Annotated in this window: 52 protein-coding genes and 1 pseudogene (2 of these 53 running past the window's edge); 16 read left to right on the forward strand and 37 right to left on the reverse strand. The window is 35.6% G+C overall.

Annotated elements, in window-relative coordinates; all coding sequences use genetic code 11:
- From sppA to ACM9HF_RS03510, 4 genes are all read left to right on the forward strand, one after another.
- A protein-coding gene (gene sppA, locus ACM9HF_RS03495) for a signal peptide peptidase SppA (RefSeq protein WP_473614320.1) crosses the window boundary here: on the forward strand, positions 1–221 show its end. 1639 nt of this gene lie to the left of the window's left edge; 221 of the gene's 1860 nt are visible here — the last part of the coding sequence; its start codon lies beyond the left edge, outside the window; it ends in the stop codon at positions 219–221.
- 91 nt (positions 222–312) lie between these two features.
- Complete coding sequence (ansA, locus tag ACM9HF_RS03500) at positions 313–1347, forward strand: asparaginase (RefSeq protein WP_473614321.1); 1035 nt, start codon at positions 313–315, stop codon at positions 1345–1347.
- A gap of 110 nt (positions 1348–1457) precedes the next feature.
- Positions 1458–1724, forward strand: a complete 267-nt coding sequence (locus ACM9HF_RS03505) for a hypothetical protein (protein WP_473614322.1) — start codon at positions 1458–1460, stop codon at positions 1722–1724.
- A gap of 52 nt (positions 1725–1776) precedes the next feature.
- Positions 1777–2079 (forward strand): putative signal transducing protein, encoded by a 303-nt coding sequence (locus ACM9HF_RS03510; protein ID WP_473614323.1) that lies wholly within the window; start codon positions 1777–1779, stop codon positions 2077–2079.
- A 109-nt stretch (positions 2080–2188) separates the two neighbouring features.
- On the opposite strand, the gene ACM9HF_RS03515 is transcribed toward ACM9HF_RS03510, so the two are convergent.
- The 6 genes from ACM9HF_RS03515 to ACM9HF_RS03540 all read right to left on the reverse strand — a co-directional run bounded on the left by ACM9HF_RS03515 (position 2189) and on the right by ACM9HF_RS03540 (position 5410).
- The gene (locus tag ACM9HF_RS03515) at positions 2189–2971 is read right to left on the reverse strand and encodes a DUF7477 domain-containing protein (protein WP_473614324.1); all 783 of its coding nucleotides are present in this window, start codon (positions 2969–2971) and stop codon (positions 2189–2191) included.
- A gap of 25 nt (positions 2972–2996) precedes the next feature.
- Positions 2997–3422, reverse strand: coding sequence for a hypothetical protein (locus ACM9HF_RS03520; RefSeq protein ID WP_473614325.1), 426 nt, complete (start codon positions 3420–3422; stop codon positions 2997–2999).
- A gap of 91 nt (positions 3423–3513) precedes the next feature.
- Positions 3514–3789, reverse strand: a complete 276-nt coding sequence (locus tag ACM9HF_RS03525) for a hypothetical protein (protein ID WP_473614326.1) — start codon at positions 3787–3789, stop codon at positions 3514–3516.
- An 89-nt stretch (positions 3790–3878) separates the two neighbouring features.
- On the reverse strand, positions 3879–4292 hold the full coding sequence (locus tag ACM9HF_RS03530; protein WP_473614327.1) for a group II truncated hemoglobin: 414 nt from the start codon (positions 4290–4292) through the stop codon (positions 3879–3881).
- 43 nt (positions 4293–4335) lie between these two features.
- Complete coding sequence (locus ACM9HF_RS03535; RefSeq protein ID WP_473614328.1) at positions 4336–4617, reverse strand: hypothetical protein; 282 nt, start codon at positions 4615–4617, stop codon at positions 4336–4338.
- A 109-nt stretch (positions 4618–4726) separates the two neighbouring features.
- Positions 4727–5410, reverse strand: coding sequence for a glutathione S-transferase (locus ACM9HF_RS03540; protein ID WP_473614329.1), 684 nt, complete (start codon positions 5408–5410; stop codon positions 4727–4729).
- A gap of 133 nt (positions 5411–5543) precedes the next feature.
- Here ACM9HF_RS03540 and ACM9HF_RS03545 point away from each other — a divergent pair, with 133 nt between their 5' ends.
- A complete protein-coding gene (locus ACM9HF_RS03545; protein ID WP_473614330.1) occupies positions 5544–7856 on the forward strand; it encodes a peptidase U32 family protein in 2313 nt (770 codons plus the stop codon).
- 65 nt (positions 7857–7921) lie between these two features.
- Here the strand turns inward: ACM9HF_RS03545 and ACM9HF_RS03550 are convergent, their stop codons facing one another.
- From ACM9HF_RS03550 to ACM9HF_RS03565, 4 genes and pseudogenes are all read right to left on the reverse strand, one after another.
- Positions 7922–10660 (reverse strand): VPS10 domain-containing protein, encoded by a 2739-nt coding sequence (locus ACM9HF_RS03550; protein WP_473614331.1) that lies wholly within the window; start codon positions 10658–10660, stop codon positions 7922–7924.
- A 116-nt stretch (positions 10661–10776) separates the two neighbouring features.
- Entirely contained in the window at positions 10777–11433 is a 657-nt protein-coding gene (locus ACM9HF_RS03555; RefSeq protein WP_473614332.1) for a glycine-rich domain-containing protein, read from the reverse strand.
- A gap of 285 nt (positions 11434–11718) precedes the next feature.
- A pseudogene (locus ACM9HF_RS03560) lies at positions 11719–11868 on the reverse strand (VOC family protein); the annotation flags it as partial.
- A gap of 44 nt (positions 11869–11912) precedes the next feature.
- Positions 11913–13733: a sulfatase-like hydrolase/transferase gene (locus tag ACM9HF_RS03565; protein ID WP_473614333.1), complete on the reverse strand. Its 1821-nt coding sequence runs from the start codon at positions 13731–13733 to the stop codon at positions 11913–11915.
- A 137-nt stretch (positions 13734–13870) separates the two neighbouring features.
- Between ACM9HF_RS03565 and ACM9HF_RS03570 the strand changes: the two genes are divergently transcribed.
- Positions 13871–15604, forward strand: coding sequence for a sulfatase-like hydrolase/transferase (locus tag ACM9HF_RS03570; RefSeq protein WP_473614334.1), 1734 nt, complete (start codon positions 13871–13873; stop codon positions 15602–15604).
- A gap of 243 nt (positions 15605–15847) precedes the next feature.
- Here the strand turns inward: ACM9HF_RS03570 and ACM9HF_RS03575 are convergent, their stop codons facing one another.
- Entirely contained in the window at positions 15848–16441 is a 594-nt protein-coding gene (locus ACM9HF_RS03575) for a TetR/AcrR family transcriptional regulator (RefSeq protein WP_473614335.1), read from the reverse strand.
- Positions 16442–16657: 216 nt separating this feature from the next.
- On the opposite strand from ACM9HF_RS03575, the gene ACM9HF_RS03580 reads away from it, so the two are divergent.
- From ACM9HF_RS03580 to ACM9HF_RS03590, 3 genes are all read left to right on the forward strand, one after another.
- On the forward strand, positions 16658–17074 hold the full coding sequence (locus tag ACM9HF_RS03580) for a 4-oxalocrotonate tautomerase (protein WP_473614336.1): 417 nt from the start codon (positions 16658–16660) through the stop codon (positions 17072–17074).
- A gap of 160 nt (positions 17075–17234) precedes the next feature.
- On the forward strand, positions 17235–17696 hold the full coding sequence (locus ACM9HF_RS03585) for a hypothetical protein (protein ID WP_473614337.1): 462 nt from the start codon (positions 17235–17237) through the stop codon (positions 17694–17696).
- A gap of 99 nt (positions 17697–17795) precedes the next feature.
- Complete coding sequence (locus tag ACM9HF_RS03590; RefSeq protein WP_473614338.1) at positions 17796–18233, forward strand: GFA family protein; 438 nt, start codon at positions 17796–17798, stop codon at positions 18231–18233.
- A 95-nt stretch (positions 18234–18328) separates the two neighbouring features.
- Here ACM9HF_RS03590 and ACM9HF_RS03595 read toward each other — a convergent pair whose 3' ends face one another.
- The gene (locus ACM9HF_RS03595; protein ID WP_473614339.1) at positions 18329–19336 is read right to left on the reverse strand and encodes a family 16 glycosylhydrolase; all 1008 of its coding nucleotides are present in this window, start codon (positions 19334–19336) and stop codon (positions 18329–18331) included.
- 96 nt (positions 19337–19432) lie between these two features.
- Entirely contained in the window at positions 19433–19804 is a 372-nt protein-coding gene (locus ACM9HF_RS03600) for an L-rhamnose mutarotase (protein ID WP_473614340.1), read from the reverse strand.
- A 157-nt stretch (positions 19805–19961) separates the two neighbouring features.
- Here ACM9HF_RS03600 and ACM9HF_RS03605 point away from each other — a divergent pair, with 157 nt between their 5' ends.
- Together ACM9HF_RS03605 and ACM9HF_RS03610 are read left to right on the forward strand one after the other, a co-directional pair.
- The gene (locus tag ACM9HF_RS03605; protein ID WP_473614341.1) at positions 19962–23249 is read left to right on the forward strand and encodes a glycoside hydrolase family 2 TIM barrel-domain containing protein; all 3288 of its coding nucleotides are present in this window, start codon (positions 19962–19964) and stop codon (positions 23247–23249) included.
- Positions 23250–23360: 111 nt separating this feature from the next.
- Positions 23361–25265: an arylsulfatase gene (locus ACM9HF_RS03610; protein WP_473614342.1), complete on the forward strand. Its 1905-nt coding sequence runs from the start codon at positions 23361–23363 to the stop codon at positions 25263–25265.
- Between the two features lie 93 nt (positions 25266–25358).
- Here the strand turns inward: ACM9HF_RS03610 and ACM9HF_RS03615 are convergent, their stop codons facing one another.
- The 4 genes from ACM9HF_RS03615 to ACM9HF_RS03630 form a co-directional block, all read right to left on the reverse strand.
- The gene (locus ACM9HF_RS03615) at positions 25359–25622 is read right to left on the reverse strand and encodes a glycoside hydrolase family protein (protein ID WP_473614343.1); all 264 of its coding nucleotides are present in this window, start codon (positions 25620–25622) and stop codon (positions 25359–25361) included.
- Between the two features lie 134 nt (positions 25623–25756).
- Positions 25757–25963 (reverse strand): hypothetical protein, encoded by a 207-nt coding sequence (locus ACM9HF_RS03620; protein WP_473614344.1) that lies wholly within the window; start codon positions 25961–25963, stop codon positions 25757–25759.
- A gap of 24 nt (positions 25964–25987) precedes the next feature.
- Positions 25988–26707, reverse strand: coding sequence for a glycoside hydrolase family protein (locus ACM9HF_RS03625; protein WP_473614345.1), 720 nt, complete (start codon positions 26705–26707; stop codon positions 25988–25990).
- A 4-nt stretch (positions 26708–26711) separates the two neighbouring features.
- Positions 26712–28208 (reverse strand): sulfatase family protein, encoded by a 1497-nt coding sequence (locus ACM9HF_RS03630; protein WP_473614346.1) that lies wholly within the window; start codon positions 28206–28208, stop codon positions 26712–26714.
- Positions 28209–28841: 633 nt separating this feature from the next.
- Between ACM9HF_RS03630 and ACM9HF_RS03635 the strand changes: the two genes are divergently transcribed.
- The 3 genes from ACM9HF_RS03635 (at position 28842) to ACM9HF_RS03645 (ending at position 36688) form a co-directional block, all read left to right on the forward strand.
- A complete protein-coding gene (locus ACM9HF_RS03635; protein ID WP_473614347.1) occupies positions 28842–30434 on the forward strand; it encodes a sulfatase family protein in 1593 nt (530 codons plus the stop codon).
- A gap of 121 nt (positions 30435–30555) precedes the next feature.
- Positions 30556–32736 (forward strand): multiheme c-type cytochrome, encoded by a 2181-nt coding sequence (locus ACM9HF_RS03640; protein ID WP_473614348.1) that lies wholly within the window; start codon positions 30556–30558, stop codon positions 32734–32736.
- A 589-nt stretch (positions 32737–33325) separates the two neighbouring features.
- Positions 33326–36688, forward strand: a complete 3363-nt coding sequence (locus tag ACM9HF_RS03645; RefSeq protein WP_473614349.1) for a TonB-dependent receptor — start codon at positions 33326–33328, stop codon at positions 36686–36688.
- 433 nt (positions 36689–37121) lie between these two features.
- Here the strand turns inward: ACM9HF_RS03645 and ACM9HF_RS03650 are convergent, their stop codons facing one another.
- The 16 genes from ACM9HF_RS03650 to ACM9HF_RS03725 form a co-directional block, all read right to left on the reverse strand.
- Entirely contained in the window at positions 37122–37322 is a 201-nt protein-coding gene (locus ACM9HF_RS03650; protein ID WP_473614350.1) for a hypothetical protein, read from the reverse strand.
- A gap of 71 nt (positions 37323–37393) precedes the next feature.
- Positions 37394–38008 (reverse strand): urease accessory protein UreG, encoded by a 615-nt coding sequence (gene ureG / locus ACM9HF_RS03655; RefSeq protein WP_077342228.1) that lies wholly within the window; start codon positions 38006–38008, stop codon positions 37394–37396.
- A 65-nt stretch (positions 38009–38073) separates the two neighbouring features.
- Positions 38074–38787: an urease accessory protein UreF gene (locus ACM9HF_RS03660; protein WP_473614351.1), complete on the reverse strand. Its 714-nt coding sequence runs from the start codon at positions 38785–38787 to the stop codon at positions 38074–38076.
- A 78-nt stretch (positions 38788–38865) separates the two neighbouring features.
- Positions 38866–39363, reverse strand: a complete 498-nt coding sequence (locus tag ACM9HF_RS03665) for an urease accessory protein UreE (RefSeq protein ID WP_473614352.1) — start codon at positions 39361–39363, stop codon at positions 38866–38868.
- 363 nt (positions 39364–39726) lie between these two features.
- Positions 39727–41430, reverse strand: a complete 1704-nt coding sequence (gene ureC, locus ACM9HF_RS03670; RefSeq protein WP_473614353.1) for an urease subunit alpha — start codon at positions 41428–41430, stop codon at positions 39727–39729.
- A 1-nt stretch (position 41431) separates the two neighbouring features.
- A complete protein-coding gene (locus tag ACM9HF_RS03675) occupies positions 41432–41773 on the reverse strand; it encodes an urease subunit beta (protein WP_473614354.1) in 342 nt (113 codons plus the stop codon).
- Positions 41774–41783: 10 nt separating this feature from the next.
- Positions 41784–42086 (reverse strand): urease subunit gamma, encoded by a 303-nt coding sequence (gene ureA / locus ACM9HF_RS03680; RefSeq protein WP_076420090.1) that lies wholly within the window; start codon positions 42084–42086, stop codon positions 41784–41786.
- Between the two features lie 45 nt (positions 42087–42131).
- The gene (locus ACM9HF_RS03685; RefSeq protein WP_473614355.1) at positions 42132–43025 is read right to left on the reverse strand and encodes an urease accessory protein UreD; all 894 of its coding nucleotides are present in this window, start codon (positions 43023–43025) and stop codon (positions 42132–42134) included.
- A gap of 35 nt (positions 43026–43060) precedes the next feature.
- Entirely contained in the window at positions 43061–43756 is a 696-nt protein-coding gene (gene urtE, locus ACM9HF_RS03690; protein ID WP_473614356.1) for an urea ABC transporter ATP-binding subunit UrtE, read from the reverse strand.
- Entirely contained in the window at positions 43753–44631 is an 879-nt protein-coding gene (gene urtD, locus ACM9HF_RS03695) for an urea ABC transporter ATP-binding protein UrtD (protein WP_473614357.1), read from the reverse strand. Before urtD ends, urtE begins: the two co-directional genes overlap by 4 nt.
- Positions 44628–45881, reverse strand: a complete 1254-nt coding sequence (gene urtC, locus ACM9HF_RS03700) for an urea ABC transporter permease subunit UrtC (RefSeq protein WP_473614358.1) — start codon at positions 45879–45881, stop codon at positions 44628–44630. Before urtC ends, urtD begins: the two co-directional genes overlap by 4 nt.
- Positions 45881–47548 carry an urea ABC transporter permease subunit UrtB gene (gene urtB, locus ACM9HF_RS03705; RefSeq protein WP_473614359.1) on the reverse strand — a complete coding sequence of 556 codons (1668 nt, stop codon included), beginning with the start codon at positions 47546–47548 and terminating at the stop codon, positions 45881–45883. The genes urtC and urtB overlap by 1 nt, the downstream gene beginning before the upstream one ends.
- A gap of 159 nt (positions 47549–47707) precedes the next feature.
- Positions 47708–48991, reverse strand: coding sequence for an urea ABC transporter substrate-binding protein (gene urtA, locus ACM9HF_RS03710; protein ID WP_473614360.1), 1284 nt, complete (start codon positions 48989–48991; stop codon positions 47708–47710).
- 36 nt (positions 48992–49027) lie between these two features.
- Entirely contained in the window at positions 49028–49972 is a 945-nt protein-coding gene (locus ACM9HF_RS03715; protein WP_473614361.1) for an outer membrane beta-barrel protein, read from the reverse strand.
- Between the two features lie 529 nt (positions 49973–50501).
- On the reverse strand, positions 50502–52196 hold the full coding sequence (locus tag ACM9HF_RS03720; RefSeq protein WP_473614362.1) for a hypothetical protein: 1695 nt from the start codon (positions 52194–52196) through the stop codon (positions 50502–50504).
- Complete coding sequence (locus ACM9HF_RS03725) at positions 52180–53919, reverse strand: hypothetical protein (RefSeq protein ID WP_473614363.1); 1740 nt, start codon at positions 53917–53919, stop codon at positions 52180–52182. The genes ACM9HF_RS03720 and ACM9HF_RS03725 overlap by 17 nt, the downstream gene beginning before the upstream one ends.
- A 180-nt stretch (positions 53920–54099) precedes the next feature.
- Here ACM9HF_RS03725 and ACM9HF_RS03730 point away from each other — a divergent pair, with 180 nt between their 5' ends.
- Together ACM9HF_RS03730 and ACM9HF_RS03735 are read left to right on the forward strand one after the other, a co-directional pair.
- Positions 54100–54939 (forward strand): hypothetical protein, encoded by an 840-nt coding sequence (locus ACM9HF_RS03730; protein WP_473614364.1) that lies wholly within the window; start codon positions 54100–54102, stop codon positions 54937–54939.
- Positions 54940–55110: 171 nt separating this feature from the next.
- Complete coding sequence (locus ACM9HF_RS03735) at positions 55111–55272, forward strand: prevent-host-death protein (RefSeq protein WP_473614365.1); 162 nt, start codon at positions 55111–55113, stop codon at positions 55270–55272.
- Between the two features lie 53 nt (positions 55273–55325).
- Here ACM9HF_RS03735 and ACM9HF_RS03740 read toward each other — a convergent pair whose 3' ends face one another.
- The 4 genes from ACM9HF_RS03740 to ACM9HF_RS03755 form a co-directional block, all read right to left on the reverse strand.
- Complete coding sequence (locus ACM9HF_RS03740; protein ID WP_473614366.1) at positions 55326–55742, reverse strand: lysozyme inhibitor LprI family protein; 417 nt, start codon at positions 55740–55742, stop codon at positions 55326–55328.
- Positions 55743–55878: 136 nt separating this feature from the next.
- Positions 55879–56361 carry a hypothetical protein gene (locus ACM9HF_RS03745; RefSeq protein ID WP_473614367.1) on the reverse strand — a complete coding sequence of 161 codons (483 nt, stop codon included), beginning with the start codon at positions 56359–56361 and terminating at the stop codon, positions 55879–55881.
- Between the two features lie 11 nt (positions 56362–56372).
- A complete protein-coding gene (locus ACM9HF_RS03750; protein ID WP_473614368.1) occupies positions 56373–56543 on the reverse strand; it encodes a hypothetical protein in 171 nt (56 codons plus the stop codon).
- A 139-nt stretch (positions 56544–56682) separates the two neighbouring features.
- Positions 56683–57671, reverse strand: partial view of a beta-galactosidase gene (locus ACM9HF_RS03755; protein WP_473614369.1) — the 3' portion only. 1381 nt of this gene lie beyond the right edge of the window; 989 of the gene's 2370 nt are visible here — the last part of the coding sequence; its start codon lies beyond the right edge, outside the window — the gene reads right to left on this strand; its stop codon occupies positions 56683–56685.

The following is a 57671-nucleotide window of genomic DNA, read 5'->3' on the forward strand; positions in this document are numbered from 1 at the left end:
GTGATTTTGATACTTGGTTAGTAGAAAAAGAGCTTTCGCCAAAAGACTTATTTATGAAAAATGTTTTTGGCCAAGCAACAGCCCTTTTACCTACATCAATTGTTACCTTAAGCCCGCTTGAAAAATCAATGGCTAAGCTTAAAAGCGAACTTGAACACTTAAGCTACTTAAATGATCCAAAAAGTACTTATACTTTATGCATGAGTTGTGAAATAGATTAGCGTCAATAATTCATAACACTTAACAGTAAAAAGTATTATCATAGCCTCGATTTTATCGGGGCTTTTTATTGCCTATTTATTGGAAGTACACATGATGAAAAAACGCATTTATATCGCCTACACCGGCGGTACGATAGGAATGAAAGCAAGCGAAAATGGTTATATACCTGAAAAAGGTCATTTAACTGAATCAATTCTAGCCAATGTAGATTTTCATCGTGAAGAAATGCCTGAATTTACCATTCATGAATATGCGCCATTAATCGACTCTTCTAATATGTCGCCCAGTGATTGGCAGTATATTGCTGACGATATAAAATCTCATTATAACGATTACGACGGCTTTGTTGTGCTGCATGGCACCGACACTATGGCATATACAAGCTCAGCACTGTCTTTTATGTTTGAGAATTTATCAAAACCGGTAATCGTTACTGGATCGCAAATACCGTTAAGTCAATTACGTTCAGACGGACAAGTTAACTTATTAAACTCGTTATACATTGCCGCTAACTACCCGATTGCAGAAGTAGGCTTATACTTTAACAACAAGCTTTATCGTGGTAATCGCAGTATTAAGGCCTTTGCTGACGGCTTTAATGCTTTCGACTCACCTAATTTACCTCCGTTATTAGAAGCCGGTATAAACATTACCCTTATTGAAGGAAAATTAGCTGAAGGGAAATTAGCGCAAATAGATAATGCTGATATTACCCCATTACAATTAAGCAATATTACGCCACAACCTATTGGTGTAGTACATTTATACCCAGGCATAAGCACCGACGTACTTAAAAATATTATTCAACAACCTGTTAAAGCACTTATTATAAGAAGTTACGGCGTAGGTAATGCTCCACAAGATAAAGACCTGCTTGATTGTATAAAAAAAGCCAGCGACAACGGTATTATTATTGTAAATTGTAGCCAGTGTATAAAAGGCACAGTGAATATGGATGGATACGCAACAGGTAATGCCTTAAGCAAGTGTGGCGTAGTAGGCGGTGTCGATATGACCCTTGAAGCCACCTTAACTAAGTTACATTATCTATTAAGTAAAAACTTAGCACCAGCCGAAATCCGTAAGCTTATGCAAAGTAACTTGCGTGGTGAGCTAACGAAGTAATTAGCACCAAATAAAAAGCATCATTAGCAATGCGTTACGCTGATAAGGTATCGCATATACCGCTTCTATTAAATTTATATTAAGTAACTAAAAATTGAGTAATTAAAAATATGGCGAATTTTCTTGTAATTATTACCTTATTAACAGGATCTATTGGGTTGATGTTATTTGTGATCGGCTCAGTTTTCACCTTAATTGTCGCTTTTGGCAATCAGCAAAAACTTTACGGCTTTTCCATTCTATTGTTTTTGCCTATTTCATTAATATATTGTGCTAAACACTGGGATATAGCTGCTTATTCAGGACGAATGGTTTTTTCTGGTGCTGCCCTGTTAACCATAACGGCAATTATTTTAAAACTTGCAGGGCTATACTGATAGGTAACAAATACTTAATACCAGTTCCTTTAAACTCAGATGGGGATCAATAATGAAAATGATTTATACAAACGAAAATAACTTTCTTGTAAACAATGTAAAAAATCTTATTGAAGCTCAAAACATAAAAACCTTCATCAAGAATGAATTTGCGCAAGGTGCTGTAGGTGAAGTTTCAGCTTTCGATTCTTGGCCTGAAGTTTGGGTTTATGACGACGCTGACTTTGACCGTGCTGATGAAATAGCTAAAGCGTCACAAAAAACGATTAAAGCTGATGATTGGATTTGCAAACATTGCTCTGAAGAAAATGCTCCTTCATTTGAAGTTTGTTGGAGTTGTCAGGAAGCAATTTAATAATAACATTCACAAAAAATATCTGATAAAAGTATTTATTAAAAATGTAGGATCATCAATAAACTTCATTGATAGTGTTCACGTACACTTAAAAAATAAATGAACAACTTTATAACACTCGGGCAATGCTATACCCTTTATGTTTTATTAAGTCGTTAATTTTATCTTTGTTTTTATCAAAGCTGTAATACTTCCAAGGTAAGTAATTTTTATATTTTGACATCAGTACAAACCACTTATTTTCATCATAACAATACGTCAACGATTGTAATTCGTATAATTCACTTCTTTTATTATTTATATAATCATTTGGAAATTCTTTTCTATAAGCGTAACTTTGCGTCATAATATTAGGTACATTTCCAGCGGTAATATGATGTCTTCTAAATTTTTTATCTTTTAGTTCTTTTACTGACAGAATATTTAAATCCTTCTTCCAAACGTTATTAACTATATTAGATAGTTTTTTACCTGTCCCACCTACATGCCAATAGTTATGCTCTGAACGATCAGAACTCGATACTTTATTTAGAATAAATAAATCACCATGGCGGCCATCTTCGATTCTCCAATAAGGAGTACTAGGTCCTAAATTATAACCATCTTTAACTTTATCATTTAAACTACTAGCGCTATTTCGATATACTTGTTTAACGTAAGAAGGACGCTTTGTCATTACAACAAACCACAGATGGCTTTCATTATTTACTGCTGTAATTACATACCCTTTATCCCAATGTTTTTTAATAAAATCACTTGGAAATTTTTTTTGTTGTACATAAGCTTGAGGGTAATTATTTATAGTCTTAATCAACACGAGGATGTGTTTTCCTCCAGCAGCGAAACTAAACTGACACCATCCTAAAGCAAATATTACAATTATTATTTTCATATATGCTCCAATATTATATTCACGGTTAATTAAACCAAGAGGAAATTAACCAAACAGCTCTTTGTGAGCCATAACCAAAACGCTTTAATCCCAAGTCGATTATTTCTCCAGGGTTTATAACAGTTGAACGTGTAAATATTTCACCATAACCCACACGTTGTCCATAAGTAACACCAATAGGGCTAGGAGTACTTCTACTAGCTTTTAGTTTCCATGAGGTTGACATACGCGAGCTATCCTCTATCGTATAAAGAAACAAACATCCCTGTGAGCTATTAAAATTGCAAGACGTAAACTCCTCTTCGTTCAGCTCTTCATTACAGTCAAGTTCAAAATCAGGTGTTATTTTTTCAGGAAAATTAACTTTTTCAAAGAAATAAATCACCTTGTGATCTGGTGCTTTAAATTGAGGATCAATAAATGAATTTTCTATGTTTTTATCACCACACATATTTAGAACTGCCTATCTCTGTTTTATTTTACTTATGTATACATAGTAGCTATTAATTAAATTAGTTACAAAAGTTAAAACAATCCCTAATTTATACAACAAACACAACAATAGCAGCGGTTACACCTAAAACAGTATAGTGTGGCGCTCCGTTTGGTACTTTGTCTAACAACCAATAGCAAACAAAAGCTAATGCAAATAATATCGCACTGCCAATAAATACGCCCATTGGCGGGTTACCCATTATTAAGCCGGCTATGGCTAAAGGAATACTAAAAAGTAGCGCTGAAAAGTAAGCTTCTTTTTTAACTAAATACAATTTATAAGAAAGCGCTAGCATAAGAATTTTTAAAGTAAGAAATATCATAAATTTACCGTAATTATTTAAATAAACCATTACTGATGGCTTATATTATATGAAAGATAATGTGTGTTTTATCTGTAATGATTAAAGGATTAGCTACCAGACACCATAACAATACGTTCTGCGGGTACTCGTAACTGCTGCATTAAATACACTTTAAATGGTGCTTCGTAAGCTTGTTTATCGACTGCTTTTTGCATGCACAGTAACCATGCTTTACTTTCAGCATGACCTACCGACAAATGCTTATGTGCTAGCGGAATATTAATACTGCCATAATGTTCAGCATACAATTTAGGGCCGCCAAGCCAACCTGATAAAAAATAGGTAAGTTTTTGTCGTGAGGCAGTTAAATCGGCAGGATGCATATCTCTAATTTTTTGAGATTCTTTAAAAGTAGCCATGTTCTGATAAAAGTCATCAACAAGTTGCGTTATGCCTGATAACTCCCCTGCCATTTTATAAGAATTATCGCCTACGCCGTATTCACAGCTTTTATTATTCATTATTACAACCTGTACCTAAAGCCTGTATCCAAATCGGATAACGTTATAAAGATGAAACGCCTGATACTTCAAGTACTGTTTTAGCATTAGCGCGTTCAATAATTTTAACTAAAGCCGATTGAATCACTTCGCTTTCTCGCGCATCATCTTTGCTGGTAAATTTTTCTTCTTGGGCTTTAGCACCTTCTTCAAGAGTAAATTGAACCACGACCAAAGTAGCGCAATCAGGACTTTCACCAAAATATTCTAAAGCTATTTGTGGGTAACCCTTAAAGCCTGCTTTCACTAATTTAGCAATTCGTTTTTTAGCTTTGTCTACGTGCATGTTTATTTCCTGTATTTATAAAATATCAATTTATCTGAATAGTGTTAAAGATCAAAGAAATAATAAGCATCTCTTTGAATTTATTTCTTAATTTACATTTAACGTAACCTTATGACTTCTCGCCGCCACCAAACAACACTACTTCATGGTTGTCTAACCACAGCGGATACTTTGCCATAACTTTAGTAAACATCGGGCTTTGTAAATAGCTATTCAGCCATTGTCGTACTTTAGGATAAGGTGATTGTAAGTACCATTGGCGTTCTATACGAGCAAATTGTCGAATAAAAGGCAGTAGCGCAATATCGGCTAAGCTTTCTTTTGGCCCCATTAAAAAGGCACTGTTCGTTAAGCGCTGTTCTAATGTTTGAATAAAGGTTTCACAGGCTTGTCGGCATTCTACTACGTTAGTTTCTTTATAACGTTTGGCGCATTTGTAGGCTTCTATCGCTGTTTTAAATTCATGATCAAAGGTATGAATTAATGCAAGCATTTCAGTTAATGCCGATTCACGTTCTCTTAATAATAAATTATTAGGATCTGTTTCATGCAACGCCCACAGCATTACGTCTAGGCTTTCTTCGATAACACGATTATTTTCGTTGGGTAAAACTATAACCGGCACCGTGCCTTTAGGTGATACTGCTATCATTTCTGGGGGTTTATTACTTAGCACTAAATCTCGCAACAATACTGTTTGCTTAGCTTTAAAAATGGCAATACGAGCACGCATAGCATAAGGACAATTTCTTAATGAATATAAAACAGGAAGATCGGAGTGATTATTAGCCATAGATTTTTTAATTTATACCTAGAAATAGCGATGAAATGCGTTTTAACTATTTTAACGGTATTCAACAGCTAAATATATGCGTAAAATCTCCCCTTTAAAATTTAACCGCCTTAATATTGGCTAAAGTTGAGAAATGAGTCCTAAAATAGAATTGTTAGCGCCAGGTGGCGACATAGATGCGATAAAAGCGGCAATAATTGCTGGAGCCGATGCGGTTTATTGTGGTTTAGACACCTTTAATGCACGTAACCGTGCGGCTAATATTTCTTTTGATGAGCTTGTAGGTTGTATTCGACTTGCACACCAGTACGAATGCCAAATATTTTTAACGTTAAACATTATTATATTAGAACGTGAATTTAAGTCGTTAGCCAAGTTATTAAGCAAACTGGCCAATACCACATTAGACGGTGTTATCGTTCAAGATTTAGGTTTGTTGTATATTTTAAAGAAGCATTTTCCTACGTTAGATATTCATGCTTCTACGCAATTAACAACACATAATATTGGGCAAATTCCTTTCCTTAAAAAGCTAGGCGCTTCTCGTGTTAACTTATCAAGAGAGTTAAATTTAAAAGAAATTACGGCAATTACTCAAGTGAGCCAAGATCAAGACGTGCTTACTGAAGTATTTGTACACGGCTCTTTATGTGTCGCTTTCTCTGGCTTATGTTATTCAACCTCAGCCAGTGTAGGTAATTCAGGCAACCGTGGTCGATGTAGCCAAGCGTGTCGCGAAGAATACAAACCGACTGAATCAGGTAATAAATTTCCGTTAAATATAAAAGACAATTCAGCTTTCTTCGACTTACCCGCATTAATTGATGCTGGCGTTCATTCATTTAAAGTTGAAGGTCGCATTAAAGGCGCAAGTTACGTACATACGGTAATTGATAGCTTTCGTAAGCAAATAGATGGTTTTGTAGAAACAGGTGAATTATTAGAAGACGGCGAACGCCTTTATAAAGTGTTCAACCGCGATTTTTCAAACGCCTTTTTACGTGGTGATTTAAATCAATCGATGTTTATTGAAAACCCTCGTGATAATTCTAAATACCATGCGGTAGGTAAAAGTAACGCCATTTCAGTTGTACAAATTCATGAAGTTGAAGAAAAACTCAGTGCTGAGAAAGAAGAAATTAACACTTCAGTATTTGAAAAAATTAAGCATTTGAGTATAGATAAACGCCCTTTATCTCTTATCTTTACAGGTAACGAAGGCAAGCCATTAACCCTTACGGTAAAAACAGAAGGCTATAGTGAAGGCAAAGCATTAACTGAAGAACAAACCTTTGTTTTACATTCAACTAACCTGTTAGTCGCAAGTGATAAAAACTGTATTGACAAAGCCGCTATCGAAAAACGCTTTAAAGGTTTTAACAACGCTGAATTTAACTTAATTGAATTAAATTGCGATGCGATTGAAGCGGGTTTAAATATTCCATTTAAAGATCTTACCGCGTTAAAAAATGAGTTGTCTTCGTTACTAAACGATAACTCACCTGTTCATCCTGAAGTTGTTTTACCTAAATTAGCACGCCATGCTAAAACGCCTAATGATGAGCATAAGGCTAAGTTGTCTATTTTAATTTGTGACGATACCGATTTAGATCTTGCCAACGTAACAGATGCAGACATTTACTTTAAACTGCCAGATGCTTACAAACGTGGTTGTACTAAATATGTGAGCTTTTTTAATGAAAATCCTCGCCTTATCCCCTGGTTTCCATCGGTATTAATTGGTAAAGATTACGACGTAGCATTAAATATTTTAGAGCAAGTTAAACCTAAGCTGATTGTGACCAATAACACAGGTATTGCAAACCGAGCGTCTGAGCTAGGTATTAAGTGGATAGCTGGACCTTTCTTAAATACAACTAACTCTTATGCGCTATTAGCCATGAAAGAAACATTTAATTGTGACGGCGCATTTATTTCAAACGAAATAAACTACCAACAAATGAAAACCATTGCTCGTCCTGAAAACTTTAAGTTGTTTTACAGTATTTACCACCCTATTTTGTTAATGACCAGCAGACAGTGTTTTTTCCAACAAAGTGTAGGTTGTGAAAAACCGCGTATTGATAACGGTTGTATGCTTTCTTGCGATAAATCTACCAGCATAACTAACCTTAAAGGTGTTTCGTTTGCTATTGATAAACAAAAAGCAGGCTACCCAAGCATTTATAACAATGACCAGTTTTTAAACATGGAAATTATTAATGACCTAGCAGATTTGTTCGATGGCTTTATGATTGACTTAACCAATATTGGTTCTGGCGATAAAGAAACACCAGACAAAGCGGTACTGATTGAACAGTTTGAAGCCTTACTGAAAGTAGATAAAAACGAAAGTGCTAGTGCTGACGGACAAGTACGCATTCAGCAAGCTTTAAATCAATTAGTACCTGAATCAACTAACGTGCAATACCATAACGGGCTGTAGATTTAAATAAAACAGTAAAAAGGGAGCTATATTTAGCTCCCTTTTTACATTCAATTTATAAATCGTTAATGGTATTGATACCAGCCCTTACCATCAGCGCCATTGATGTATCCAACAAACCAACCACTTCCCCAACCTGCGGCCCAAATAACATCTTTGTTATAAGGATCAGGTTTAGCATCTATTATTTTGTCGTTGTTGCTAAGATTAGCGTTTATTTTTTTCCAGTTGCTACCAGCATCTAACGATAAATAAACACCTGGATTCATAAACTGTCTATCCATACGCATTTGATTACCCACAGTTAACACTAATATATTGGCATCAACAGGAGATGACTCTACTTGCAGTACAACAGGTGCTTTAAATATTTTGTGCCATGTTTTACCTGAGTCCGTACTTTGCCAAGCGCCTCCTTCATCAAAGGTTCCTTGGTAAAAGCCACCCGCACTAATAAAGATATTATTCGTGTTTTTATCAATAAACACATTATTAACGCTTTTGATTTCTGAAGGTATGTTAACTCTTGACCAGTTTTCACCTTTATCGTTAGATTGGTATAAACCACCATTCTTATCACTGGTTGCTGCATAGATCTTATTTGAATTATTCGGATCAAGAGTAATACGTCTTAAGCTAAAACCTTCATGGAATCCTTTATTGCTAACTTTCCACGTATAACCGCCATCATCTGATTTCATAAACCCAAAGCCACCTACAGTTGGTTCACGGCGTGGTGCACGATAAATTTCAGAGAATGCATCTTTAGTTACAGCCACATACATATTATTAGGTTCAACAGGGTCAATCAGTAAAGAGTCTTGCGCTGGTAACAAACCTGCAGGTCCTTGAATAACTTTACCTATATTTTTAGATTTAACTACGTTTTGGTCTATTTTATTATCTAAAACTGTTGCGATATTTTCCCATGTTTTTCCACCGTCGATAGAACGACGTAGTTTACCGCGGTGATCTTGTCTCCATGCCAATATATAAATGATATTAGGGTTATGAGGATGTACAGCAATAGTAGAAATTGAAACCATACCATCGATATTGTTTTGACCTTCTATTTGCTTCAGCGCTACGGCTTGCTTGTTTGGCCATTCTTTTACATTAACTGTACTCCAAACACCATGTTCGCCACTTGCGAATAGTCTTCGTTCAGGTATGCCTGTTTCATGCAACATAAAGCGGCCGGGTAAATCACTATCACCACGCCCTATCCAAACCTTGCTATTAGGGGCTGTTTCCATATCATCAATTTGTTGCCAGCTTACGCCTTTGTCTGACGATTTATGTGTTTGCTGATCGATACTGATAAAAAGCTCACCTGCAGAATTAATGGTTAATAATCGATTACCCGAAGTTTCTTTATGCGCGTTTATATATTCTTGAAGATGCGCAAATTCAACATTAGCCCCTGTGTCATTATCACGAGATAGCCAATAAGCTTTGTCTTTACCACTTAACCAATATTCACCATGACGAGCAACAACCTGCCATGTTTTACCGCCGTTAAGTGAGCGCCATACTTCACCCGGACCAAAAGTGCGATCATGTTTTTTATTGTAAGTAAGGTAAATCTCATCTTTATTTAACGGATTAACCACCAAACGATTAAATACAGGTAAAATAGATGTTGGTAAATTAGGGTACTTTTTCTTAGCTTGATGTTGAGAAATACCAAACCAATTCGATAAAGTTCTATAATATCTTTGAATTTCAGCTGGGTAATGTATTTGAGTTAAATCTATAGATAAGTTACCTGTGATGTTTTCCCAACTCTCACCGTTATCAACGCTCTTATAGACTCCACCAGCTGACTTTACGGAATGTCCTACTGGTTCATAAATTGTTTGTTCAACCAAATATAGAACAAATTCACCTGTATTTTCATTGTAAAAAGAGGTTAAGTCGCGAGGTAAATTAGCAGGAAGTCCTCTCGTTTTATTTAACCATGTTAAGCCTTCATTATGACTATGCATTACCCCGTGATTTGTCGCCATAATTAAGTGCTTGGGGTTGGTTGGATTAATAATTATTTTCCCAACATCTAAATCTTGAGGTAAGCCCGTTGATATTTTTTTCCAGCTTTTACCTTTATCTGACGACTTTAAAAGATAACCATAATCAGCGTAACTTAGTTTACTACCTTGCTTGTTGGCTTTTGTACGATGATTTTCTTTAACGTTCCAAAAGTCACCAGCTCCAACATACCAAATATTATCGTTAGTGGGATCAATACTTAGCTCACTTAAGCGCATGCCTATTTGTTCGTCGTACCAACCTTTTTTAAAGGCTAATGGATCATATGGATCAACACCAAAATCTTTATAAGTAGGAGAAAGTTCTGCTAGTTTTGTCCAATGATGACCTTGATCTGTTGACTCATACACCCAGCCATTCCAATCTAATGCCACAATATAGTTTGGAGCTTGTAATGAAAAATCCATATCAACTACACGTTTCATTAGTTGACCTAACTCGTCGTGGTCTTTTATGCTTTGCCAAGACTTACCGCCGTCCCATGTGCCATAGGTTACGTGCATATCAGGTGCGATAAACATAACATTTTTATCGAAAGGATGATTCCATAGTTTTTCATTGTAGCCTGACATACCAGGACCAATATTTTGCCATTGAACAATAGGATCTGAAATCACTTTTTGTGTTCTTAATTGTTCAAAATATTCCGCATTGATTTGTGGAATAACGTCCTTGATCGTTTCGCTTTGATTGACAGTACAACCAGAAGATATCAATAAACTAGCAATAATAAGGAGAAGTTTTTTATTTTTCATATACACGATTAATTATTAATAATAATGAATATACTTTAAACCATAAGGCAGAAATAAAAAAGCAGTTTTATATATAAAACCCACCTGTATAGTATTTTTATTCATCTTCTTTAAAATTAATCACCTCCACCGCCACAACTACTGCCACAGCTGCTTCCACAACTCGTTGATGAGTCACCAGAAGAGCCACTACATCCAGAAGAACAACCTATATGAGTAGCACAATAGTCTTGTCCATAAGTTGGTGAGCTTTTATCTTTGCAGTTTTTAGAGTAGAAAAAGCCGTCTTCTATTTTTAATTTAGCGTCTATAGCAAATAACAAAGGTAAACGTGCAGGTGATGCTGGATTAATGTTTTCTAAATCACATGCTAAACGCCAAGCTCTTTTTATCCCCTCTTGTGCATTGGTTGGAGATTTCATAGCTTCGGTTGGTGTATGGTGTAAAAATCGCCCTATCCCTTTTTTACAAAAAATTTCATAGTTTTTTGTAAATAAAATAAACTCGTGCCAAGCAACATCGACCACTTGAGAAGGCATAGCTACAGGCTTTAATTTAGCTTTATAAGAAATAATAAAAAAAGATTTAAGGGCATCTAAAACGAGTTCAACCTGATCGTTAGATAAATGAGGATATTTAGCGTTAACTCTTTGTTTTATAGCGACTGGAAATTGAAAAGACGCTATAAACTCTTTTCTTTTTTTATGTTTATTATAAATAAAAAAAAACAATAAAATTAAAACAACAACTATTTGAAAAATACTAACATCCATATCGATCCCTGACTTTACATTTTAAAATTAAACTTCTGAACAATTAACCTCTATTTAAACAACTTATGAAACAGTTATCCACTATTCCATCTCACACATTGCGGGGTTTTCTCCAGATACAGCTATAAGTATTTTCACTTATATAATTTAAGGTGCATTGGCTACTGGTTAAGCAATGTGCTTCTGATAGTTTTTGGCAATCAGCTTCTTCGGCGAGAATTTGAGTAGAGCAGAATATAATAAGAGTAACGATAAAATACTGAGTAGTAGAAGAATTGAACATAATTAACATGATACTTTGTTGAGTTCCGTTACGTGCCAAAGCTCGCCTGACGGCCCCCATAAATAAATAACTTTGCCCCAAGGCTCTACTTTAATGGGTTCGTATTTAATATCAAAGCCTTTCAAGTTTGAAATAACTTGAAAGGCTTCATTAGTAGTATCACTCTATGACTGGTTTAGTAAACTTAACTAACCAATTAATTCACCTTAAATACCTTTGACGCTGAAATACCTGATTTACTATAGGGCTGATCGGTATTAGCCGCTAAAGGATCTGCATCATCCCAAGAGTAAATACTAATTTCAGCTACTCCTTTTTTATGGGCCGTTATTTCTCCAAACTTGTTAACGGATAATACTTCTGGATTGCTCGATTCCCATATCAAACCTTTACGTTTTGCTTGCTCTGGTAATACTACGCCTTGCAAGCTGAGGGTTTCATTTATATTCAATGTTGTTTTATTACTATTGATAGCTAGCGTTTTAACAGATACAAGCTTGTTTTCATCAAGCACTTTCCCTAATTCGTTATAAGCTTGTTGCTGTTCAGGCGTTAAGTTATTTAAGTTTAATCCGCTATAGCGTTTTACTTTCCATTTACGCTCTATAAAACGAGCTCCTTCACGTTCCAGTAAATCAGTTCTTAAATCAAAAAAACGTCCTTCTGGAAAATCTTTATCTGGTGCGTAACGCTTAAAATTTTTGTTAAAGGCGTAACGTAATACAACATCTTTATCTTGGTATTTACTGTTACCTATATACCAAGTGTGAATGGTTTTTCTCGGTTCACCGGCTGCTCCTTTAGCTTGTTCCCAAAAACTAATACCATCTAGCTGTTCAGGGTTAGCAATTTCGATTCCTGCAGCTTGAGCAATGGTTGGATAAATATCGGTTAAATTAACCAAGCCTTTATAACTACGGTAACTACCGTCCTTACTTGCAGGTACCACATTCGGATAATTAATCACTAACGGAACATGCAAGCCGTTATCTGCATTTCCGCCTTTGCGCCCTGGGTAAATAGAATTATCAGCCAATACGTGACCAAAAGTTTCTTTAGTACCATTGTCCCCCATTACCACAATTAAGGTGTTGTCTCTTACTCCGGCTTCGTCAAGTTTAGTAACGACTTGGCCAATCAATTTATCCATATATTCAATCATATCAGGGAAGTAGCGTCGGTCATCGCCACCTTTGTTGCGATATTCCGCTTTTTCACTAAAGTTGTCGAAAATAGCATGAGGTTGAGTGTCAGGTGTAGGTTTATGATCGTCATGCACTAACATCATCGGATAATATAAAAAGAAGGGTTTATCTTTGTTTTTATCAATAAATTTTAAAGCATCACGGTTAACAATATCAGGTCCGTACCATCTTCTACCGGTTTCAGGATCTAAGTCAGTTCTTCCTTGATAATTAGTAATCTTACCGTTAACCACAAGATTAGGATTAATAAAACGCTGACCTTCAGTGACTACATCAAACGCGGTGTAATCGTCCCAACCAAATTCAGATATATAATCTTTACCTGCAACTTGTTTATCACCACGTGTTTGTTTCCATTTACCGTAAAGCCCTGTTACGTAACCAGCCTTTTTAAAGGCATCGCCAAAAGTAATATCTGATCTATGTTGTGATTTAGGTTGAAGATAATTTCTATCGTTATTTTTACCGCTCATTAATGCGATACGCGTATTTTCACAAATAGGGTAAGCAAAGGCATGATCAACACGTAAACCCGCTTTAGCTAAGTTATCGATATTAGGCGTGCTGAATTCTTTATTTGTAAACAAACCATCATACGAATGCAAACGATTAGCGCCATACGCAGTTACCCCATAATGACTTAAATCATCAATAAGAATAAGGACTACATTGGTATATTCTGTTTTACTTGACGCTATTTTTGGCTTGGTTTTTTCTGCATTAACAAGGGATTTAGTTTGTTCACTACTATTATTTATACAGGCAGAAAGGAGAATACAAAGGGATATACCTAAGCCTAATTTAATTTTCATGTTAATTTCCGTTGTTGATATTTTGTGATCAGTTGAATACTGCGCAATTGTTTTTATATTTAATATACATAATTTATATACAACTTTATAGTTTATTTGATAAGTTAATAAAAATTTCGTAAAGGAACGTTTATAAAATGAAAAATATGTTTTCAATATTTCCTCTTAAATCATTAAGTTTATGCATTTTTGGTTTAGTCATTAGCATTACTAGCCAAGCAAGTGCTGCAAAGCATATAGATACAACAGCAAGTAAAACCCCAACTCAACCCAATATTATTTTAATTCTTACCGACGATCAGCCTTATGGCTATTTAGGCATTACTGGCAATAAAATAGTAAAAACGCCTAATATTGATGAACTTGCAAACCAAGGCGTGTTATTTACTAATGCTCATGTATCTAGTGCTATATGTACGCCAAGTCGAATATCAATTTTATTAGGTCAATATGAACGTAAACACGGTGTAAACTTTAATTCTGGTACGAGCGTATCTGAAGAAGCTTGGGAAAGTTCATACCCAATGCTGTTACGCAAAGCGGGGTACTTTACGGGTTGGGTAGGTAAAAACCATTCTCCTGTAGGTAAAGGCGGTTACAAAAGCGGCTTAATGGAAAAGAGTTTCGACTATTGGTATGCAGGCCATGGCCATCTTTCATTTTATCCAAAAGATCGACATAAAATATTTTCAGAAGCCAAAACCGACACTCAGCTCGAAGTTGTGTCAGAAGGTATAGATGACTTTTTAGATACAAATGAGTATAAATTTAAAAAAGCGATAAAATTTTTAGACAGTCGCCCTACTGATCAACCTTTTATGTTATCGGTTAACTTAAACCTACCTCATGGTTCAAGTACCAGTACGATGAAAATGAAAGAAACAGACGACGAAATATATAAAAGTTTATTTAGAGATCAAACCCTCCCTTTACCTAAAAACTATATAGCTAAAGCTGATATTAAAACGCCAAAATTACCAACAGACATACATCACGTAATAGATCGCCAAAATGGGTATAACGTTGTTGATACACCTGAAAAATTTAGAGAAGAATACACTCGACAATTACAAGCAATGACTGGAATAGATAGATTAGTCGGCAAGTTAAAACGTAAATTAAAAGATCAAAAAATTGATGATAACACCGTAATAATTTTCACTTCAGATCATGGTTTATTTATGGGTGAGCAAGGTTTAGGCGGAAAAGCATTATGTTATGAAAAAACAACGCATGTGCCTTTAATTATTTATGATCCAAGAAATAAACAAAACAATAAAACCAGTAATGCACTTGTACAGTCTATTGATATAGCACCTACATTATTGTCTTTAGCAAATGTAAAACAAGCGAGCACTTTTCAAGGCGAAAATTTGATGCCTTTATATAACGCAACTGATGTTACGGCTCAAACTAAGCGTAAATATATATTCTCAGAAAACTTATGGTCTACACATTTTGGTAATCCGCGATGTGAATCTATTCAAACAAACGAGTGGAAATACATTAGGTATTACAAAAACAACAACCTTTCAGCCACTAAAAAAATTGCGTTAGCAAAGCAACTAAAGATCCCTGTAAATAAAATGCTATACGCCTTTCATGATAACGATATTGCACAATATAGAGAGTTTATTGAAGGCCCATTACATAATGAACCAGTAGTTTACGAAGAGCTATATAACCTTAATAACGACCCTACTGAGTTAAAAAATGTTGTTACTGATAAAGAATATCAGCAGCAACTTAATACAATGAGAAAAGATTGGTATCAAACACTGTTAAGTGCTCGTGGTACCGAAGCGCCTAAGGTAGAACGTTTTACAATTGATTCTCAACAAGAACATAATACAGATATAAAACAGTATTAAGTCTTTTATTAAGGCTTAATAAACAAAAAAGCGCACAACATAGAATTTCTTTATGTTGTGCGCTTTTTATTGATTGATAACGAATAATCTAACTAACATCAGCTCAGGCTGTAAAATAGCTCATATTCGTGACACTTAATTGTATTTACTTAAGTCATTAAAAATCGGTAGCAAAACTTACTTAAAGATAGTATTCAGCTCATAAACACGGCATTATCAAACTGTATTTATAGGCTATACTCGTTACCAATGAAATTCTTTGGTTTTTCCTGCAGCGTTGATTGCTGAATTTTTGATAGACGTTGCTATTTTATCCGCAGTGTTACTAGAAGCTACAGCCCTAACCATAGTAAGACCACCAATTAAAATACCGAGTACAGTCCAAGCCTTTGATATACATTCTTCATGTGAATCACCAACAAGCCCCTGAGCCATCAGCTCAACTATCTCAAGCATTTTTTCTTCATAAATAGCATGTAATTCAGGTTTAGTACGAACAACTTCGGGAGAGAGAGTTGTCATCGCACAACCGCAAGAAAGATTATCACGATGGGCTTGACCTAGATAATAATTTGCAAAAACCTCAATCCATTGTATACCGTGCTGAAGTTGAAATTCAGGGATTGCAACAATCACCTCATCAAGACCTAGCGACAAAGCCTCTTCAAATGCACCATCTTTTGAACCTAAGTGAGCATAAAAAGCCCCTGAAGTAACTCCTGCTTCCTTAGCAATACCATCAACACCAATACCGGCGTAACCATGACTTCTAAAGCATTGACTCGCTGCGTTGATAATTCGTTTTCTTGTTTCTTGTTTTTTACTTATTTTCGTCATTTAAATATCTGCCCCCTTAATAATAGCCGCATTATAACTGTGTTTTCATTAACAATATAGAGGTCGTTATATTTTAATTGACAATATAACGATCGATATATAACATAGCGACAACTTAAATATAACGATCACTATATTTCTAGTTAAACCGAAGTTTAGTAAAAAACAACTTCTATTTACCACGAACAATTAACTTAACTATTACTGGAGAATACTATGCCACTAACACTTACTCTTACTGAAGGCGTTATCCCTGCGGGCTCTGAAAAAGAAGCCATTCAAAAAATTACTAATTCAATGCTCAAGCATCATGGCCTTTTAGGTAATAAATCAATGACACCTAATGTGACAGCACATGTATCTGTACTACCAAAAAACTCAACCTTCTCAGGTGGAGATGAATTTTCAGGCGTTTGGATGGAATGGAAAGTACCTTCTTTTGCTTTTTCTTCAAGAGAAATTCAATTGGCTCATTTTACCGAAGCAACCGAAATTATTAGAGAACTATCTGGCGGAAAACAACCAATAGAAAATATTTACTCGAATGTTATTCATACAGTAGATGGTTCATGGAATTTCAATGGTATTGCTATGACAAATGAAGAAATTGGTGCGGAAATTTCAAAAGGCTAACAAGGTTATTCACCCACTTTGGTAAGTAACATTTTTTCTCATTACTCTCTACATTGGATAGTAGGAAGAAAACATTACATAAAATCAATCGATAAGAACAGATAAATCTTTGGTGATCATGTTGTTATCCAAAACAATTTAACTAAAAAAGAGAAATCATATGTTTAAAAAAATAGCCGCCGCAAGTTTATTAGTCATAGTTTCAACTAACACCTTTGCGGTTCAAAAAGTGTGTACACCCATCGGTGGCGTAGCAATGCCGACATTCTCTCCTCAAGCTGATGGTACAGTGAGAATTACAGCCCCCTTAATTGGTAGTGCTAGTGCAGCTAGTGGCACAATTACTGCTCAACGTGAAACTAAAAGTGGTCTGCAAATGGATTTGAATCACTACTTCTTAAATAACACGGGAGGATCATTTCACACGATTGACCATGCAGAGCTAACCGCTGTGCCGGGCAAGGCTGGTAATTTTATGATCGAGATTAATTATTCAATTGAGAAAGAATCTACTACAGGTTCATTTAAAGGTTATGAGGGAAATTTTAAAAGTTACGGCTTAGTAGATTTGAATAATATGGAAGGGTTAGTACGTTATAGTGGTGAGATTTGTAAATCATAATTAGCAATCTAGATCAACAGAACCTAATCTCGGCTGTTATCTCTAAAGTAGCGGTAATGGTCGGTATTTACGTTAAGTTACTAGTAAGAGGATTAACAAATGAATATTTCAGACAATACAAGAACGCTAAATAAAGGAAGATTAAAAGGCGGTTGTTTATGCGGAGCTGTGCGCTACCAAGTACATAATAAGTTTAGCCATTTTTTCCTTTGCCATTGCAAACAATGCCAACAATTCACAGGCTCTGCCTTTGCAGCTAATATATTTACCTCACCTGATAATATTGAATGGTTGACGGGAAATGAAAAAATATCTTGTTATGAGCACCCAAATAGAGAGTTTTCTAAAGCATTTTGCTCGGCTTGTGGTTGCGCTTTACCCTTTATTAACCAAAGTGGTAAATCTTTAATTATTCCTGCTAGTTCATTATTCGATAAGGTTGAAAATATGCCTGAAGCTAATATGTTTGTTAACGAACAAGCTCATTGGTTGAATGACGGACTAGCAGAAAAAAAATTTAGTCATTTCCCAAATTAGTGACTATCTGCGTTATTTACGCTCAATAGCGAACTATTGAGCGTAAAACTTTAAATCAATTATCTATAAAGTCCGTCGCCTCAAACTGAAATTGATTAGTCAATAGCAACCAATTGATACGATCTTACATAATCGTAGAGAACGGTATTAATACTTTCGTCATCTAGCTCTTGCTCTGTAGGATATGGTTCATCGTCGCCTTCTATTTTTTTGATCAGTTTTTCTTGCCAAGTATAGGTTTCAGAAACCATTCTTAACGACATTTCACTATTAAAAGGTACAGCATCTTGAGGATTATTTAAATCAACCGTACCCGTTAACTGATTATCAAAATAAAATTTAACCTTATTCGGTGTAACCCACCATGCTGCATAGGTATGAAAATCGTCAGACAAATTAACTTTAGCGTCGTGTTTTACACCTTGTGAAATATACTTAGCGCCTTTGCATTTTCCATTAACCAGCTCTCGACCTTTATAATGGGTATTTGAATGCATTACATCGGTCCAAAACCTTTCTGGCCAGCCGCCAATAGCTTCTAAAATATCAATTTCAGTTGTGTGTGCCGTATTACAACCTGTGCCTGAATTATCGCTTTTATCTGAATGCAGCCAAAACGTTGTAGACATTTTAGTTTTAGAAGCTTTTACACGTGCTTCAAAATAACCATAAGTTGCGCTATGTTTACCTGATACCGCCGCACCGCCCATAGTATAACCATCACTATCTTCAGCATAAGTTGACGTGTTTAATGCAAGATTACCATTAACAACTTTTACGTTTTTTGGTAAAAAACGTGCCGGACGTCTTCCTTTCCACGTTGAAATAGAATCATTCCATTTGCTTGAATCTAAGCTGGTTCCATTAAATTCATCTGACATATTATCGATAAACTGCCATTTATACCCAGCCGGTGCTTCAGGTAAATGACTGATATTGTGAGCGCTTTGATTTACAGACGCTGAAGTACTTGATAAAGCCTCATCAGTACTTTGACAGCCAGACAATACTAACATTGCAGGTAAAGCGACCAAAGGTAAAAAGGGTGAAAGTAAGCTTTTATTCGATAGCCCTTTATTTGAATCTGTTTGTGAATTGTTCATTATTCGCCTTTATAGTATGTTGAAACTAAAAATAATCTAGGTAAAGATTTCACGTTCCAAACGAAATCTAGCTAAGGTATTAGATTTAAATATTTATTACTTTTTGCTAAGAGTTTTAACTTTTTTTAAATCATAAATTAAATCCATTTGTACCCACTTCTCACCTTCTTTTGCCCATTTTAATGGTTGTTGATACTTCCACATCAACTTCTCCCATTCTTCAGATTTAGTTTTACCTTCATCTGTTTTAGGTTCAGCGTTTGGATCAAAATCAGCGGTTGTTTCCATGATCATAAATAGTCGATCGCCTAGATGATATATTTCCATATCTGCAATACCCATTTCAGCCATATTTTTTGTTATTTGTGGCCAAGCATTTTCAGGTTGATGATATTCTATGTATTCTGCAATTAATTTTGGATCATCTTTTAAATCTAATGCTAAACAATAGCGTTTGTTTTTGCTCATAACTTCTCCGGTAATATTCTCTTATTTTTAAATAAGATCATTCAATTTGTATTAATCATTGTCGTTAAATATTAATTGTTATAAAGTTATCACATATAAAAATACAATTTAATATTTAAATTAACCTTATTTATAATAAATTTGAGATAACATCAAAATGAAACTAAAAACGATACTCTCCTACCAAACACTAACAAAAGGTATTGCTGGGCTATTGCTCAGTATAACCGTTTCTCCTATAGCGCTTGCTGCTAATGATTGGGAAAACCCTGAAGTTATTCATATTAACAAACTGCCTGCGCGTGCTACATCGTATTCGTTTGATACGGTTGAACAGGCACTTACCCGAGATAGAACTCAGGCAAGTATAAAAATGCTTAATGGTGATTGGAAGTTTAACTTTGTTGAAAAAGCCGAAGATCGTCCTAAAAACTTTTACAAATCAAATTTTAATAGTAAACAATGGAAGTCTATTCCGGTGCCTTCAAACTGGGAAATGGAAGGATACGGTACACCTATCTACACAAACTCACAGTATCCTATGTTTAAAAATGGTGCTACCGATGAAAACAGTATAGTGCCTCCATTTATTACTCGTGATAATCCAGTGGGGTCTTACCTTAAAGACTTTACCATTCCTAAAACATGGCAAGGCCAGCAAATACTGATCCATTTAGGTGGTGTTAGCTCTGCATATTACTTGTGGGTAAATGGTGAAAAAGTCGGTTATTCGCAAGGAAGTCGATTACCGTCTGAATTTGATATTACCGATCATATAAAATCTGGCACTAATACCGTAGCCGTTGAGGTTTATCGTTGGAGTGACGGCAGTTACTTAGAAGATCAAGATCACTGGCGTTTAAGCGGTATTCACCGTGAAGTCATGTTAATGGCACAACCTAAAATTGCGATTAACGATTTTCATGTAAAAACTAAGCTAAATGAAACTTATACCCAGGGCACATTACAAATAAGACCTGAATTGAGCTTTCCAAAACGCAAAGATGTTGATGGCTGGAACATTGAAGGCCAGCTATATAATGATTCAGGTAAAGCCGTTTTATCAACACCTATGAATGTTTCAGCTAACATAGTTTCAAGAACTATCTACCCACAGCGTGATAACTTTAAGTTTGATCTCATGAGTGCAACACTTGAAAACCCTAAATTATGGACATCTGAAACGCCTCATTTATATACCTTAGTATTATCATTAAAAAATACTCAAGGAACCGTAATAGAAACAAGAAGCACGCGAGTTGGTTTTAGAGACGTAAAAATTAACGACAAAGCAGAATTATTAATTAACGGTAAAGCCATTAAATTAATTGGTGTTAACCGTCATGATCACGATGTTAAAAAAGGCAAAGCGTTAAGCCGTGCTGATTTACTTGAAGACGTTTTATTAATGAAACGTTATAACTTTAATGCCGTAAGAACCTCTCATTACCCTAACGATCCCTATTTCTACGACTTATGTGACGAATACGGTATTTATGTAATGGATGAAGCTAACATTGAAAGCCATGGTGTTGGGGGCTTGTTAGCAAATCTTCCTGAGTGGAATAACGCCATGATGCAACGTGTTTTACGTATGGTTGAACGCGATAAAAATCATCCTTCTATTATTTCATGGTCTTTCGGTAATGAATCTGGCACAGGTCCTAACTTTGCTGCAATGTCTGGTTGGGTTAAAGACTTAGATAGTACACGCTTTATTCATTATGAAGGTTCACAAGGTGATCCTAACCACCCTGACTATATTGGTTTATCTGAACGTTATTCTACCAAAGCAGAAAAAGCTCAATTTCATACACCTTATGCTAACCCTACAGATCCGGCATTTGTTGATGTAATTAGTAGAATGTACCCGTCTTTAGAAGAACTGAAAGGCTTAGCAGACAGCCCATATGTTAAACGCCCTATTCTAATGTGTGAATATGCGCATGCGATGGGGAATTCACTGGGTAATTTAACTGAATATTGGGACATGGTACGTAGCCACGATAATATTGTAGGTGGTTTTATATGGGATTGGATAGACCAAGGTATAGAAGCTAAAAACGATAAAGGCGAAACCTACCTAGCATACGGTGGTGACTTTGGAGACAAACCTAATTCATCTAACTTCTGTTTAAATGGTGTTTTAGATTCTTACCGTAAAGCAACACCTAAACTGTGGGAAGCTAAGTATGTTTTTCAACCTGCTCAATTTGACGCTACTCATTTAGCCGAAGGAAAAATTGATGTAACTAACCGATTCTTTTTTGATAACTTAAAGCAATATTTATTAGTGTGGACTTTATCTGAAGACAACAAAGTTATTCAACAAGGTTCACTTAACGGTTTAGATATTGCGGCTCAACAAACTAAAGCGGTTTCAATTCCTTTTAACAAACCTGTATTAAAAGCGGGTGCTCGTTACTTTTTACAATTGAGTTTACGTACCATCAATAACACCAATTGGGCTGAAGCAGGACATGAATTAGCTAAACAACAATTTGAATTACCTTTTAAGAAAGAAGCTATTAAAACGGTTTCAAATAAATCGGTAAGTACTGACGACAAGCAAAATACAATAACGGTATCAAATAATGGTTTTAAAGCGGTATTTAACAAAAAGTCAGGCTATTTAACTGCTTACCAAGTAAATGGACAAACCGTGATTACTGGTGCGTTAAAACATAACTTTTGGAGACCATCTACAGATAACGATATTGGTGGATTCCAAGATTGGACATCACCTACCGACAACGTAGCTGACGATACTAAACCAGCAACAGGTCGAGCTGTTTGGCGTAAAGCAAGTGAAAACATGACACTGAGTGCTTTTGATATCGACACATCAAAAACTAGCGTTACCGTAACTACTAAACATTCTTTTAATAAACAACTTAACGTTACCACACAATATGTAGTAACAGGTGACGCAGCTATTAAAGTGAGCATGTCGTTAAATGCTGATGCAAACCTTACCAGTATTCCTCGCTTAGGTATGACAACAAACGTAAACCAGCGCTTATCAAATATGAGTGTTTACGGACGAGGCCCATACGAAAACTATATTGACCGTAACAACAGCGCTGACATTAGTATTTATTCAGGCAAGGTTGAAGACTTTATATACCACTACGCTCGCCCACAAGAAAACGGAAACCGTACCGACGTTGATTGGTTAAAACTAGCGACAGACAACGGCTTAACATTAACGATAGACGGTAAAGAAGATCTTAGTGTCTCAGTATGGCCATGGAGTGCTGAAAACTTAAATGCAGCACAACATACCTACGATTTAGTTAAACAGGGTAAATTCACCGTTAATATTGATTTAATACAATCGGGTGTGGGTGGTAATGATTCATGGAGCGCAAAAGCGGCGCCTATTAAACAGTACCAAGTACTTTCAGGAAAGTATCAATACACTTATACTATTTCAGCTAGATAACACCTTAGTTAGTTGATCACTTAGCGAAAATTAAAGCCCAAAGTTTACTTTGGGCTTTATCATTTTATTAGCAGTTATGATAAATTACATTTACACATTTGAGATATAACGATGAAAACAAATAAAATAAAACCTAAAAAAAACTTCAAACGTTCCCTATCATTTCTCGCTATTTCATCATTAATTACACTTATCGTCAGCGGGTGTAATTCATCTAACATCAATCCAAATAATCCTGAAAAACCAGTCAGTTCACAAGCTAATACAAAGCCAAACATAGTCCTTATTGTTACCGACGATCAAGGCTGGGGCGATATTGGCCTAAATAATAATCCTATTATTCAAACACCCAATATTGATGATTTTGCTAACCAAAGTGTTAGCCTAACTAATTTTCATGTAGATCCTACTTGCTCACCTACTCGCTCAGCTTTACTTACAGGCAAACATTCATTAAAAGCTGGTGTTTGGCATACCATTTTGGGTAGATACATGCTTGGGCCTGAGCATCAAACGTTAGCTGAAGTATTAAAAGACAATAACTACGACACCGGCATATTTGGCAAATGGCACTTAGGAGACAACTACCCTTACCGTCCACAAGATCAAGGTTTTAACGAAGTACTTATTCATGGCGGTGGCGGCGTAGGACAAACACCCGATTACTGGGGTAACACCCAATTTAACGACACCTATTTTAGAAATGGCGACCCAGAAAAAACAACCGGTTACGCAACAACGGTTTGGTTTGACGAAGCTAAAAAGTTTATCGACCAAAAACGCAACCAACCCTACTTTGCTTACATTCCTCTTAATGCACCTCACGGCCCTTACCGTGCACCAGAGAATTTTATACAACCTTATTTAGACAAAGGCTTAAACCGAACAATGGCAAGTTTTTATGGCATGATCACGCACATTGACGGTCAAATAGGCCTAATGCGCGAACATATAAAAGCAAGAGGCGAAACCGATAACACCATATTTATAGTCATGACAGATAATGGCAGTTCTTACCGCCCTACTAATAACAAAACTGAACTTGATGCTAAACATCAATCTATTCAACAAGCTTTTCCTGGTTGGATACCAAACGACAAAATGCGTGGCTACAAAGGTTCAGTATATGAAGGTGGCCATCGCGTACCCTTTATTATCTCATATCCAAACGGGCAACTTAAAGCAGGCAAGTACAATAACCTAACGGCACATTTCGATATTATGCCCACCATATTGTCGCTAGCAGGCATAAAAAATACCGTAAAAGGTATGGATGGAATCAACCTAGCAACACTGATTACTGAAGGTAAAGACGATTCATTAAGTGATCGCAGTGTGGTTATTACTAATCAACGTGTTTATCATCCAAGTGATAAGCGCCCTACCGCTGTAGCTTATAAAAACTGGCGCTTCATTAACGAAAACAATAAAGAAGCACTTTACGATATAACCACAGATCCATCTCAACAAGTCAATGTTGCTCAGCAACATCCAAATGTATTAGCTCAGTTAAAATTGATAAAACAAACTTGGTGGAACGAAAACGTTAAATTAGGTTTTAAAGATCGCTATATCTCTGTAGGCAATAAAGCAGAAAACCCCGTACGATTAAACGCTATGGATTGGATGGAAGTACCCGACAAGCAACCCGTACCTTGGTTTATTGGGCATCAACCTGCAGCTGAAGAATACGATTACATACACTGGTTAACAGAAGAAGATAAGTATACTTCGTTACCTTGGTATATTGATGTTGAAAAGGAAGGGAAATATCAAGTAAGCGCATATTTTCATGATATTCCAGCAGGTACACCTATTGGTAAAAAATACTGTGTTGTTCGTGTAAATGGAAAAAACACAGTTCAAACAGTATACGGCAGAGCCTCACATTGTATTGTTGATACCGAGTTAGTAACTGGCAAACAAAAAATCACCGCTTGGTTTACCGATAACAAAGAAACATTAGCGAAAGAAAAAGCGGCTTTTTATGTTTATATTAAGCATCAAGGGTTATAGATGGTAAAGTCTACAGAAGCTTAAAGTATTTTTATAAGTTACTGAAAAAAAATAGATATCAGAGTAAAAAACATCCACAATAATTGAAAGATTTTACTTTTTACTCTGATTATTATCATGTTCAGAAATTTTCAATAAAAAGCCTGTCGACGTTTTATACTTCCCTCCCATCAAGGCTAAAAATAAATAGGCGGGTTTATCGTCAATCATTAATACTTGTGGGCGTTCCATACGTTCAACTTTATCTTCATCGATGTAATGGGTATTTGTACGGTAGCCTAACTGTGGTTCAGACCAATTTAGTCCGTCTGTAGAGTTGAGCATCAACCCCACATGAGGATGTATACCCGTTACCACTCAAGATGCTATTTCAGAGCACTTGAGCGATATCAATTCAAGGCAATGCTTTGTAATAATGGTCGCTCCTTATAAAAAGCATTAACGATGAAGTGATTTTGCTCAAGCGCTTCTTCGATGGGTCTAAAAACAATTTATGCTTCGTTATTAACTTTAGTCAGGGAATAACCATGACGTAAACTTAATGCCTCGCCTAAATTGTTTTTAGTTCCCACTGAAACCTGCATCTTGAATGATAACGGGTATATAACCCCCATGTCGCGCATAATCATATGGTATTTATCTTGGTAACGATAAACATAAGCGTCTTCTACCTGTTTACCTATATTGGCAAAACTCACTAAAGGATTTTGTTCATGCTTTATCTAAGGTCCTTTAATATTTTTGGCGATAGCTACACCCATTTTACGCATGTTGTCGTTGTAACGATCCCACGCTTTATAATATAACCAATACTCACCGTTTGGATGCAATAGTAATGCTGGGTTTGTGGTTAGATAGCTATCCCACTGAGCTTTGTCTTTACTTACATCTAAAATAGGATCTTCGCTAACGCGCTTAAACGGCCCGTATAAACTATCTGATAGTGCTAAACCAATACGTTGTGTAGATGCGTGATGACCATCATATTTTTTAGCATCCGCTAAGTTATTACCAATAAAAAACAACGCATATTTATCTCCAACTTTTTGTATGGTTGGATTATGAATGGTATCGGCATCCCAATGACCTTGTCCTCTGCCACTTAACACCGTACCTAAAACGGTATACGGACCTTCAGGTTTATCAGCAACGGCATGGGCAATTTCACTATGACTAAGCCATCGACTATGTGTTCCGCGCCATCGCGAGTAAAACACATGAATTTTACCGTCGTCATCAATAATGGGTGATGTGCCCCATACATTCCAATTCTTGTGTTCTAAAATACGGCTACCTGAGCTAAGCGCTTTACTAAAAGTAGACTCTTTAATATTCTTTTCCGTAAGAATTTTTGCTAAATCATCTTGATTAATCTCTTTACAAATACTGTTAAAGCTTGCGGTTAGCATACTTATAAAAAGTATTTTTTGTATAATACTCATCCTTCTACTCCCCAAAAAACTGTTTTAATTCAGGATCTTTAGTTTCAATCATTTTACTAAAAATAATATCGTCAAATTGATTAATAATCTGCTGTAATTCAGGTTTATTGGTAGCAATTAAATTATGGTTTTCATTCGGATCATTTTCTAAATCATAAAACTCGTCGTAACCTCGATTGATAAAGTCTTTTACTAATTTGTAGCGACCATTACTGTACATGCGCTTTGCTGACACTGACTGATGTAACGTTGAATAGGCTCCATAGTAATCTTCTGAGATCAGGCTTTTTTCACCTAATAATACAGGTAAATAATTATTTCCTCTGATCAAAGTACTGTCATCTTTTTTTGCCTCGCCAATGGCTAATAATGTAGGAAACCAGTCTAAATTTGACAGGGTTGAATAACTTATCGAGTTAGCTTTAATCTTATTTGGCCAACGCACAATGGCGGGCACTTTAATGCTATTATCGTACATATTTGGACGCTGATTTGATGGAATATTCGTTGTTGCTTTTGTTGGGGTATTTAACAACCAATGACCATTACCTTTATGCCAAATGCCGTTATGCCCCATGTTATAGCCATGATCTGAGGTAAAAATAACAACGGTATTTTCAGATAAATTTAAACGCTCCACTTCAGCCATCAATAAACCCAAATTTCGATCAATGCTACGAATACTAGATAAATAGTCACGCATCATTTGTTTGGTTTTTTTAGTATCTAAATCTGGAAAGTCAGGATTAGGTATTTTCATGTCCATATTTTTATACGGAGCAGCATCTGCTTCAGCTACAGGTAACCAATTGGTATGTGGTGCGCGATAATGCAGTGATAATGCGAATTTTTTATCGTGGTGATTGTTTAAGAAACTTATCGCTTCAGTGGTTAATACATCTGCAGTTAACCCTTTATATTGTTTTTCTACGCCCTGCTTTTCTAATTTAGGATTTGCAGTTGAAGTACCGCCTTCTCTAAAACCAGTAAACTCATTATAACCTTGCTTAGTGGGATGAAATTTATCAAGTGTTCCCAAATGCCATTTACCAATTAATCCCGTGTAATATCCTGCTGTTTGCAGTAATTCAGGCCATGTAACTAAATCAGGGGTTAACCCTAAATCGGGTTCCATACGAGTTAATGACTTATAAATGGTGTTAATCCAATCATCAATTCCTACTTCATAGCCATAACGTGATGTTAATAAACCTGCACGAGAAGGACTACATACAGGAGTTGTAGTATAAGCGTTAGGAAAATGCATGCCTTGTTCAGCAAGTTTATCTAAATTAGGGGTAATAGCTTGTTCATTACCCGAAAACCCCACACCCCATGGTGCTTGGTCATCTGTATATATAAACAAAATATTAGGTGTATTATTCTGATTTACAGCGTCTTTTTCTTTTGAGTTGTTACTTGAAAGAGATGTGGGCGAACAACTGGTTATTGAATATAAACTGAGTAAAATTAATATTCTCTTTATATTAGAAACATCCATAGTATTTTTAGTTCATTATTTAAATCAAAGTTTGATTATGCACAAAAAACCTAAAAAATAAAAACGCTACTTTATATTTAAATAACAAACAAACAAAAACAATTTATTCAATCAACACAAAACTTATTGAAATTATAACCACAACAAATACAACAACCAAAAATGAGTTATATTTAAATTGATTAAATTACATGTAAATACTATCATTTGTAAAATAAAACAATAATAAACGTTGAGACATTTTTAAGTTAAAAGTTTTATACTTAACTCTGTATAGGCACGGTGCATAATTATTCGTAATAAGTTATTGTTATGCCCATTAAATACTAGGGTCTGTTGACCTTTCGAGTATGGTTTTTGTTCAATTTAAAAGCGCTTTAGTCACAGGTTTTACGTTCCAAACAAAACCTAAGTACCTACATCCATGTAGGTAACGAAGAATAAATCGCTTTTAAATGAACCCTTGGGCAGCGCCTGTTTGATATTTCTACATCGTTATAGTGATTTTATGTGGAACGACCACACATCAATCACTATACCTTGTATAAAAATAAAACAGACTGCTGCAAAAACATACCTAAAAGGTCAATAGACCCTAAAATAAAAACACTATGATTAGGAATATCAACAGCTATGTTTGCCATAAAAAAATCAATCAAAAACATATTAACCCTTTCAATAACACTATCATTATCAAGTGCTATTTTAACTGGTTGTAATAAAGCGCCAGAAACAGAAAGCGCAGTAAGTAAACCTACGGCTATTAAAGCCAACAACAAACCTAACATCGTTATATTTTATGTTGATGATTTAGGCTACGGTGATGTTGGCTCTTACGGCGCAAAAGGTGTTGAAACGCCCAATGTTGATGAATTAGCTAAAAATGGTATTCGATTTACTGATGCACATAGCTCTGCTGCTACTTGTACTCCTTCACGTTATTCTTTATTAACAGGAGAATACGCATTTCGCCAACATGCTTCGGTACTAAAAGGCGATGCGGCATTAATTATTCCTACGGATAAACCCACTTTACCTAGTATGCTGAAAAAAGCTGGATACTCTACAGCAGTAGTTGGTAAATGGCATTTAGGTTTAGGTGACGGAAAAACCCCAGTAAACTGGAACGATAAAGTCTCGCCAGGGCCTTTAGAGATTGGTTTTGATTATAGCTTTTTAATGCCTGCAACGGGCGATAGGGTACCGAGTGTTTATTTAGAAAACCATCATGTATTAAACATAAGTCAAGATGATCCTATTGAAGTCAGTTACAAAAACAAAGTCGGGATACGACCAACAGGTACTGAAAACCCTGAGTTATTACGCCAAGCGGCTGATCCACAACACAGCAATACGATTATTAATGGTGTTAGTCGCATAGGTTGGATGAAAGGTGGTGTAAGCGCAGAATGGAAAGACGAAGACTTTTATAAAATATTCACTAATATGGCCAACTTTTTTATTGAAGATAATAAAGAAAAACCGTTCTTTTTATTCTTCTCTTTTCACGATATTCATGTACCTAGATTACCCAATGATATGTTTAAAGGTAAAAGTACCATGGGTGTTCGAGGAGACGCTATTGCACAAATGGATTGGATCACGGGCGAAGTAGTTAATAAACTAAAAGCTGAAGGTTTACTCGACAATACCTTAATTATTTTTACCAGCGACAACGGCCCTGTACTTACCGACGGTTATGACGATGAAGCGATAGAAAAATTAGGCGACCACAAACCTAGTGGCGACTTTAAAGGCGGTAAATACAGCGCTTATGAAGCTGGCACACGTGTACCAACAATTGTTCACTACCCTGCTAAAGTTAAAGCAGGTACCAGTAATACATTAATGAGCCAAGTAGATATTTATGCCTCTTTAGCTAAATTGGTTAATGTAGATCTTAGTAAAGAAGAAGCTATTGATAGTAAAAACTACCTTAATGCTTGGTTAGATGCTTCTGTTGAAGGTAGAACAGAATTAATTGAAGAAGCTTATACACTGTCATTAAGAACAAAAGAATGGAAATATATATCACCAAGTAAACAGCCTAATGATTGGATAAAAGAGAATAAAAACATTGAATCGGGTTTATCCCCTATTCCACAACTCTTTAATTTAGCAGAAGATAAATCTGAGCAAAATAATATCGCGCTACAGCACAAAGCCGATGTTGCAAAATACCAACAAAGAATTGAAGCAATAAAAGCACAAACTCAGCGAGATTAGTTCTTTTATGTGAAATTTCATATAACGCATACTGCCCTAACTTATAACTCAGTGTTAAAGACGTTAAAAGTTAGGGTATACTCCCTCCCAATATTTTATTCTCATTAGCTTGGCAATTTACATGTTCAAATTTTTATTTACTCGCGTGTCTTATTTTTCGGTACTTGCTAGTTTTTTTTATTGTACAACCACACTAGCATTTATTAACAAAGATGCGGATCCACAAAATTGTACTTCTTGTCATCAAGCAGCTGTATCGTCGTGGTTGAAATCAGACCATGCAAAAGCGATGGATGTAGCAACAAAAAAAACAGTATTAGGTGACTTTAATAATACCAAAGCCACTCATTACACCCAGAAAGCACGTTTCTATACTGAGAAAAATAACTTTTTTATGGAAATGAACCATGAAAACAAAACCTCAGTTTATAAAATAAAATACACCTTTGGACATTATCCACTTCAACAATACCTTATTGAAACTAAAGACGGTAAATACCAAGTATTACCTTTTTCATGGGACAGCCGAACAAAAGCCGAAGGCGGGCAACGTTGGTTTGTAATGTATGAAGACGAAGACATAAAAGCAGAAGACAGATTACATTGGCAACAGCCACTACAAAGCTGGAACGGTATGTGCGCTGACTGCCATTCTGACGGACTAAAACGTAACTATGATAAAGATAAAGGAACGTTTGATACAACATTTGACAATATCAACGTAGGTTGTCAGTCGTGTCACGGTAAAATGAACAACCATACAAAAGATAAAGACACGATAGTTAAAAACTCACGAAACCAACCCCAAATAATTAATAACTGGTTACGTAAAGTTGGCGAACGAACAGCAAGCTGGCAAGGTGAAAAACGTGATAATTCATTTATGGATACGTGTTTTGCGTGTCATTCACTTCGCTCACCACTAACAGACGGTATAAAACCTGAACATGCATTTTTAGATCAGTTTTCACCAAGCTTTATAATTCCTCCGTTATACCATGCAGACGGACAAATAAAAGAAGAAGTCTACGTTTATGGCTCTTTCTTGCAAAGTAAAATGTATAAAGCTGGCGTTAACTGTATTGATTGTCATGATCAACACACCATGAAAATTAAAGTGCCAGACAACGGATTATGTTTGCAGTGTCATAGTGCGGAGGTGTTTAACCAGCCGACTCACTTTAACCATGAAGAAGGTTCTGAAGGCAGTAAATGTGTAAATTGTCATATGCCAAATAACCGTTACATGGGGGTTGATGACAGACGAGATCATAGCTTTAAAATACCTCGCCCTCACCTTTCTACAGCTAACGACACACCTAATGCCTGTACAAGTTGTCATGAAGATAAAGACAACAACTGGGCAGCAGCTAAACTTGAACAATGGCACGGTAAACCTAAAGCCTTATCAAAAACCTATACTGACTTTTTAAGTTTACAAAGTGGTAAACGCCTTCAATTACCACAGCACTTAGCTATTGTTAATGACAAAAACCTTAATGATATTATTAGAGCAACAGCATTAACCGGTTTGGTTAATACCACTGGACAATTATCAAACGACATAATTAAGCCTTGGATAACTTCTGACAAACCTTTAATAAGATTAGCTTTAGCACAAACAGGTCAACTTGTTCCACCAAACGAGCGACACCTTGCATTTGCCACCTTATTATCAGACAAATACAAATCGGTAAGAGTTGCAGCGGCTAATCAATTAATAGGTAATACACAAGTTAATGCTGATGTAATGAAAAAAGCATTTGATGAGCTTATGCTATCAAACGATATTAATACGTGGCGTGGTGAAGGTAACTTAAACGAAAGTATGATCCATTACGGTTCAGGAAATAGAGACAAAGCGATTGCTGCTTTAAAAAATGCCATTAAGGTTGACCCATACTTTAGCGCACCTTATTTAAACTTAGCTGATATCTATAAAACCATGGGCGATTCAGTCAACGAAGCAAAAATATATCAACAAGCTTTGAAAACATCACCATTAGACGGCATGGTTCATTACAGTTACGGTTTATACTTAATTCGTAATAAAGATACCGCAAACGCTATTAATGCTTTTAAACAAGCCATTAAATTAGAGCCAACTAATTCTCAATATATATATTTATATGCGTTAGCTCAAGACAGCGTGGGAAAAACCAAGCAAGCGTTAATGCAATTAAGAATGATGATCGCTAAAACTGATAACCCACAGCAGCTCGCTCAATTAGGACTAAGCTTTTCTCAAAAATTAAGAGATCAAAAAAGCTATCAATTTTTTGGCCGATTCATGCAACAATAATCTAAGTTCTGTTTAACTTGTACTTTATATTTATGTAGAGTCGGGACTAAAAAAGGGAGCAATTATTCATTGCTCCCTTTTTAATTTTACCCATAATGTATTTCAAATTCATACGAACCGTAATTAAGCTACCACTCTTGATCATACATTAACTTTTGCCTCCTATTCTTTCATCCTATAATTCATTTTAAATTTTAAATTTTAAAATAAATATAATAAAACAAAAAACAACAATCAAATCCAATTAACTAAAATTATACTTAAAAAATAAAACACTAATCATTAACTGAAATTAGAAAAGGCAAACGTTATACAAAAAGCCATAGCAAATCAATAATTTTACATGCCCCTCTACCTGAAATTAATACACCTAATAAACAATAACTAAAGAACATTGAAAACGTATTTATGAATATTTTGATATTAACATCAGAATATATATAACCAAATATTCCTAATAATAATCAGCTAAGCTTGTTTTTTATAAATAAAACGTATAGTTTATATGTAACAATTTATTTATATAATTGTTGTTATAAAAATAATATAAAAAATAAAATTCTTACAATACATTTTTTGGGGATAAATAATGTCAAATAAATATAACTTACATCCACTATCAATAGCTGTAGCACTATCGATTGCTAGTACTCCTATGTCGTATGCCTTTGCAGAAGAAGCTAAAACAAAAGCAGATGAAGCAAAAGAAATCGAAGTTATTGAAGTCACTGGTTTTAAAGGAAGTTTATTACGCTCTTTAAATAACAAACGTTTAACTGATTCTATTAGTGATTCAATATTTTCAGAAGATATTGGTAAATCAGCTGACCAAGATATTGGTGAGGCACTTCAGCGTGTAACAGGTGTTTCTATTCAACGCGGTGAAGGCGCTGGTGGATCAGAAGGTACAACAGTAACCGTGCGTGGTGCTGGCCCTAATTTAAATAACATTATGTTAAACGGCGTTGCACTTACCAGTAGTACAGAAAGTCAAGCTGTTGATTTAAGTGCTTTTTCTTCAGATATTTTAAACTCAATCGAAGTTATGAAAACATCAGCTGCGGATCAAGAAGAAGGTAGCTTAGGTGCAAACATAGAGTTAAAAACATTTAGACCATTAGATTCAAATAAAAATAAACGTGTTCTAGAAGTTCAGGGACGTTATGATGATTATATTGAAAAAAATGACTTCAAAATATCGGGCTCGTTCTCAGAAAAATTCTTAGACGATACGTTAGGTTTTTATATAACGGGTTTTAAAGAAACTCAACAAACTCGTCGAGATATGTTTTTTACCAATGAGCTTGTGAACTATACAATACCCGATGCTATTAATTCAAAAACAGGCGAAAGAATGGGTGAACCTGTTACCGGTCTAATGAACTCTCAAAATGGCTTTACTATGTTTACTAATAGCATGGAAAGAACAGGTTTTACCACCTCATTACAATGGTTAATCAGTGATCGAACGGAATTAAATCTAAACGCGACCTACTCGGATCAATATAGAGAGCAAGATGACGATAGTATTGTTTCTATTGGCGATCAAAACCCATACATTGAAGCCGATATTCCAAGAATTTATGATGCTGAAAACCCTTGGGTTGTTTATGATCCTGACAGCCAAATGTTTATCAAGAAAGTTGACCGTATGGCTCGAGGGCGTACAACCAGTACAGAGTCAGGAGTTACCACTAAAAATACCGTACTTAACCTTGACCTTAATCATCACTTTACTGACGACTTTAGCATGAACCTTCGAGTGGGTTATTCAAAAACCACCGCTAATGATGAGTATTTCACCAATTTTAATTCAAATAACTATAATAATATTCCTGATGAAGTATTACTTGCTCTACCTTCAGAGCAAGTTCAACCATCAGGTTATGATTGTACCAGCGGTGTTTGTTATTCAATCACAGGTACAAGTCTAGTAGATTTTGGACCAGCAATTGATGCAGATGGAAACCCTGATCCAAGTGGAACTCCTCAAACGGGTGCTCCTGGTGAACCAAACGCAGATAACTTTTCTACAACGGCATATAACCCAGATGATTTAAATGCAATTCATTTACAACAAGCCAATACCCGTGATAGAGAAATGAATGATAACCAAAAATCAATTTATCTTGATTTTGATTGGGCAGTAGAACTAGGACCTATTACCTCTTTTGAATTTGGTCTTAAGTATCAAAAACGAAATAAAGACGTATTTAATCAAGGTTATTTTTGGCAAGGCGCTCCAACACCTGTTGATGTAGAGCCTACAGGTGTAGATATTGCTGATGTTCGCTTAATTGATGTTAATGGCGGCGAAACAGGGTATGGCGATAGCTTCTTAAAAGATTTAGGTTACGAACGTACAAATACTACTGATGGCTGGTATACAATTGACGCTCGCAAGGCTCTAGATGCAGTTTTCGCAACAGATAATGTTGTTGGTGTACCTGATTTATCAAACGACAGAGAAATAAATTTAGAAAATAAAGCGTTATACTTTAAAACAAATTTCTCACTTTTCGATGATAGATTAACAGGTAATGTTGGTGTTCGTTATGTAGAATCAGGCGTAGAGTCGGTGGGTTATTCATCGGTTAACTTCCAAAATCTGAACTTGGTATCTTATGATCTACTAAAAATAGCAACAGATAGCTCTCTAGCGCCTTGTACACTTGAACAATTATGGAAAAATGGTACTCCAGGTGGCGGCATTGGTAATGTTAATTTTGCTGGTGAACCTAGTGCTGATGGTAAAAGCGTTGTACCTATTGCTTCGCAAAGTTGTTATGACGAAAACTTTAATGCTGGCGGGTTAAACCGACATCGTTATCTTGATAATACAACACCTACTGACCCAGACCAATTTCGTTCTACCGCAGAAAATACTGAAAAAAATTGGTTACCTAGCTTAACGTTAAATTATAAACTTAATGAAGATACCGTTATACGTTTTGCAGCATCTAAGACAATGGCAAGACCACAAATAGACTCATTAAAACCTAGCTTTAAGTTTAATGAGGCAGTATTTGGTACAGGTAATTCAAATGGTACGATTTTCAATCCATTCTTAAAACCACTTGAATCTAAAAATTTAGATTTATCTTATGAATGGTACTTTAACGAAGGTGGTGCTTTAACGGTTGCTTTATTCAATAAAGATATGAGTAACTTTGAAGAGCGTGCTTCTGTTGGTGCTCATTGGACCGATTTACGTGGCTTAGATTCTGATGCATTATCTCAGTTAGACCCTTTCACAGACATATTAATTACCAAACCCGCTGGTGATACAATTAAGTACGATGCTTCTGTTGCTGATGGCACTAACTGTTTGATCAATCGAAGACACAGATTCCAAACAAACGCATTGGATACACAAGGCGATTGTGATGTTATGAATGTAACTGTAATTAGAAACGGTGCTGGTGGAACCAATAGAGGATTAGAAATAGGTTACAACCAAAACTATGACTTTTTACCGGGTATTTTTGGTGGGTTAGGTGCAGCAATTAACTATACCTATTCAGATTCTACAACAGACGCAGAAATTGGACCATTAGGGCTTAAACTAGCAGCAATGCCTATGGCAAACATATCTAAACATGTTTACAATATTTCAACGTTTTGGGAACAAGATGGTAATTTACTTCGTTTAGCTTATAACTATCGTACAGATTCTTTAGCCAATCGCGGCTTTAAAGATGGCGCATTATGGAATGAAGGCGGTGGCCAATTAGATCTATCAGCTACCTATAAATATAACGATTCAGTTACCGTTACTTTTAATGCTGTAAACCTGACTAACAAGGAAAATCGCCAGTATTATACCAACTTACATGACGAAGACTTTGTAATTGAAGGAAATGCATTAGAAGATGATGTGAATAAATCAAGAACTATACGTGCATGGACTACAGGTACTATATATCGCCTAGGTGTTAGAGCTACGTTCTAATAGCAATTTTATAACCTAAACAAAAAGCACTTACCAAGGTAAGTGCTTTTTTTATGGTAACAATTAATTTAAAAATCAAACATTTACTCTTGCAACATAAACGTATGATATTCCAAATTTTCAAACTGGCAGTTCAGTTGAATTAATATTATCACGGTTTACCATTTCGATAATAAATAGCTTAACCGTACAAATACCAAATCCCGTTAATAAGCAAAGTTACTCAACAAGCTATTTTTATGCCTAACTTCGTTGAATTTATGACTAATAGCCAGCTATTAGATAGAAAAATTCGCCTTGTTATACACAAAAATATCAATGTTGAGAGACTAATATAACTTAGGAAAACAACAATACAGTTTAAGGTTTGATAAATAAGAATTTTAATTCATTATCTAACATTCATTAACCCGAGTTGAGGTTAAATAAACAATTACTTTTGTGGTTTATTACGATCTTTAGCTTTATACCAACCTACCGCTTTATAAATTACCGCAAAAACAACGAACCAAAACATAATGTGGTATACCGCATGTAATGAGCCTTCGCCTAATGCGTGGTCGGTATGGGCTAAAGCTGCTGTACTTAAAAACATGCTTGATATTGCACTTAAAAAAATCATTAAAAACTTCATTTGTATTTCCTTACTCACGTTAATTCTAAATTTTGTATTTCTATTACCCCTTAATGAGGGCTAATAATAAATTAAATATTCAACATACCTTCGCTTTCAATAAAAGCGATTATGTCATCTAAACCTTGTTTGGTTTTCATATTGCTAAACACAAAAGGTCTGTCGCCACGCATTTTCTTCGCATCTCTGTCCATGACTTCTAAAGACGCCCCGACTAACTCGGCAACATCAATTTTATTAATAATAAGAAGATCGGACTTAGTTATACCAGGGCCACCTTTACGTGGAATTTTATCTCCCGCAGATACGTCTATTACGTATAAAGTTAAGTCTGAAAGTTCAGGACTAAACGTAGCACTTAAGTTATCTCCGCCACTCTCTACTAATACAAAGTCTAAATTAGGGTGTAATGCCTGTAAATCGTCAATTGCAGCTAAATTCATAGACGCATCTTCACGAATAGCGGTATGTGGGCAACCGCCTGTTTCAACCCCCATAATACGATCTTCAGCTAGCGCGTTATGACGCGTTAAAAACTCAGCATCTTCACGTGTGTAAATATCGTTAGTCACTACTGCCATATCGTATTTATCGCGTAGTGCAATACATAGCTCTCTTAATAAAGCGGTTTTACCTGAACCAACAGGTCCGCCAACGCCTATACGTAAAACTTGTTTCTTTTTCATAATGTTCTCTTTTTTAAACGCTTATTTTTTTGACTTAAACTCAGCAAGTACAAATTATGTATCAACTAAGATCTAAACAATCTGGTGTATTGCGTTTCATGCCATGCACTTGCCATAGCTAAACGCGGTAAACTTGCGCCAATTTCATCGTCTTTCAATGTGTTTGCTAACTGAATTGATGCGTCTACTTTTTCGGTAATTTCAAATAATAAATTTTGCGCTTGAGTTTGGCCTAAAGGCACAAGCTTAGTTGCCGCAGCAACTTGATTGTCGATATAAGTCCAACAATAACCACTTTGTATCAGCAGTAAATCTAACTTAAATAACGAAGCAATAAGTACAAAAGCACTTACAAAACTGATATCAGCACCTATTTTATTAACATCAAGCAACGCTTCATAACGCTGTAAACCTTGTTGAATTTCAGCTGACTCTAATTGCTTTAATAATCGAATAAGTGCCTTGCCCATAGCAACATCAGCAAGGTGCAATTCGTTACTTTCTCGACACGCAATTAGGTGCTGATTCCATGAAATAAAAGCTGTTAAATCGTCATTTAAAAGTGCTTCATATTGGCGCTTAATAATGGCTAAATCGGTACGTGCAATTGACTGAGATAAATTCAATTCAACCCAGTTACTTGTTGAGTCAACATCATTAACCCAACCCATTTCTACGGCATACTCTAAGCCTTGCGAAAATGAGAATCCACCCACAGGTAAATTAGCACTACACAGCTGCAAAAGACGATTAAACCGTAACGCGTTACCATCTACCATAACGGATAACCGTACTTATTAGTTGATTTTATTGAATTATTCATTACAACCTTACAATCATCTATGTAACGATAAAATTTAGTGTTCATGAGAGTGAGTATCAGATTCACCATGAGAATGGCTATGTGAATGTCCATGAGAATGACCTCCACCTTTACCATAAGCACCACTTTCAGGTTCAAAAACAGCAGGTGTTTTGTCAATAGTTAAACCATAGTTTTCCGCTAATTCTTCTAATACATAATCAGGTTTGAAACGCACCCAAAGCTCACCAATTTGCAAAGACGTATGACGGTTTCCTAAGTGATAACACACCTTACTAAACGACAACCAATCAGTAGCAATTGCAGTAGAAACTTCTTCTGCTTTACCCTTAACTTCAATCAATAAACCGCACTCAGTTTTGAGTACCTGACCGATCAATATGGGATGACCACGTTCAACAAAAATCCCCACATCCTGACCTTTATCAGTTACACCTTTAATGCGTGCTTTTTTACGTGTATCTTGATCTAAGGTGATGGAATCAGCAATTTCATCATGCGTATGATCGAGTCTTTCAAATACTTGTAACATCTACATTCCTAAGTTTTCTTCTTTATATTCTCTACTTTTGGATATCGAAAATATAAATATTTATTACTTCATGATTTTCATAACAAAATAAATCTTAAAGTTTCTCATACATTTTCTATTACCAAACCAATGGTAACTAGTTTGGATTATTACAAAGCCGTCAAACTTTTTATTTTATGAGCATAGTTTAACAATTTAATTAAAATAAAAATGACAATACCTCTATTAGCCTTATTCATATCAATGGTAACTAGTTTTGATTTAGGCAAAGCCGTCAAACTTTTTATTTCATGAGCATAGTTTACCTATGTGATTGAAATAAAAAGTGCCGACAATGCAGCATCAATCAAAAATAGGATCCATTTAGAACAAAGTGTAACGTTGGGCTAGTGGCAGTACGCTCGCCGGCTCACAGGTTAATAGTTCCCCATTCGCCCTCACCTCATAAGTCTGCGCATCCACTTCAATCTTCGGCTGCCAGTTATTATGGATCATATCGTCTTTACCAATATTTCTGGTATTTTTACAAACCCCAACCATACGTGTCATACCGACTTTTTCTGGTACGCCTTTATCTACCGCTGCTTGCGATAAAAAGGTCATAGAGATTTTAGCCGTAGCTAAACCATAAGAACCAAACATAGGACGGTAATAAACAGGTTGCGGTGTTGGAATAGACGCATTGGCATCGCCCATTGGCGCTGCAGCAATAAAACCTGATTTGATGATCATTGATGGCTTAATACCAAAAAATGCCGGTTTCCATAAAACGATATCGGCTAGCTTGCCCACTTCAATCGACCCTACTTCATGGCTTACACCATGGCTTATTGCAGGGTTAATGGTGTACTTAGCGATGTAGCGTTTTATACGGAAGTTATCGTTACGTTCAGTATCTGGCGCTAAAGGTCCACGTTGTTGCTTGTTTTTATGAGCTGTTTGCCAAGTACGTGTGATCATTTCACCGACACGTCCCATTGCTTGTGAGTCTGACGAAATCATACTGATTGCGCCTAAGTCATGCATTACGTCTTCTGCAGCAATACTTTCTTTACGAATACGCGAATCAGCAAAAGCCACATCTTCTGGAATGTTAGGATCTAAATGATGACAAACCATCAACATATCTAAATGTTCATCTATGGTGTTAATCGTATATGGACGCGTTGGATTTGTTGAAGAAGGTAAAACATTCGATTCACCACACGCTTTAATAATGTCAGGTGAATGGCCACCGCCAGCACCTTCTGTGTGGTAAGTGTGAATAGTTCTGCCTTTGAATGCACCAATTGTATCTTCAACAAATCCTGATTCATTTAACGTATCGGTATGAATAGCCACTTGCACATCGTACTTTTCAGCAACCGTTAAACAGTTATCAATAGCGGCGGGTGTTGTACCCCAATCTTCATGCAATTTTAAACCACATACACCGGCTTCAATTTGCTCTTCAAGCGCTAACGGTAAACTTGCATTACCTTTACCTAAAAAGCCAAAGTTCATTGGGAAGTCATTTGTTGCTTGTAGCATTTTATGAATGTACCAAGGACCGGGTGTACACGTTGTTGCGTTTGTACCGGTTGCAGGGCCTGTGCCACCACCTATCATGGTGGTTACGCCCGACATTAACGCTTCGTCAATTTGTTGCGGACAAATAAAATGAATATGCGCGTCTATACCGCCAGCCGTTAATATTTGGCCTTCGCCAGCAATAACCTCAGTCCCTGGGCCTACTTCAATATCAATATTGTCTTGAATGTCTGGATTACCCGCTTTACCAATTATGGCAATACGACCATCTTTAACCCCAACGTCCGCTTTAACGATGCCCCAATGATCAACAATAAGTGCATTGGTAATAACGAGATCTACCGTTTCGTAGCAAGACGCTTGGCTTTGTCCCATACCGTCTCGAATAACTTTACCGCCACCAAACTTAACCTCTTCGCCGTATTCGGTGTAATCTTTTTCAACTTCTAGCCATAAGTCGGTATCTGCTAAACGAACTCTGTCGCCAACGGTTGGACCAAACATGTGCGCGTATGAATGTTTATCAATAGTTGCCATTTTATAAATCTCCCTGCACTTCAGCTCTAAAGCCAAATACTCTACGTTTACCACGATAAGCAATCAGTGTTACTTCGCGCTCTTGTCCCGGCTCAAAACGTACAGCCGTGCCTGAGGTAATATCAAGGCGATAACCTTTAGTTAACTCGCGGTCGAAGGTTAACGCTGGATTCACTTCATAAAAGTGATAGTGAGATCCTATTTGAATAGGACGATCGCCTGAGTTAGCAACCGTAACTTTAAGTTGTTCACGACCGACATTAAGTTCGCGATTACCACTATCGGTTTTTATTTCACCAGGAATTAATCTTCCTGTTGTATTGATAGGTGAAGATGAAGACATGCGACTCTCCTTAAACGATTGGGTTATGCACAGTTACAAGCTTAGTTCCATCAGGAAACGTCGCTTCAACTTGTACTTCAGCTAACAGTTCAGGAATACCTTCCATCACTTGGTCGCGAGTTAATAAGGTTCTACCATAGTCCATCATTTCTGCTACGGTTTTACCGTCTCTTGCGCCTTCCATAATTTCCATAGAAATATAAGCCATGGCTTCAGGGTAATTAAGTTTAACGCCTCGCTTTAATCGACGTTCCGCTAATAATGCAGCAGTAAATAAAAGGAGTTTGTCTTTTTCTCTAGGTAATAAATCCATACGTTTCTCTTAGATTTTTAATGGGCACGTTCTTACAAATTAAAATTAAGTATGCCAAATTCTAGGTTCAATGGCTGACGCCTCAATAACAAGAGGACGTAAATGCTGCCATAACTTTATAAATAAATGTTTACACTGGTGTGCTTGCTCGCCTAAATAGCGGATAACAAACAAACCATGTATATCGGTAATACTGATCAGTTCTTGTGCGTTTTCGCTTTCAATAATCTCGCGTAATACTTCAATGATTAACTTACGATCTTTAAGAGCTGTTAACTGTGTAGGCGCATACACTAAAAAAGTACCAAATACGGGCTTACTGGCTAACCCTGCCATATGATGAAGTAACTTGTTACGGGGTGATATTTCGATACGATCATGATAAATAAGCTTATCACCGCAATACAAACGGTTAAGTTGCGTGTATTGGCCTTGATCAAAATATTGATCTGAACTGGGTAAACCTAAACAGGTAATGTCCCAGCCTAAATAAACGCTGTTGTCTTTAATATGAACATCAACGGTATTAAAACCATCAGCACCTTCGTAAACAATGGTTTCTTGCGGAAAGTTTTCTGCTATGGCTTTATCACCTAAGTAAAACGAGGTTATTTGTGTTTGTTTCGTTGCGCCAATTGATAAATCTTCTCTAGCTCGATAAAAGCGATTAGCGCCAGGGGTAGTTACTAAAACATGAGCTTGAGCTTCAATGTTTATTTCAACATTAAGCTCGTCGCCCGATACGATACCTGCAGGAGGATGCAATAAGTAGATGTGTGCACATTCTTGCCCTTCTGGGTAAAAAGCTTTTTGAACCGATAACGGTCCTTGTCGCGACGTGGTTTTAAGTTGAGTACCATAAGTATTGTGGCTAAATGTTAATGCTAATTTAGCCAACCACTGCCTTGCTTCAACTTTATTTGTTTCTTTTATAATCATTCTTTAGTGTTATGATTCGCTTGGTTTTTATCCGTTTAAACAGATAAATATTTACTCACTAACTCATCCGTCAACTCTACCATTTCACCCGATGCAATAACATGACCTTTTTCCATTAAATGAAATTCTTCGCCTACTGCGCGTGCAAAAGGTAATTTTTGCTCAACCAAAACAATAGTCATGCCGTGTTCTTTGTTCAATTTAAGTAAAACGTCACGAATAAGCTGTACGATATTAGGTTGAATACCTTCGTTTGGCTCATCCAGAATTAAAATATCTGGGTTAAGTACTAACGCTCGCCCTATCGCTAATTGTTGTTGCTGACCACCCGATAAATCACCACCACGTCGATGTAACATTTCTTTAAGCACAGGAAACAGCGTAAAAATATGCTCAGGTATGGTTTTACTTTTCTGACGCTTACAATTTAAGCTCAGTTTTAGGTTTTCTTCCACCGTAAGCTGCGGAAATATATCACGTCCTTGTGGTACATAACCTACTCCGATTTCAGGTCGTGTTTCCACGCCCTTTTTAACTACATCAACATCATTGATCACTAAACTACCTGAGCTGATAGGCAATAAACCCATGATAGATTTTAATAACGTGGTTTTACCTACGCCATTACGACCCATGATGCAGGTGCGAGAACCTTTTTTAATTTTAAGATTTAAATCCCACAGGATTTGAGTGCCACCGTATTGCTGATTTACCGACGTTAACTCGATCATACTGTTTGCTCCTGTGGTTTGCTTTCCAATTCAATTTTTTCTGAAACGCTTTTTTCTATGTCGTCTGAACCGTCTTCTTCACCTAGGTAAACCTGAATCACGTCTTTATTCGATTGAATTTCAGACATAGTACCTTCGGCTAATACAGAACCTTGATGTAATACCGTAACTTGCTTAGCGATTGAACGAACAAACGCCATATCATGCTCTACCACAACCACTGAATGCTTACCTGCTAGCGAGGTTAATAGTTCTGCAGTACGTTCAGTTTCTTGGCCTGTCATACCCGCTACGGGTTCATCAACCAATAACACGCGTGGCTCAGCCGCTAATAACATACCGATTTCTAACCATTGCTTTTGCCCGTGGGATAAACGCCCTGCTGGGTAATAACACTCTTTAGATAAACCAATAGTCATTAAAATTTCAGCAATACGATCTTTCTGTTCGCCTGTAAGTTTATGGAAAAGCGCCGTCCAAATACCTTTATCGCCCGCTAAACTGAGTTCAATATTTTCAAATACAGTCAGTTCTTCAAAAACAGTTGGCTTTTGAAATTTACGACCTATACCTGCTCTGGCAATTTCAGCTTCACTTAACTGTAATAAATCAACCTGTTGACCAAAGCTTACCTTGCCTGTGTCTGGTCGCGTTTTTCCGGTAATAACATCCATTAAGGTTGTTTTACCTGCACCGTTAGCACCAATTAAACAACGTAATTCACCGTCGTTTATATACAAGTTCAAATCGTTTAAGGCTTTAAAACCATCGAAACTTACACTCACATCTTCAACATATAAAATAACGCCATGTCGAGTATCAGGTTTAATATTTTCGTCTGCTAATAAAGGCGAACCACTTTTATCGACTATCATGAGCTAGCCTCCGATTTTTCAATGCTTGTGTTGTTTGACTCTTTTGATTGGTCTGTATCGCTTGCTTCGTTCTCGCTATCTTTTTTATTTAAAATATTAGGTAATAAACCCGCGATACCTTTAGGTAAATACAAAGTAACTAATACGAATAAACCACCTAAGGCGAACAACCATGCTTCAGGCATAATCGCAGTAAAACGTGTTTTAGCGTAACTGACTACCACAGCACCAATGAGCGCACCGTATAAAGTTCCTCTACCGCCAATGGCTACCCAAACCACCATTTCGATTGAGTTAAGTGGTGAAAACTCACCCGGATTGATAATACCTACTTGCGGCACATACAAAGCACCAGCAACACCGGCTAACATAGCGGAAACAACATAAATCCAAAGTTTGTAGTGTTCAGGTTTAAAGCCAACGAAACGTACACGAGATTCAGCGTCACGTATTGCAGTAACCACACGACCCATTTTTGATTTAACAATAAAATCACTTACCATGTAGCCGATAGCTAAGGCGATGGCTGTTGCAACAAAAAGTCCTAACTTGGTTGATGGTTCTTGTAACGAAAATCCTAAAATTTCTTTAAAATCTGTTAAGCCGTTATTACCACCAAAGCCCATTTCGTTACGGAAAAACGCTAACATTAAGGCGTAAGTTACGGCTTGCGTCATAATAGAAAGGTACACACCACTTACGCGTGAACGAAATGCTAACGAACCAAATATATAAGCTAATAAACCGGGGCCAATAAACACCATAGCGATCATCCAAAAAACGCTACTTGAACCTGCCCAATACCAAGGTAATTCAGTCCAGTTTAAAAACACCATAAAGTCAGGTAAATCAGGGTTGCCGTATACACCTCTATCACCTATTTGGCGCATTAAATACATACCCATAGCGTAACCACCTAGCGCAAAGAAAGCACCGTGGCCTAAACTTAAAATTCCGCAATATCCCCACACTAAATCTACCGCAAGGGCTAATAAGGCATAACATAAGTATTTACCAAACAAGCTTACGGTGTAATCACTTACGTGAAAGAAAGATCCTTCGGCAAAAACTAAATTACAAAAGGTTACGTAAAAAGCCGATATCAGTAAAAAGCCAATAACAACGCGTAAACTACCTAACTCTGATAACTTTTGTACAAATGTTGGCTTGTTATTTGGCACATGGTTATTTGGAGCACTGCTGTTTGAATGATTCATACTTGTGTCTGTTTTAATGGTTGAAGTAGTCATTAGTCTGCTGACCTCCCTTTTTGTGGAAACAGGCCTTTTGGTTTTTTCTGAATGAATAACACCAAGCCAACCAATACAATGATGTTTGCTAGTACAGAGCCAGTAACAGGTTCTAAAAACTTATTGAATGCACCTAACGACATGGCTGCAACTAAGGTTCCCCATAAATTGCCTACACCACCAAATACCACCACAAGGAACGAGTCAATAATATAGGCTTGTCCTAAATTAGGCCCAACATTGGTTAGCTGGCTAAGTACCACACCTGCAATGCCCGCGATACCTGAACCTAAACCGAAGGTAATCGCATCTACCCAATCACTTTTTATACTGAGCGCTCTGGCCATATCACGGTTTTGAGAAACAGCACGAACATGTAAACCTAACGAGGTTTTTTTCAATATCATTAACAAGGCAACAAATACCATTAATGAGAAAATAATGATGTATAAACGGTTAAAGGTTAATGAAAAAATAGGATTAATCTGCCATGAACCACTCATCCATTCAGGAGCAAGTACTTGACGATTTAATGGAGAGAAAATACTTCTTACCAATTGTTGTAAAATAAGGCTAATACCAAAAGTTGCTAATAAGGTTTCTAACGGACGCCCTTTTAAGTGACGAATAACACCGCGTTCAATACCAACACCCACTAGGCCTGATACTAAAAAGGCCGCAGGAATTGCCATTAATAACGAGTATTCAATGTACTGAGGAAAGGCTTGTTGGATAACATAAGTGGTATACGCACCTAACATCATCATTTCGCCATGAGCCATATTAATTACGCCCATAACACCAAAGGTGATAGCTAAACCAATAGCCGCCAGTAATAAAACGGAACCTAAACTGATACCAAAAAATAGGTTTTCGGTAAATTCAAAAATGCCTTTTCTACCATCAATATCAGCTATTGCTTTGGTAAGCGCGAGTTTTAATGCTTTGTCTTCTGCCGACAAAGGGGTTGAAGGCGTTGGTTTAGCAATTTTTGAAAGTTGGTTCGTCATCTCATTCAGTACAGACGGCTCTAAACTGGTTTTTAATTGCTTTACAGCAGCTAGTTTTTCTTCATGTTCGCCATTTAATAACTGCTCAACAAGTAAGGTTACTTGCATTAACTCGCGCACGTCGGTGTCTTGTTCTTTCTTCACCAATTTTGTAATAGTGTCGATACCCGTTTGATTCGGTTTATCTAACAACTGTTTAACCGCTGCAATACGAATTTCTTTGTTTGGATCGGTTAAATCAAACTGAGCAAGTAAACTACGTAACGAACCACGCAATCTATTGTTTGTTTTAATTTTTCGTATTTTGCTTTTAGCAACAACATCAAGAGGCGCATTAGTAAGTACGTCAGTTAATGCGTATTTTTTATCTTCATTAATTTGAGCATGTACCACTTGTTTATTGGCTTTAATGTAATAAAGCTCGCCATTGAGCAAATAATTAAAAGCCTGTTTTACTTGTGGAGTTTTTGTTGCTGAAAGCTGTTCAATTAACAACTGCATTTTTGAAAGTTTGGTAACGGGTAACTTTTTAAATAAAGTAGCAAGTTCAGCATCGGTGCTGACACTAGCGCTATTTTTGGTAGGTGTTACATCATCGTTAGCAATACTTTGCCACGCGAGTAAACAACAAATAAAAGCAGAAAATATTCGCAACATTGCGTTTTCCTTAAGGGTTAACATGGGAATAAAAGGGTTAATAATGAAACTGTATAGATTTACTCAAAACATTCTTTGAATAGAGGAAGATGAAAAATGCTTTGAGTAAATGGGAGGCTAACTTCGCCAACCTCCCGTTAATCATTTACTCGTTATCAGTTAAAAGTTTTGACCAGAACACTTAGCTGTTTTCACATCAAAGTTTCCGCATTTAACTGGCGCAGTCCAATCTGAAATTAAGTTTTTAGAGCTAGGTAAATAATCAGACCAAGCATCACCAATTACTGTATCAGGTGTTTCCCAAACTACTTCAAATTGACCATCTTCTTGAATTTCACCAATAAGTACTGGCTTAGATAAATGATGGTTTGCATTCATTACCGCAGTACCACCTGTTAAGTTAGGAACAGCAACACCAATCATAGCTTGCTCAACCGCATCAACATCTGTAGTACCTGCTTTTTCAACCGCTTTAGCCCACATTTTAAAACCAATGTAAGTTGCTTCCATAGGATCGTTTGTTACACGTTTGTCATCACCAATGTATTTTTTCCAATCAGCAATAAAAGTTTCGTTCTCATCCGACTCTACACTTTGAAAGTAATTCCAAGCCGCTAAGTGACCCACTAATGGTTTAGTATCAAAACCAGAAAGCTCTTCTTCACCTACAGAGAATGCAACAACAGGAATATCTTCAGCAGAAACACCTTGGTTACCTAACTCTTTATAAAATGGAATGTTTGCATCGCCGTTAATGGTTGAAACAACCGCTGTTTTCTTACCTGTTGAACCAAACTTTTTAACTTCAGCAACAATACTTTGCCAATCAGAATGACCAAATGGCGTGTAGTTCACCATAATGTCTTCGTCTTTAACGCCTTTAGATTTTAAGTACGCTTTTAAAACTTTATTAGTTGTACGTGGGTAAACATAATCTGTACCTGCTAAAACCCAACGTTTAGCACCTATATCATTCATTAAGTAATCAATAGCAGGAATTGCTTGTTGGTTTGGCGCAGCACCCGTGTAAAATACGTTTTTAGATGACTCTTCACCTTCGTATTGCACTGGGTAAAAAAGTAAACCGTTAAGTTCTTCTAATACTGGAAGTGCCGATTTACGTGATACAGATGTCCAACAACCAAAAATAACATCAACTTTTTCTTTCGCTAATAATTCACGTGTTTTCTCAGCAAATAAAGGCCAGTTAGACGCAGGGTCAACAACAACCGCTTCAAGTTGCTTACCTAAAATACCGCCAGCTTTGTTTTGCTTATCGATCATCATTAATACAGTGTCTTTTAGTGTTGTTTCACTGATCGCCATAGTGCCTGATAATGAATGCAACACACCGACTTTAATCGTGTCTGCCGCATAAGTAATACTGGTTACTAAACTACTCGCAACAATTGAACTTGCGATGATTAATTTTTTCAATTTCATGATTATTTCCTTTTTCGTAAATATCGTTGGGTTCAATTAAAAAGTTACTAAAGCTTCAATAGCAATAGTGTCTATATCAACATCGTTGATTTCTTCCATACGGTATTCAAAAACCATAAGTAAGTTATCGTTTACCGAAAAGCTTGGTGAAATAGTAATACCGCTAGCATCTTCAAATGTTGCACCAGCTGCATCTTCAACTTCCCAATCGTGGTAACGAACCGTTAAGGCAAAGTTGTCAAACGCGTAGTTAGCCATTAATAAATAACCACTCGCATCACTACCTACAAAGGCACTGTCTTCTGCTGTGTTGTATTCAGCTGCTAGTGTTAATGCGTCTTTTGAATAGCTTGCCCATGTGTTAATTAATTCAACATCACCGTCTTTTGAATAAAAACCTTTAACAGTAATTTCATCAGTCGGCATTAAAGCCACCATAGTTTCAATACCTGGATGCTCTGAATCGATAGATTGTGGACCCGCTAAATCGTTAACCACTGAAACCGCTACCGCGTAACCGTCGCCACTGTAAATACCTGAAATACCTTGTTGGTAGTAACCGTAAAAATATTTAGCGTAACCCGTACCTGAGTATTGAAATAAACCTGTAGGCTCTTCAGTTTCCCAACCGCTGTAACTTAAAAAACGACCTGCTTTAACACTAAAGTTGTCTGACACAGCATAACTAATAAACGCTTGCTCAAGATCTACACCTTCATCAGCATTTTGATATTCAATATCAACAGTTGCCGTTAACTTGTTACCAAAGTCGTATGCAAGGTCAATCTCTACTTGGTCGATACCTGATACGCTAGATGAATCGCCACCGTCTACATCTGAATAAACATAAGACATATCAATAAAGCCTGACACGCTTAAGTTATCCATTAATTTACTATCTTCAGCCTGTGCAGCTGATACAGCGCCTAACGACATTAATACTGTTGCAGCAACAGGTGTTAATTTTTGTAAAATTTTCATGTTTAGCATCCCTTAAGTATTTCAATTGCGTGTTCTATATTTTTATTATTAAACAAGTAACACGAGGTTTATTTAACTGTGGTTAGTATTACTAAGTTAATAAATAGTTAATATGCGCAAAAGCACGCAAAGGCATACGCATAATTACGTAGTTTTGTTTTTTTGGGGAATGTTACTAAGGATGATTGAAAAATTATCGAGACTATTTATTTAGTTGATATTTGATTCTATTTTTATTTTTTAGCGGGATTATATTCCGCATTATTGATTCTTATAATATTCAGCGCGGATGTCGAACATTAGGGTAACGCAGGAGCAGTTACCGAGAACAAGCATTCGCCTGCGCCTATAAACCTTAAGTTCCTGCTAAGTAATGAATTCATTAGCTCAATTGGTATATGGCTAATATTGCGAAATTTGTGAAAAATGAATACGCACAAAGTCATAATTACGTAGTTTTACGGGTTTCAAGAAATTGTTAATAAGTGAAATTATTAACTAACAATTACGAAGGAACTACTAATTAGCATTATTTTCCTTTTTGATGCTGTAAAAAGTCATAAAAGAAATGAATTGGAACTGGGTATCTATAATAACGACAAGCAAGAAAAACTATCGGTTCTAAATTTTTTTTAATAGCCGACAATTCACCAAATGATTTCGAGTTATTACATTCAGTCATAACATGGTCGATAACTTTATCAGGAGCCATTTCAAAACCTGTAGTAGCACATCCGTGCATTTCTACATTATTGTAAAAATAAACTTCAGAGTCTTGAGCTGGATACCAATATTGTAGAGTGCAATGTCCTAGCTCTTTTTCTGTAAAATTTAATAACTCATTACCAGTAACGTCATTTTTATACAACGCTGAAAAAATAGCTGAAACGGGATAGAGAATACTAGCTTTAGTCACATTATGTTTATACGTGTTATTGGTTTGTTCACGATGGCCTAACAATTTTCTAAAGTCATCAACTGTTGAAGGGTACATTCCATTAGTTTTATATGAAAATATACTCCGATTGATGATTTCATCTAACCAACTAATACCGAATTCATCATTTTCAGAGTCTTGTATCAATAAATACATAGCTAAGGATATATCTATCGCTTGTTCATCAAGATATGGAGATAACAATAAAGGATTGTTTTTTATTAACAGCTTTATTGAATGAATAACTAATTCTAGTTTTTTGGTTAATTCTACATTTTGCGTATCATCTATTAATGAATTTTTTGCATTTAACTTTTTTAGATCCATTAAAATCCAGATACCGTACATTGATAGCCGACTTAATAAATCAAATAGTTTTAAGTTAATATCAATTGAGGTAGGTGAATTAATTACGTTAGAAATCGCATGCATTTTGTCTACATGCGGTATTAAACATTTTTCTGTATATTCTCGCGTAATAGCGTGATAAGTCGATAGTAATTTATCAAAGGCTTTTCGTGCATTAGTACTTCTAGAATCTTTAATTAAATCCCAACAATTTAAGATACAAAACTCAGCGGATAAATATGTGGACTCAACATTATTACCATCCCTACCCCATGAAAAAAGCACCCATAGACAAATATTAATTCGATTAATGATTTTGTGAAGATCTTTATTATCTTTTATCTCAACATCTATAAGTTTTCTTATTAATCTAATAAAATGCTTATGAGATACATCAGGTTCATCAAGTAATGCAATTGATTTTCTTAACATAGATTGCCAATCTTTTGGTAATAATTCTTCTTTCAAAAAGTGCTGTAAAATTAATTCTGATAATTTATCACCATTCCATTCTTCAAATTTTAAATGTTCTGTTTCATGTTGCTGCTCAAAACCTGTAACCTCTTGTCTTATCGTTGTTTGAACATCACCACCAAAACACAAACAGATAACAATAGGCTTATCAGCATGCTCTTTAGGTAGCCGATGTGGGATATAAGAGTTGAGAATACTATGAATAGAAGGTAATAAGTCTTGGTTTGAGCCACCACACCAACTCTGCCTAGTTAAGTTTTTTTCTTTAATAGAAAAAAGATAAACTTTTTCAATATCATTACCTATTTTACCTACAGCAGCAACATCGACACCATACTCGTTCGCACCTCTAATAGGTCGAGCATAAACATTGAGACCCATTTGACTTAACAAATCAGGTACTAAGACATCTAATTCGTCACGTTCATTTAAAGATGCTAAATACTGTTTAAGAATTAACTTCATTTTTAAAAACCTCCATTCTAAAAAAACGAAGAGTATATTCTAAACCTTCAGGATCAAGGGTATCTAACCTGGGAAATTCAGTTGAATAAGAATGCTTGCTCATTTTCATTTCAGATCGTCTGGGTTGATCATTACCATCATATATATAAACAGCGCTACTATTCCCATATAAAATAGTCTGCGTTGTAAATAACTCAGAAAGTACGCTGGGTGGGACAGCCTCTTGAGCATCCTCCATTAATTGCTGAAAATGCTCCCAATACTGCTCTCTTCTTTGCTGGGAACACTGTATTTCATTAATCCCCCAAACTCCTTCCATATTGTCAAAATACTCATTTAGTTGAGTAATTGCATTCTGAATAGTATTTTTTACAGCTAATGAACTAGTTAGTTCTTTTTTTTCTAAGTATCGTCGTAACTCACCAGAATAGTTCATTAATAATGTTTCAAACAGTATCTTCTTTAACTCTTCATGCTCATTTTCTTGTGTAACATCAATAATAGATAAAACAAAATTTGCAGCGACAATTGGGCGTGTAAATAACCAGCCAACAGCTTTTCTAGCTAAAAAATGTGGCATACCATTCAATTTATTTACTTGTGTAACATCAACTTTTATTTCAATATCTTTAATGTTCAGATCATGTAATAAATCTCGAACAGCACAACATAAATTTAAATTTCCAGATAAAAACCATTTAGTTATAAGTGCATGTAAATATTCATCATTATTTTTAATTAGCTTACTATTAAAATAATTAAATTCGCTGATGCATATATCTTTATTTAGTAAGAATTCAAGTAAGTCTTCTATATACTCATATTCATGTTGTTTAAGAAGTTTCACTAATAAATGTTCAATATTACTTAATACAGTCTGATTATCTACTTTAGTATTTTTTAAAAAACTAATTAACTTATGTTTTATTGAGTAAGGAATATTTTTTCGATCAAAGGCTGCAACATTGGAAACGCTATAAAGTAAAGTAGGTGATGGCTCTATGAGTAGAGTATTTAATACAATATCTATTCTATCCCACAAACACTCATCTCTTTCACCAAGATTAATAGCTGCATTAAACAGATCACTTTTAGCTGCTTCATCTTTCTCTATTAAACATCGCTTTTCTAAGAAAGAAAACGCCATATTAATAGTTACGTTAACGTTTAAATCAATACGTGAAAGAGACAAGTAAGCTTGCTGTCTAGCACTTACAGCTTTATGGCTACCAATACTATTTAGTTTATTGAAACTCCATTCCGTATCAAATGAACTACCAGCGATAATAGCAGAGGATATAAAATCACTAAATTTATCTACATTATCAATAGATATCGTAAAGGCTTCTTTATAGCTGTCTTCATTATTGATACAAAATTGGGTAAAACTAGAGAAAAGTTGGTTTAGCGATATATTATCACCAATATCATTTTTTAATTGGAAAATACACTCCATAACTTCAATAACAGGGGCTTTAATATTAGGTAATAATGATTCATAAACATGGCATAACGTCCAAAAGTTATGATACTGCCCTTTACTTTTAAGTGTCTTATATAATTCATTTATATTAAGTACTGATTCTGAATGTAACTCTAATAAAGCATTAGTTAGGTACTTTTTACTACTTCTTTCATCGTAATAAAGTTCATTTACAACATTGAAGAAATAATCCGTTTTTAATGCATTAGATAATTTTATTTTTATTTCAGTAAGTGACATACTCAAATTCTATCATTTAATCTATTAACTATATCTTTGGGCTTAAAGATGCATAACAAGTTATTTTGACAAAAAATCATCATTATTTTTACTTATTAATAAGTTACTAATTTTTTAAATTCTAAAAAAAGATTTTTCATTATAAAATGAACATCCAAATTCAAATGGATATAATAAGATATGGAACATTTTAATCATCTTGCAAACGAATACTATAAACTCTTTTACTCATATAAATTCTACTTTACAAAGCTTTGGTTTAACATTTCTCTATTTTTGATATCAACCATATTATTCCTATCATTTTCGATTGATTTTTTTGTTACAGATCACGCCTTAATAAAAATACCTAACGAGGAAGTAAAAATAGAAAAATTTTACGGATTAGTATGGATACTTAGTACCGAAGCTTTATTCTTACTTAGCGCTTTGGCACTAAAGCAACAAAGAAATAAAGAAATAATAGCTGTAGTTAGAAAAAAGAAAAATTCAAAGAAAGAAACGGTAATAGAATTGAAAAAAGAATGGTTATTACAAGAGTTCAAGGCTAAACCTACGGAGTACATAACCTTAGCTGACATGGTATTAAAGAGCTATGACATATTAAAGAAACATAGACAGCCACTGGAGTTTACTCGATATGATTTTTATCAAGTATTTTATGATGAATCAGCTAAAACTCGAATTTTAAGTCTATTACTTGCGATTACATCATTAATTGCAGTAATAATACTAAAGAATCCAAATGCAATAGATTTTATTTTTAAAGAAATTTACTACACTGAGACTAAATTAATCTTTTTTACTATTGCCTTTTTTTCACTGTTTTTACTTTTTACACTGATTATAATTAAGTGCTTTTTTATCGGGTTAATGTTATTAATTGAAAGCTTATTTTCAATTAATAACACATCATCTTTTAATCAATATATTTCTAATTTACTTATTAGTGATTTAATAAGATACGCTGAATTAGAAATAAACAAAACCAAATCACCTCATCTGTACGATTTAGTCTGAGACATAAAAATTAAGAACAACTTTTGAGACTCATTTCTACATAAACTAAACAGGTATATATATTATCCATAAGCTCAAAAATAAGGATAAAATGTACAATATCATGCCATACACATTACCAAAGAAGTTATTATTGATAGCATAAGCATTGATGGTAATACTTTTATAGTAATGATTGCCGAAGACTGGGAAAGAGAACAAGAAACATTGCATGTTTTACAAAATAATAATTTGATGAAACAAAGGTCAGAATCAATAAAAACAGATACGTGTAATCAAGATTATAAAGCTAAAAAAAATCAATTAGATGGAATTGCTATTTTTTATATGTAGTAGCTCAAATCTAATCTAACAATTACCTAAATTTTAGTTGTCTGACGCTTCACTTATTTATTGCTTAAAATCCATTGTAAGTAGCTTATACGTTCATTAATCTTTGTTTCGTAACAAAAATTAATAATAGACGGGTATCCACTTCCACCTTCAGAGTCTAAAGTTTCCATTATACAATTCGACTCCGTGTAAAGAGCCCAATCCTTTTGAGACTTTTTGATTTTATCACTTCTTGATTGCGATACTTTTTTAGCAGTAGAAAGTAGCTCGTCAATAAGTAAATTCATACGACTTTTAGCTAACGTTAAACTTTTACTCCCACATTCATCCATTTTCTGTTCAGTGTCTTCATATAAACAATTCATACTTTGAAATACAGAATGAATTTCACTGTAATCGACTTTTTTCTCAAGATGGCCCCCAGCTAACAATATGCTGGGGATTAGAGAAAGAAATAAAATGTAACGCATTAAAACTCCGGAATTTAATTATATAAATATAACTTAATAAAATAGATAAACGCCTGAAAAGGCAAATAATAACTAATTAGAATAATAGAAAGTAAATTTTAAAGCTTACTTTCTATCTTGGAGGTATGTAGAAGAGTTATTTACAGCTTACCTCTGAATCGTAACCTAAATAATAATAACCTTCCCAAACTACAGTTGAAGAATTCTTAACAAAATATTTAATGCCTTCTGTTGTAGTGCAGTAGTCGAAATTTGAAGTGTTAAGCTTTTCTGCACCAATAACTCCTATAGCTAAATCAATAGCTGTAGGAGAATCAATTAAATAAAATGAATAACCGTTATTTGTGTTTATTTGACTTCTATCGGCCATTAATGGAAAACATTCATCAGGATTAGTCGCTTTACCGGATATAACCGCTTTTTCAATCGAACGTTTTTCGTCTAGCTTTATTAGAGTAATATTTGTTGGGATATTAACATTTTGATTTTTTATTGCTAAGCAATTCCCATGCATCCAACCGATATTTTCTTTAACTAATGTAGACTCACTATTTTCTAATGGTGAAGCCGTACAAGAAGTTGAGGAAAGTAGGAGAACAGATATAAATAAATTTTTCATATTTTTTTCATTTACTTGTTTATCTTACGTTTAATCACATCTTCCATAATATTTTTAGGCGTTTTTTCAGTGAACCCTCGCCCTTCTGCTTTAATAAGTTCACTACGGATTGTGGCCATTTTTATTTGAGCATACCTGTTTTTCTGTTCGTGCGAAGTGATTGTTTTTTTAGTTTTCGTCATATATACCACCTCAAGATGCAGTTTACTTAATTGAATAAAAAAATATAAAAAACAATGACCAAATGCAAATAAAAAAGGTTAATAACAAGCCATACTCCGCACGTTATTAACCTTTAATGAGTTAAAAGAACTTATAATTTTACTTGTTCAAATAACCGTATCTACGTTCATATAAGTTTTTATGAACTTCTTTCGCTGCTTTTACCATGTGTTCGTAAGGAACATCTGTTACCCGTACTATACCTGTATTGTAGTTTTCGCCATCGTAAGCACGTCCTGGAATTGGACCGTCGGCATATTGAAACATGTGCACACCTACAAAGTAAGGATTATCGATGATTGAATTCATGTATTTTTTCATTTTTTCACCACGATCTTTTTGATCAGCTGCGATTACAATCCCCGGATGTACATGCCCTGCATCGTCAGAACCGAAGCTAAACTCGCCAATTAAACTAGGTGCGTCAATGTCTTTAAGAAACTCCCATTGGCTAGGAACTAAGCCTTCTTCGTATAGGTTGTAGGTAATAATGTCGTTGTGTTCAGATGCGGCTTTAATAATTTCAAGTGGCATTCCCCAAACAGGCATACGTGAACCTAAGTACAAGTGGTTAGGTAGTTTAGATTTTAGTGCTTTGTTAACGGTACTAAAATATTGAACGCCATATTGGTAAAGTAATTCAGAGTAGTCTTGCTTTTGAGCTTCGGTATTAAAGCTAGCGTCGATACCTTTAGCGAATGCGTCCCACGATTCAATGTTTTTATTCCATGCTTTGTTAAGCGCGGTAATTGAACCATATTTTTCTTTTAACACTTTAGTAAACGCGGCTTTTGCATGAACTTTGGCTGCATCGGTTTGTAGTGTATTTAATACAATACCGTAACGAGATTCGTCGCTACCACCACGGCCAAAACTTTGCTCATTGTCCATAAATATGCCCATACACCAAGGGGTGGCATTTATTTGTTCAGCAACATGTTCTGCAGCAACAACGGCACGTTGGTAAAATCTAGGATCATAAGCATCTGGTACACCATGCCAAAAATCGAAGCCACTACTTAATGTGCCAAATTCGCCAATAATGTCTGCAAATGCAACAAATGGAATTTTGTTATTACCGTAATAAG

Origin of the sequence: Colwellia sp. RE-S-Sl-9, from assembly GCF_048296855.1 — a bacterium.
In the GTDB taxonomy this organism is placed as follows: Bacteria; Pseudomonadota; Gammaproteobacteria; order Enterobacterales; family Alteromonadaceae; genus Pseudocolwellia.

Bases quoted from the DNA above. Each gene is read 5' to 3' on its own strand.
- ansA (WP_473614321.1), top strand. From the start codon at position 313: ATGATGAAAAAACGCATTTATATCGCCTACACCGGCGGTACGATAGGA.
- ACM9HF_RS03505 (WP_473614322.1), top strand. From the start codon at position 1,458: ATGGCGAATTTTCTTGTAATTATTACCTTATTAACAGGATCTATTGGG.
- ACM9HF_RS03510 (WP_473614323.1), top strand. From the start codon at position 1,777: ATGAAAATGATTTATACAAACGAAAATAACTTTCTTGTAAACAATGTA.
- ACM9HF_RS03515 (WP_473614324.1), bottom strand. From the start codon at position 2,971: ATGAAAATAATAATTGTAATATTTGCTTTAGGATGGTGTCAGTTTAGT.
- ACM9HF_RS03520 (WP_473614325.1), bottom strand. From the start codon at position 3,422: ATGTGTGGTGATAAAAACATAGAAAATTCATTTATTGATCCTCAATTT.
- ACM9HF_RS03525 (WP_473614326.1), bottom strand. From the start codon at position 3,789: ATGATATTTCTTACTTTAAAAATTCTTATGCTAGCGCTTTCTTATAAA.
- ACM9HF_RS03530 (WP_473614327.1), bottom strand. From the start codon at position 4,292: ATGAATAATAAAAGCTGTGAATACGGCGTAGGCGATAATTCTTATAAA.
- ACM9HF_RS03535 (WP_473614328.1), bottom strand. From the start codon at position 4,617: ATGCACGTAGACAAAGCTAAAAAACGAATTGCTAAATTAGTGAAAGCA.
- ACM9HF_RS03540 (WP_473614329.1), bottom strand. From the start codon at position 5,410: ATGGCTAATAATCACTCCGATCTTCCTGTTTTATATTCATTAAGAAAT.
- ACM9HF_RS03545 (WP_473614330.1), top strand. From the start codon at position 5,544: ATGAGTCCTAAAATAGAATTGTTAGCGCCAGGTGGCGACATAGATGCG.
- ACM9HF_RS03550 (WP_473614331.1), bottom strand. From the start codon at position 10,660: ATGAAAAATAAAAAACTTCTCCTTATTATTGCTAGTTTATTGATATCT.
- ACM9HF_RS03555 (WP_473614332.1), bottom strand. From the start codon at position 11,433: ATGGATGTTAGTATTTTTCAAATAGTTGTTGTTTTAATTTTATTGTTT.
- ACM9HF_RS03565 (WP_473614333.1), bottom strand. From the start codon at position 13,733: ATGAAAATTAAATTAGGCTTAGGTATATCCCTTTGTATTCTCCTTTCT.
- ACM9HF_RS03570 (WP_473614334.1), top strand. From the start codon at position 13,871: ATGAAAAATATGTTTTCAATATTTCCTCTTAAATCATTAAGTTTATGC.
- ACM9HF_RS03575 (WP_473614335.1), bottom strand. From the start codon at position 16,441: ATGACGAAAATAAGTAAAAAACAAGAAACAAGAAAACGAATTATCAAC.
- ACM9HF_RS03580 (WP_473614336.1), top strand. From the start codon at position 16,658: ATGCCACTAACACTTACTCTTACTGAAGGCGTTATCCCTGCGGGCTCT.
- ACM9HF_RS03585 (WP_473614337.1), top strand. From the start codon at position 17,235: ATGTTTAAAAAAATAGCCGCCGCAAGTTTATTAGTCATAGTTTCAACT.
- ACM9HF_RS03590 (WP_473614338.1), top strand. From the start codon at position 17,796: ATGAATATTTCAGACAATACAAGAACGCTAAATAAAGGAAGATTAAAA.
- ACM9HF_RS03595 (WP_473614339.1), bottom strand. From the start codon at position 19,336: ATGAACAATTCACAAACAGATTCAAATAAAGGGCTATCGAATAAAAGC.
- ACM9HF_RS03600 (WP_473614340.1), bottom strand. From the start codon at position 19,804: ATGAGCAAAAACAAACGCTATTGTTTAGCATTAGATTTAAAAGATGAT.
- ACM9HF_RS03605 (WP_473614341.1), top strand. From the start codon at position 19,962: ATGAAACTAAAAACGATACTCTCCTACCAAACACTAACAAAAGGTATT.
- ACM9HF_RS03610 (WP_473614342.1), top strand. From the start codon at position 23,361: ATGAAAACAAATAAAATAAAACCTAAAAAAAACTTCAAACGTTCCCTA.
- ACM9HF_RS03625 (WP_473614345.1), bottom strand. From the start codon at position 26,707: ATGAGTATTATACAAAAAATACTTTTTATAAGTATGCTAACCGCAAGC.
- ACM9HF_RS03630 (WP_473614346.1), bottom strand. From the start codon at position 28,208: ATGGATGTTTCTAATATAAAGAGAATATTAATTTTACTCAGTTTATAT.
- ACM9HF_RS03635 (WP_473614347.1), top strand. From the start codon at position 28,842: ATGTTTGCCATAAAAAAATCAATCAAAAACATATTAACCCTTTCAATA.
- ACM9HF_RS03640 (WP_473614348.1), top strand. From the start codon at position 30,556: ATGTTCAAATTTTTATTTACTCGCGTGTCTTATTTTTCGGTACTTGCT.
- ACM9HF_RS03645 (WP_473614349.1), top strand. From the start codon at position 33,326: ATGTCAAATAAATATAACTTACATCCACTATCAATAGCTGTAGCACTA.
- ACM9HF_RS03650 (WP_473614350.1), bottom strand. From the start codon at position 37,322: ATGAAGTTTTTAATGATTTTTTTAAGTGCAATATCAAGCATGTTTTTA.
- ureG (WP_077342228.1), bottom strand. From the start codon at position 38,008: ATGAAAAAGAAACAAGTTTTACGTATAGGCGTTGGCGGACCTGTTGGT.
- ACM9HF_RS03660 (WP_473614351.1), bottom strand. From the start codon at position 38,787: ATGGTAGATGGTAACGCGTTACGGTTTAATCGTCTTTTGCAGCTGTGT.
- ACM9HF_RS03665 (WP_473614352.1), bottom strand. From the start codon at position 39,363: ATGTTACAAGTATTTGAAAGACTCGATCATACGCATGATGAAATTGCT.
- ureC (WP_473614353.1), bottom strand. From the start codon at position 41,430: ATGGCAACTATTGATAAACATTCATACGCGCACATGTTTGGTCCAACC.
- ACM9HF_RS03675 (WP_473614354.1), bottom strand. From the start codon at position 41,773: ATGTCTTCATCTTCACCTATCAATACAACAGGAAGATTAATTCCTGGT.
- ureA (WP_076420090.1), bottom strand. From the start codon at position 42,086: ATGGATTTATTACCTAGAGAAAAAGACAAACTCCTTTTATTTACTGCT.
- ACM9HF_RS03685 (WP_473614355.1), bottom strand. From the start codon at position 43,025: ATGATTATAAAAGAAACAAATAAAGTTGAAGCAAGGCAGTGGTTGGCT.
- urtE (WP_473614356.1), bottom strand. From the start codon at position 43,756: ATGATCGAGTTAACGTCGGTAAATCAGCAATACGGTGGCACTCAAATC.
- urtD (WP_473614357.1), bottom strand. From the start codon at position 44,631: ATGATAGTCGATAAAAGTGGTTCGCCTTTATTAGCAGACGAAAATATT.
- urtC (WP_473614358.1), bottom strand. From the start codon at position 45,881: ATGACTACTTCAACCATTAAAACAGACACAAGTATGAATCATTCAAAC.
- urtB (WP_473614359.1), bottom strand. From the start codon at position 47,548: ATGTTGCGAATATTTTCTGCTTTTATTTGTTGTTTACTCGCGTGGCAA.
- urtA (WP_473614360.1), bottom strand. From the start codon at position 48,991: ATGAAATTGAAAAAATTAATCATCGCAAGTTCAATTGTTGCGAGTAGT.
- ACM9HF_RS03715 (WP_473614361.1), bottom strand. From the start codon at position 49,972: ATGAAAATTTTACAAAAATTAACACCTGTTGCTGCAACAGTATTAATG.
- ACM9HF_RS03720 (WP_473614362.1), bottom strand. From the start codon at position 52,196: ATGAAGTTAATTCTTAAACAGTATTTAGCATCTTTAAATGAACGTGAC.
- ACM9HF_RS03725 (WP_473614363.1), bottom strand. From the start codon at position 53,919: ATGTCACTTACTGAAATAAAAATAAAATTATCTAATGCATTAAAAACG.
- ACM9HF_RS03730 (WP_473614364.1), top strand. From the start codon at position 54,100: ATGGAACATTTTAATCATCTTGCAAACGAATACTATAAACTCTTTTAC.
- ACM9HF_RS03735 (WP_473614365.1), top strand. From the start codon at position 55,111: ATGATTGCCGAAGACTGGGAAAGAGAACAAGAAACATTGCATGTTTTA.
- ACM9HF_RS03740 (WP_473614366.1), bottom strand. From the start codon at position 55,742: ATGCGTTACATTTTATTTCTTTCTCTAATCCCCAGCATATTGTTAGCT.
- ACM9HF_RS03745 (WP_473614367.1), bottom strand. From the start codon at position 56,361: ATGAAAAATTTATTTATATCTGTTCTCCTACTTTCCTCAACTTCTTGT.
- ACM9HF_RS03750 (WP_473614368.1), bottom strand. From the start codon at position 56,543: ATGACGAAAACTAAAAAAACAATCACTTCGCACGAACAGAAAAACAGG.